This window comes from Psychrobacillus sp. FSL K6-1464 (assembly GCF_038003145.1).
In the GTDB taxonomy this organism is placed as follows: domain Bacteria; phylum Bacillota; class Bacilli; order Bacillales_A; family Planococcaceae; genus Psychrobacillus; species Psychrobacillus psychrotolerans.
Map to the genome: position 1 here is coordinate 1671066 of NZ_JBBOOP010000001.1, position 57671 is coordinate 1728736.

At 35.3% G+C, this 57671-nt stretch carries 65 protein-coding genes and 1 riboswitch (1 of these 66 only partly in view); of the genes, 50 read left to right on the plus strand and 15 right to left on the minus strand.

The window, feature by feature from the left end:
- Positions 1–70 precede the first annotated feature (70 nt).
- The 5 genes from MKX39_RS08165 (at position 71) to MKX39_RS08185 (ending at position 5021) form a co-directional block, all read left to right on the plus strand.
- Positions 71–946 carry a branched-chain amino acid ABC transporter permease gene (locus tag MKX39_RS08165; RefSeq protein WP_093534478.1) on the plus strand — a complete coding sequence of 292 codons (876 nt, stop codon included), beginning with the start codon at positions 71–73 and terminating at the stop codon, positions 944–946.
- Positions 947–959: 13 nt separating this feature from the next.
- Complete coding sequence (locus MKX39_RS08170) at positions 960–1910, plus strand: branched-chain amino acid ABC transporter permease (RefSeq protein WP_093534476.1); 951 nt, start codon at positions 960–962, stop codon at positions 1908–1910.
- The gene (locus tag MKX39_RS08175) at positions 1900–2688 is read left to right on the plus strand and encodes an ABC transporter ATP-binding protein (protein ID WP_340762194.1); all 789 of its coding nucleotides are present in this window, start codon (positions 1900–1902) and stop codon (positions 2686–2688) included. Before MKX39_RS08170 ends, MKX39_RS08175 begins: the two co-directional genes overlap by 11 nt.
- Entirely contained in the window at positions 2681–3388 is a 708-nt protein-coding gene (locus tag MKX39_RS08180; protein ID WP_340764441.1) for an ABC transporter ATP-binding protein, read from the plus strand. The genes MKX39_RS08175 and MKX39_RS08180 overlap by 8 nt, the downstream gene beginning before the upstream one ends.
- Before the next feature lie 100 nt (positions 3389–3488).
- Entirely contained in the window at positions 3489–5021 is a 1533-nt protein-coding gene (locus MKX39_RS08185) for a sensor domain-containing diguanylate cyclase (protein ID WP_340769073.1), read from the plus strand.
- A gap of 26 nt (positions 5022–5047) precedes the next feature.
- Here the strand turns inward: MKX39_RS08185 and MKX39_RS08190 are convergent, their stop codons facing one another.
- Positions 5048–5425, minus strand: coding sequence for a hypothetical protein (locus tag MKX39_RS08190; RefSeq protein WP_340762195.1), 378 nt, complete (start codon positions 5423–5425; stop codon positions 5048–5050).
- Positions 5426–5512: 87 nt separating this feature from the next.
- On the opposite strand from MKX39_RS08190, the gene MKX39_RS08195 reads away from it, so the two are divergent.
- Complete coding sequence (locus MKX39_RS08195) at positions 5513–5959, plus strand: OsmC family protein (protein ID WP_093534468.1); 447 nt, start codon at positions 5513–5515, stop codon at positions 5957–5959.
- 136 nt (positions 5960–6095) lie between these two features.
- On the opposite strand, the gene trhA is transcribed toward MKX39_RS08195, so the two are convergent.
- Complete coding sequence (gene trhA, locus MKX39_RS08200) at positions 6096–6743, minus strand: PAQR family membrane homeostasis protein TrhA (protein WP_340769074.1); 648 nt, start codon at positions 6741–6743, stop codon at positions 6096–6098.
- 135 nt (positions 6744–6878) lie between these two features.
- Between trhA and MKX39_RS08205 the strand changes: the two genes are divergently transcribed.
- From MKX39_RS08205 to MKX39_RS08230, 6 genes are all read left to right on the plus strand, one after another.
- On the plus strand, positions 6879–7442 hold the full coding sequence (locus MKX39_RS08205) for a DUF1836 domain-containing protein (RefSeq protein WP_093534464.1): 564 nt from the start codon (positions 6879–6881) through the stop codon (positions 7440–7442).
- Between the two features lie 2 nt (positions 7443–7444).
- Entirely contained in the window at positions 7445–8962 is a 1518-nt protein-coding gene (locus MKX39_RS08210; RefSeq protein ID WP_340769075.1) for an amidohydrolase, read from the plus strand.
- A 51-nt stretch (positions 8963–9013) separates the two neighbouring features.
- Positions 9014–9322, plus strand: a complete 309-nt coding sequence (locus tag MKX39_RS08215; protein ID WP_093534460.1) for a DUF4870 domain-containing protein — start codon at positions 9014–9016, stop codon at positions 9320–9322.
- A 26-nt stretch (positions 9323–9348) separates the two neighbouring features.
- Positions 9349–10173, plus strand: a complete 825-nt coding sequence (coaW, locus tag MKX39_RS08220) for a type II pantothenate kinase (protein WP_340769076.1) — start codon at positions 9349–9351, stop codon at positions 10171–10173.
- 160 nt (positions 10174–10333) lie between these two features.
- Positions 10334–10534: a cold-shock protein gene (locus MKX39_RS08225; RefSeq protein ID WP_093534456.1), complete on the plus strand. Its 201-nt coding sequence runs from the start codon at positions 10334–10336 to the stop codon at positions 10532–10534.
- 172 nt (positions 10535–10706) lie between these two features.
- Positions 10707–11180: an SRPBCC family protein gene (locus MKX39_RS08230; protein ID WP_340762199.1), complete on the plus strand. Its 474-nt coding sequence runs from the start codon at positions 10707–10709 to the stop codon at positions 11178–11180.
- A gap of 42 nt (positions 11181–11222) precedes the next feature.
- On the opposite strand, the gene MKX39_RS08235 is transcribed toward MKX39_RS08230, so the two are convergent.
- Positions 11223–11621 carry a reverse transcriptase-like protein gene (locus tag MKX39_RS08235; RefSeq protein ID WP_340762201.1) on the minus strand — a complete coding sequence of 133 codons (399 nt, stop codon included), beginning with the start codon at positions 11619–11621 and terminating at the stop codon, positions 11223–11225.
- A gap of 116 nt (positions 11622–11737) precedes the next feature.
- Between MKX39_RS08235 and MKX39_RS08240 the strand changes: the two genes are divergently transcribed.
- Complete coding sequence (locus MKX39_RS08240) at positions 11738–11923, plus strand: zinc-finger domain-containing protein (protein ID WP_093534450.1); 186 nt, start codon at positions 11738–11740, stop codon at positions 11921–11923.
- 40 nt (positions 11924–11963) lie between these two features.
- Here the strand turns inward: MKX39_RS08240 and MKX39_RS08245 are convergent, their stop codons facing one another.
- The 4 genes from MKX39_RS08245 to MKX39_RS08260 all read right to left on the minus strand — a co-directional run bounded on the left by MKX39_RS08245 (position 11964) and on the right by MKX39_RS08260 (position 13650).
- Positions 11964–12167: a cold-shock protein gene (locus MKX39_RS08245; RefSeq protein WP_093534448.1), complete on the minus strand. Its 204-nt coding sequence runs from the start codon at positions 12165–12167 to the stop codon at positions 11964–11966.
- 199 nt (positions 12168–12366) lie between these two features.
- Positions 12367–12678 carry a hypothetical protein gene (locus MKX39_RS08250; protein WP_340769077.1) on the minus strand — a complete coding sequence of 104 codons (312 nt, stop codon included), beginning with the start codon at positions 12676–12678 and terminating at the stop codon, positions 12367–12369.
- A complete protein-coding gene (locus MKX39_RS08255) occupies positions 12678–13106 on the minus strand; it encodes a spore coat protein (protein WP_093534446.1) in 429 nt (142 codons plus the stop codon). Before MKX39_RS08255 ends, MKX39_RS08250 begins: the two co-directional genes overlap by 1 nt.
- 37 nt (positions 13107–13143) lie before the next feature.
- Complete coding sequence (locus MKX39_RS08260; RefSeq protein WP_093534444.1) at positions 13144–13650, minus strand: spore coat protein; 507 nt, start codon at positions 13648–13650, stop codon at positions 13144–13146.
- Between the two features lie 215 nt (positions 13651–13865).
- On the opposite strand from MKX39_RS08260, the gene MKX39_RS08265 reads away from it, so the two are divergent.
- From MKX39_RS08265 to MKX39_RS08275, 3 genes are read left to right on the plus strand one after another with little or no spacing between them, the layout of a single operon-like run.
- Complete coding sequence (locus MKX39_RS08265) at positions 13866–14498, plus strand: HD domain-containing protein (RefSeq protein ID WP_093534442.1); 633 nt, start codon at positions 13866–13868, stop codon at positions 14496–14498.
- Positions 14495–16375, plus strand: a complete 1881-nt coding sequence (locus tag MKX39_RS08270) for an ABC-F family ATP-binding cassette domain-containing protein (protein ID WP_340769079.1) — start codon at positions 14495–14497, stop codon at positions 16373–16375. The genes MKX39_RS08265 and MKX39_RS08270 overlap by 4 nt, the downstream gene beginning before the upstream one ends.
- Before the next feature lie 25 nt (positions 16376–16400).
- Complete coding sequence (locus MKX39_RS08275; protein ID WP_340762206.1) at positions 16401–17516, plus strand: virulence factor; 1116 nt, start codon at positions 16401–16403, stop codon at positions 17514–17516.
- 204 nt (positions 17517–17720) lie between these two features.
- On the opposite strand, the gene MKX39_RS08280 is transcribed toward MKX39_RS08275, so the two are convergent.
- Positions 17721–18593 (minus strand): LysR family transcriptional regulator, encoded by an 873-nt coding sequence (locus tag MKX39_RS08280; protein WP_340769080.1) that lies wholly within the window; start codon positions 18591–18593, stop codon positions 17721–17723.
- A 137-nt stretch (positions 18594–18730) separates the two neighbouring features.
- Here MKX39_RS08280 and MKX39_RS08285 point away from each other — a divergent pair, with 137 nt between their 5' ends.
- From MKX39_RS08285 to MKX39_RS08295, 3 genes are all read left to right on the plus strand, one after another.
- On the plus strand, positions 18731–19480 hold the full coding sequence (locus MKX39_RS08285; RefSeq protein ID WP_093534434.1) for an alpha/beta hydrolase: 750 nt from the start codon (positions 18731–18733) through the stop codon (positions 19478–19480).
- Between the two features lie 120 nt (positions 19481–19600).
- Complete coding sequence (locus MKX39_RS08290; RefSeq protein ID WP_340762209.1) at positions 19601–20026, plus strand: hypothetical protein; 426 nt, start codon at positions 19601–19603, stop codon at positions 20024–20026.
- A gap of 21 nt (positions 20027–20047) precedes the next feature.
- Positions 20048–20539 (plus strand): GNAT family N-acetyltransferase, encoded by a 492-nt coding sequence (locus MKX39_RS08295; protein WP_340769082.1) that lies wholly within the window; start codon positions 20048–20050, stop codon positions 20537–20539.
- Between the two features lie 240 nt (positions 20540–20779).
- Here MKX39_RS08295 and MKX39_RS08300 read toward each other — a convergent pair whose 3' ends face one another.
- Complete coding sequence (locus tag MKX39_RS08300; protein WP_175496158.1) at positions 20780–20953, minus strand: hypothetical protein; 174 nt, start codon at positions 20951–20953, stop codon at positions 20780–20782.
- Positions 20954–21344: 391 nt separating this feature from the next.
- On the opposite strand from MKX39_RS08300, the gene MKX39_RS08305 reads away from it, so the two are divergent.
- From MKX39_RS08305 to MKX39_RS08320, 4 genes are all read left to right on the plus strand, one after another.
- The gene (locus MKX39_RS08305; RefSeq protein ID WP_340769084.1) at positions 21345–21740 is read left to right on the plus strand and encodes an MFS transporter permease; all 396 of its coding nucleotides are present in this window, start codon (positions 21345–21347) and stop codon (positions 21738–21740) included.
- 584 nt (positions 21741–22324) lie between these two features.
- The gene (locus MKX39_RS08310) at positions 22325–22762 is read left to right on the plus strand and encodes a BrxA/BrxB family bacilliredoxin (RefSeq protein WP_340762215.1); all 438 of its coding nucleotides are present in this window, start codon (positions 22325–22327) and stop codon (positions 22760–22762) included.
- Complete coding sequence (locus MKX39_RS08315; protein ID WP_340769087.1) at positions 22759–23538, plus strand: class I SAM-dependent methyltransferase; 780 nt, start codon at positions 22759–22761, stop codon at positions 23536–23538. Before MKX39_RS08310 ends, MKX39_RS08315 begins: the two co-directional genes overlap by 4 nt.
- Positions 23539–23833: 295 nt before the next feature.
- Complete coding sequence (locus MKX39_RS08320; RefSeq protein WP_340769089.1) at positions 23834–24403, plus strand: YpjP family protein; 570 nt, start codon at positions 23834–23836, stop codon at positions 24401–24403.
- A gap of 61 nt (positions 24404–24464) precedes the next feature.
- On the opposite strand, the gene MKX39_RS08325 is transcribed toward MKX39_RS08320, so the two are convergent.
- Positions 24465–24626, minus strand: coding sequence for a hypothetical protein (locus MKX39_RS08325; protein ID WP_340769090.1), 162 nt, complete (start codon positions 24624–24626; stop codon positions 24465–24467).
- A 378-nt stretch (positions 24627–25004) separates the two neighbouring features.
- Between MKX39_RS08325 and MKX39_RS08330 the strand changes: the two genes are divergently transcribed.
- From MKX39_RS08330 to msrB, 9 genes are all read left to right on the plus strand, one after another.
- Positions 25005–25739, plus strand: a complete 735-nt coding sequence (locus tag MKX39_RS08330) for a polysaccharide deacetylase family protein (RefSeq protein ID WP_340769091.1) — start codon at positions 25005–25007, stop codon at positions 25737–25739.
- Positions 25740–26075: 336 nt separating this feature from the next.
- Positions 26076–27020, plus strand: a complete 945-nt coding sequence (locus MKX39_RS08335; protein ID WP_340769092.1) for a thymidylate synthase — start codon at positions 26076–26078, stop codon at positions 27018–27020.
- Between the two features lie 18 nt (positions 27021–27038).
- Positions 27039–27527: a dihydrofolate reductase gene (locus MKX39_RS08340; RefSeq protein WP_340762221.1), complete on the plus strand. Its 489-nt coding sequence runs from the start codon at positions 27039–27041 to the stop codon at positions 27525–27527.
- Positions 27490–28263 (plus strand): lysophospholipid acyltransferase family protein, encoded by a 774-nt coding sequence (locus tag MKX39_RS08345; protein ID WP_340769093.1) that lies wholly within the window; start codon positions 27490–27492, stop codon positions 28261–28263. The genes MKX39_RS08340 and MKX39_RS08345 overlap by 38 nt, the downstream gene beginning before the upstream one ends.
- A gap of 60 nt (positions 28264–28323) precedes the next feature.
- Positions 28324–29163, plus strand: a complete 840-nt coding sequence (locus MKX39_RS08350) for a DegV family protein (protein WP_093534389.1) — start codon at positions 28324–28326, stop codon at positions 29161–29163.
- Between the two features lie 66 nt (positions 29164–29229).
- Positions 29230–30036: a GDSL-type esterase/lipase family protein gene (locus MKX39_RS08355; RefSeq protein WP_340769095.1), complete on the plus strand. Its 807-nt coding sequence runs from the start codon at positions 29230–29232 to the stop codon at positions 30034–30036.
- A gap of 12 nt (positions 30037–30048) precedes the next feature.
- Positions 30049–30621 carry a YpmS family protein gene (locus MKX39_RS08360; protein WP_093534387.1) on the plus strand — a complete coding sequence of 191 codons (573 nt, stop codon included), beginning with the start codon at positions 30049–30051 and terminating at the stop codon, positions 30619–30621.
- Positions 30622–30632: 11 nt separating this feature from the next.
- Positions 30633–31154: a peptide-methionine (S)-S-oxide reductase MsrA gene (gene msrA / locus MKX39_RS08365; RefSeq protein WP_340762225.1), complete on the plus strand. Its 522-nt coding sequence runs from the start codon at positions 30633–30635 to the stop codon at positions 31152–31154.
- Positions 31155–31565 (plus strand): peptide-methionine (R)-S-oxide reductase MsrB, encoded by a 411-nt coding sequence (gene msrB / locus MKX39_RS08370; RefSeq protein WP_245762610.1) that lies wholly within the window; start codon positions 31155–31157, stop codon positions 31563–31565.
- 475 nt (positions 31566–32040) lie between these two features.
- Here msrB and MKX39_RS08375 read toward each other — a convergent pair whose 3' ends face one another.
- Complete coding sequence (locus MKX39_RS08375) at positions 32041–33873, minus strand: methyl-accepting chemotaxis protein (RefSeq protein ID WP_340769097.1); 1833 nt, start codon at positions 33871–33873, stop codon at positions 32041–32043.
- Positions 33874–34026: 153 nt separating this feature from the next.
- Here MKX39_RS08375 and MKX39_RS08380 point away from each other — a divergent pair, with 153 nt between their 5' ends.
- From MKX39_RS08380 to MKX39_RS08405, 6 genes are all read left to right on the plus strand, one after another.
- Complete coding sequence (locus MKX39_RS08380) at positions 34027–34248, plus strand: YozE family protein (RefSeq protein ID WP_093534385.1); 222 nt, start codon at positions 34027–34029, stop codon at positions 34246–34248.
- A gap of 71 nt (positions 34249–34319) precedes the next feature.
- Entirely contained in the window at positions 34320–35024 is a 705-nt protein-coding gene (gene deoD / locus MKX39_RS08385; RefSeq protein WP_093534383.1) for a purine-nucleoside phosphorylase, read from the plus strand.
- A 143-nt stretch (positions 35025–35167) separates the two neighbouring features.
- Positions 35168–36649, plus strand: coding sequence for a lmo1851 family serine protease (locus MKX39_RS08390; RefSeq protein WP_340762226.1), 1482 nt, complete (start codon positions 35168–35170; stop codon positions 36647–36649).
- A gap of 64 nt (positions 36650–36713) precedes the next feature.
- Positions 36714–37619, plus strand: coding sequence for a CobW family GTP-binding protein (locus MKX39_RS08395; RefSeq protein WP_340762227.1), 906 nt, complete (start codon positions 36714–36716; stop codon positions 37617–37619).
- Complete coding sequence (locus MKX39_RS08400; RefSeq protein WP_340762228.1) at positions 37612–37872, plus strand: hypothetical protein; 261 nt, start codon at positions 37612–37614, stop codon at positions 37870–37872. Before MKX39_RS08395 ends, MKX39_RS08400 begins: the two co-directional genes overlap by 8 nt.
- 159 nt (positions 37873–38031) lie before the next feature.
- Complete coding sequence (locus MKX39_RS08405) at positions 38032–38961, plus strand: CAP domain-containing protein (protein ID WP_340769099.1); 930 nt, start codon at positions 38032–38034, stop codon at positions 38959–38961.
- Positions 38962–39488: 527 nt separating this feature from the next.
- Here MKX39_RS08405 and MKX39_RS08410 read toward each other — a convergent pair.
- Positions 39489–40832 carry an MATE family efflux transporter gene (locus MKX39_RS08410; protein ID WP_093534374.1) on the minus strand — a complete coding sequence of 448 codons (1344 nt, stop codon included), beginning with the start codon at positions 40830–40832 and terminating at the stop codon, positions 39489–39491.
- Between the two features lie 46 nt (positions 40833–40878).
- On the opposite strand from MKX39_RS08410, the gene MKX39_RS08415 reads away from it, so the two are divergent.
- Positions 40879–41955: an undecaprenyldiphospho-muramoylpentapeptide beta-N-acetylglucosaminyltransferase gene (locus MKX39_RS08415; protein ID WP_093534372.1), complete on the plus strand. Its 1077-nt coding sequence runs from the start codon at positions 40879–40881 to the stop codon at positions 41953–41955.
- Positions 41956–41992: 37 nt separating this feature from the next.
- Here MKX39_RS08415 and MKX39_RS08420 read toward each other — a convergent pair whose 3' ends face one another.
- Positions 41993–42538, minus strand: coding sequence for a GNAT family N-acetyltransferase (locus MKX39_RS08420; protein WP_093534370.1), 546 nt, complete (start codon positions 42536–42538; stop codon positions 41993–41995).
- Between the two features lie 358 nt (positions 42539–42896).
- On the opposite strand from MKX39_RS08420, the gene MKX39_RS08425 reads away from it, so the two are divergent.
- From MKX39_RS08425 to MKX39_RS08455, 7 genes are all read left to right on the plus strand, one after another.
- On the plus strand, positions 42897–43886 hold the full coding sequence (locus MKX39_RS08425) for a PAS domain-containing protein (protein WP_340769101.1): 990 nt from the start codon (positions 42897–42899) through the stop codon (positions 43884–43886).
- Between the two features lie 36 nt (positions 43887–43922).
- On the plus strand, positions 43923–44549 hold the full coding sequence (locus tag MKX39_RS08430) for a GGDEF domain-containing protein (RefSeq protein ID WP_340769102.1): 627 nt from the start codon (positions 43923–43925) through the stop codon (positions 44547–44549).
- A 68-nt stretch (positions 44550–44617) separates the two neighbouring features.
- The gene (locus MKX39_RS08435; protein WP_340769103.1) at positions 44618–45295 is read left to right on the plus strand and encodes a response regulator transcription factor; all 678 of its coding nucleotides are present in this window, start codon (positions 44618–44620) and stop codon (positions 45293–45295) included.
- Positions 45292–46668 carry a HAMP domain-containing sensor histidine kinase gene (locus MKX39_RS08440; protein WP_340769105.1) on the plus strand — a complete coding sequence of 459 codons (1377 nt, stop codon included), beginning with the start codon at positions 45292–45294 and terminating at the stop codon, positions 46666–46668. Before MKX39_RS08435 ends, MKX39_RS08440 begins: the two co-directional genes overlap by 4 nt.
- Before the next feature lie 263 nt (positions 46669–46931).
- A complete protein-coding gene (locus MKX39_RS08445) occupies positions 46932–49733 on the plus strand; it encodes a 2-oxoglutarate dehydrogenase E1 component (protein ID WP_340769106.1) in 2802 nt (933 codons plus the stop codon).
- 28 nt (positions 49734–49761) lie between these two features.
- Positions 49762–50991, plus strand: a complete 1230-nt coding sequence (odhB, locus tag MKX39_RS08450; protein ID WP_093534360.1) for a 2-oxoglutarate dehydrogenase complex dihydrolipoyllysine-residue succinyltransferase — start codon at positions 49762–49764, stop codon at positions 50989–50991.
- Between the two features lie 199 nt (positions 50992–51190).
- Positions 51191–52039, plus strand: a complete 849-nt coding sequence (locus MKX39_RS08455; protein ID WP_340769109.1) for a YitT family protein — start codon at positions 51191–51193, stop codon at positions 52037–52039.
- Positions 52040–52123: 84 nt separating this feature from the next.
- Here MKX39_RS08455 and ku read toward each other — a convergent pair whose 3' ends face one another.
- Positions 52124–52951 carry a non-homologous end joining protein Ku gene (gene ku, locus MKX39_RS08460; protein WP_340769111.1) on the minus strand — a complete coding sequence of 276 codons (828 nt, stop codon included), beginning with the start codon at positions 52949–52951 and terminating at the stop codon, positions 52124–52126.
- 228 nt (positions 52952–53179) lie between these two features.
- Positions 53180–54373, minus strand: a complete 1194-nt coding sequence (locus MKX39_RS08465) for a NupC/NupG family nucleoside CNT transporter (protein WP_340762240.1) — start codon at positions 54371–54373, stop codon at positions 53180–53182.
- A gap of 164 nt (positions 54374–54537) precedes the next feature.
- Positions 54538–54642, minus strand: a riboswitch (purine riboswitch).
- Positions 54643–54837: 195 nt separating this feature from the next.
- Between MKX39_RS08465 and MKX39_RS08470 the strand changes: the two genes are divergently transcribed.
- From MKX39_RS08470 to MKX39_RS08485, 4 genes are all read left to right on the plus strand, one after another.
- On the plus strand, positions 54838–56673 hold the full coding sequence (locus tag MKX39_RS08470) for a DNA ligase D (protein ID WP_340769113.1): 1836 nt from the start codon (positions 54838–54840) through the stop codon (positions 56671–56673).
- Between the two features lie 58 nt (positions 56674–56731).
- The gene (locus MKX39_RS08475; RefSeq protein ID WP_340769115.1) at positions 56732–56953 is read left to right on the plus strand and encodes a transcriptional regulator; all 222 of its coding nucleotides are present in this window, start codon (positions 56732–56734) and stop codon (positions 56951–56953) included.
- Positions 56954–57032: 79 nt separating this feature from the next.
- Positions 57033–57230: a DUF6501 family protein gene (locus MKX39_RS08480; protein WP_340769117.1), complete on the plus strand. Its 198-nt coding sequence runs from the start codon at positions 57033–57035 to the stop codon at positions 57228–57230.
- Positions 57231–57278: 48 nt separating this feature from the next.
- On the plus strand, positions 57279–57671 hold the beginning of the coding sequence (locus tag MKX39_RS08485) for an ATP-binding protein (protein ID WP_093534348.1). Its footprint extends 471 nt past the window's final position; 393 of the gene's 864 nt are visible here — the first part of the coding sequence; the start codon lies at positions 57279–57281; the stop codon falls past the right edge of the window.

Consider the following 57671-nt stretch of genomic DNA (forward strand, 5'->3'; position numbering starts at 1 on the left):
GGGGGGATTGATATCCCTCCTTTTCTATTTCTAAAATTATTGAAATCTTAAGTTATAGGAGTGAAAAATTATGGAATGGGTTCAACAATTGATAAACGGTATTTCACTCGGGAGTATATACGCTTTAATCGCCCTCGGTTACACGATGGTTTATGGAATTATTAAACTGATCAACTTTGCACATGGGGATGTGTTCATGGTCGGTTCGTTTATTGGATTCTATTCTATTACAGTGTTTAATTTAGGCTTCTTTCCAGCGCTTATTATTTCGATGGCAGCTTGTGCATTATTCGGAGTTATTATTGAACGAATTGCTTACAAACGCTTGCGAAATGCTACAAGAATAGCAGCGCTTATTACTGCAATCGGTGTATCGCTATTAATAGAATATGGCGTCATTTATATTAGAGGAGCTCAACCAGAAGCGTATCCAGATGTGTTTTCCAATCGTTCGTTTGCATTTTTAGGTGCACAAATTAGCATTCAGTCTATTCTTATTTTATCGGTATCTGTTGTATTAATGATTCTGTTACAGTTTATTGTGCATAAAACAAAAACTGGAAAAGCGATGAGGGCCGTTTCTCATGATACGGAAGCAGCTAAACTGATGGGAATAAATGTTGACAATACAATATCTGCAACTTTCGCAATTGGCTCAGCTTTAGCAGGAGCAGCTGGTGTTATATTCGGTGTGTATTATACAAAGATCGATCCGTTAATGGGGGTAATACCAGGGGTGAAGGCATTTGTTGCAGCCGTTCTTGGTGGAATTGGCATAATCCCTGGAGCAATGGTAGGTGGATTGGTACTTGGAGTGGTGGAAACGGTTGTTAGTGCTTTAGGGTTCTCTTTATGGAGAGATGCTGCCGCATTCGTCATTTTAATATTAATTCTAATCTTTAGACCATCTGGCATCTTTGGAAAAAATACACGAGAGAAAGTGTAGGTGATACATAATTATGAAAAAGTCAAAACAGTTTTGGCTATTTATTATAGCTGCAGTATTGGTTTATGCAGTGGTTCAATTTTTTATTGCAAATGGAACGATGAATCAATTTTATTCTAATACATTTATATTTATAGCTATCAACATAATTTTAGCGGTCAGCCTACATCTAGTAATTGGAATTACGGGACAATTTTCTATAGGTCATGCTGGTTTCTTAGCAGTAGGAGCATATATCTCAGCAATTGTAACGATGAAATTGGATTTGCCTTTTATCGTTGCTATTATTGTCGGAGGAATGGTTGCTGCTTTAGCGGGACTAATTGTCGGTATTCCGAGTTTGAGATTAAAAGGGGATTACTTGGCAATTGCAACACTTGGTTTTGCAGAAATTATTCGCATTGTATTTTTGAATATTGACTATGTTGGTGGGGCTGCAGGAATGCAGGTTTCACATTTGACGACTTGGACATATGCGTTTGTTTGCCTAGTCATCACCATTATAGTAATCGTCAACTTTACTAATTCAAGGCATGGGATAGCTGCAATTTCTGTTAGAGAAAATGAAATTGCTTCTGATGCGATGGGGATCAATACTACTTATTATAAGGTAGCTGCATTTGCGATTGGCTCCTTTTTTGCTGGAGTTGCAGGTGCTTTGTATTCTCATAACTTTTATATCATTCAACCAAGTCAATTTGGATTCTTAAAATCTTTTGATATTTTAATATTTGTTGTTCTTGGTGGGTTAGGAAGTCTTTCCGGTGCCGTACTTTCCGCAATTTTATTGACGGTTGTTTCCACGTATCTTCAAGGATATCCTGAAACACGAATGATTATTTATAGTCTTGTATTAATTCTTGTTATGCTTTATCGTCCGAAAGGCTTGATGGGTACGATGGAAATTACGGATTATTTCAAGCTTTGGAGAACGCCAAAAGGAGGCGATCAGCATGGAAAATAAACCTTTACTGGAAGTGAAAAATGCTGGCATTCAGTTTGGTGGTTTAAAGGCAGTACAAAACTTAAACCTAAAGTTGAACCAAGGAGAACTTGTCGGATTAATCGGCCCTAATGGAGCTGGAAAAACTACAAGCTTTAACTTATTGACTGGTGTCTACGTACCTACTGAAGGGGATATATTATTTAATGGGGAAAGAATAAATGGACTACAGCCTTTTAAAGTTACGAGAAAAGGGATAAGTAGAACATTTCAAAATATTCGTCTCTTTAACGAGTTAACTGTATTAGATAATGTAAAAGTTGCTTATCACTCTCTTGCTACCCATTCGATGTTAAGCTCTATTCTTCGACTACCTTCTCATTTCAAAGGGGAGAGAGAGATGGAAGAAAAAGCATTAGAATTCCTAAGGATTTTTAAATTGGAGAAATATAAAGATGAACTAGCCAAAAATCTTCCGTATGGTCAACAAAGAAGATTGGAAATTGCTCGGGCATTAGCAGCAGGACCTCAGTTACTATTATTAGATGAACCTGCAGCAGGTATGAATCCACAGGAAACACATGACTTAATGAATCTAATTGGATTTGTTCGTGAAAAATTCGATTTAACTATTTTGTTAATCGAGCATGATATGAATTTAGTAATGGGCGTTTGTGAAAGAATATATGTACTCGATCATGGTCAACTTCTTGCGGAAGGATCACCAGAAGAGATCCGTAACCATCCTAAGGTTATAGAGGCTTATTTAGGGGAGGAAGTTCACGATGACAATGCTTAAAGTAGAAAATATAGATGTGTTTTACGGTAATATTCAAGCACTCCGTGATGTTTCCATTACTGTTAACCAAGGAGAAATTGTTTCATTGATTGGCGCTAATGGGGCAGGGAAAAGCACGCTGCTAAAAACTCTTTCTGGTTTGCTGAAACCTAAAAAAGGCAAAATAGAATTTCTGGATAAATCGATTTCAGGCAAACAAGCACAATCGATTGTGAAGGCTGGAATTTCCCATGTTCCAGAAGGAAGACGTGTTTTTGCGAATCTAACTGTTGAAGAAAACTTAGAATTAGGCGCATTTCTTCGAAAAGATAAACAAGGTATTCATCAAGATATGCAAAAAGTGTATGAAATCTTCCCGAGGTTATTAGAACGTAAGAAACAACATTCTGGAACTCTTTCAGGAGGAGAGCAACAGATGTTAGCGATGGGAAGAGCGATTATGGCAAAGCCTAAACTAGTACTATTAGATGAGCCTTCTATGGGGCTTGCTCCTTTAATGGTAAAAACAATATTTCAAGTGATTAAAGATATTAATAATGAAGGTACCACCGTTTTGTTAGTCGAGCAAAATGCTAATATGGCTTTATCAATTGCAAACCGTGGTTATGTTATTGAAACCGGAAGAGTAGTACTTTCAGGGTCAGCGCAGGAATTACAAAACAGCGCAGAAGTTAAACTTGCCTATCTGGGTGGGCATTAATAGTAAACTACGACTAGATATAGTCGTAGTTTTTTGTGTGTTAATGTTATATGATAGTAAATAATTATGAATTGGATCGTTTTTTAATAGGAGGGTATTATTGAAAACTTTAAGATTTTGGATTATTTCACTTATATGTTTTACTATGTTTGGAATAATATTTAGTACGTTAACTTCCAGTTATTTTGTGACGAAAGAAAGCTTAATAGAAAACTCTTTAGAGCAAAATAGGGTGTATTCTATGAAATTGGCACAAATGTCAGATGAAGCTTTTTCTTATATGCAAAACAATCTGGAAGCTCGGAAGTCAGATGTTGTTAAGCATATGGACAACCCTATAATAATCACTAGCATATTAGAGCAATTAAATATAAGTGGTAAGAATTTCAACTCTTTATCTGTTATCAATAACCAAGGAATCGTTATTGCAACTACACCAAATCTCGGAATAGTAGGAAATAAAATTACCTCGTCAGGTGTAAACGAAGCTAGAGCGAGGAAAGAGGCTTTTATCTCTAAACCGTATTATGCTCAAACGGGTAGATTATTAATACTAATAACTACTCCATTGTTTGGAGACAGTGGAGAATATTTAGGTATGTTAAATGGGACGGTATATTTGGAAGAAGGAAATTTTCTCCACAATATTCTTGCTGAACATTACTCGGAGGATGGATCTTATGTATTTGTAGTTGACACAGATGGAACTTTAATCTATCACCCAGACAAAGTTAGAATTGGACAATCCGTAGAAACTAACCTAGTTGTTCAAAAGTTAATGCAAGAGAAAAGTGGCGCGCTGCAGTTAGATAATACACAAGGACAGAACTTTCTTGCTGGTTATACATATATAGAGAAAAGTGACTGGGGAGTCGTCTCTCAGACCCCGTTCAGTAGTGCCGTTAAACCTTTAACTGGAATTATGTTTACGATATTTACCATTTCATTGCCGTTAATTCTTATAATTATTGTTATTGCATTTTATGTCTCAACGAAGTTAGCTTCCCCATTACGGAAATTAGCCATTTATACTATGCGTGGAAAAGATGATCACGAATTATCCTTTGACATTCCTACATGGTATTTTGAGGCTAAACAACTGACAGAAACAATAGATAATTATAGAAAAAAACAAGAAGAAACGGTTGATATTATGAAGGCTTTATCTGTTACGGACTCATTGACAGGGTTGAAAAATAGAAGATATGCTGATTATTTGCTCGATGAATTAGTGAATAATAATATCGCTTTTTCATTAATCATGATAGATATAGATCATTTTAAAAAAGTTAATGATGAATTTGGGCATCTTGCTGGGGATCAAGTTCTCCATTTTGTTTCCAAAAGTTTGAAGAACATATGTAGTGATCAAGAAGAGTGTATTCGACTTGGAGGAGAAGAGTTTATCATTATTCTTCCGAAAAAGGTTATTCAGGAAGCATATATTTTGGGAGAACGTTTAAGAAAAACGGTTGAAGATTCGCTCCCACCTATTCATAAAAAAATTACTATTTCTCTAGGAGTTGGTGAGTATAAACCTGGTGAGAATATAAACGAAATCATGCATAGGGTTGACTTAGCTCTTTATGAAGCAAAATCCAATGGGCGTAATATTACCATAATGGCAACATAAAAAAACGAGCAAAAAGGATGTTGTATTTAATCCTTTTGCTCGTTCTTTCTTAGTAAATAATAGATAGCTTCCACAATTAGCCCGATTACAAATCCAAAAGCAGTGAAGATGAATAAGGAGAGAATTCCTGCTAAGTCACCAAATTCCTCGGGACCAGTAATAAAAGAGCGATACATTTCAAAAAAACCGATGAATAATCCAATAGCGAAAATATAAAATGTTTTGTGCAATTTATACAATAGCAAAGAACCTGCTAAAACGCCTATTACTACTGAAAATGCAGCGAACGCAAGCACATTCATAATAACTAAGTCTTGACCAAGTACATATCTAACTCCTAAAATGAGTAAAAACATGGAAATAAAAATAATGGAGATTGCAATTTTGCCATAATTCTTTAACAATAAATTCGCCTTCTTTCCCTAACTAATCATACTGGAACATGATGATATTTCCAATAGAATATGCAAAAAACGAGAGGATTGATAAATATGGTAGAACATTATTTTCATTTAAAAGCGGATTGGCCAGGTAATCGTAATGATATAGGAACGATTCAAGCGCAAAATCTCCAAACAAAAATTTCGATTCCATTAGAAATGGATGGCCCTGGGGAAGGTACCAATCCAGATGAAATGTTGCTAGGAGCGGCAACGACGTGTTATATTATCACACTTGCTGCCATGCTCGAGAGAAGCCGTATAGAAAAGACATCTCTTGTTGTAGAATCATCTGCTGTAGTAGATGTAACAAATGGCATTTTCACATACAAAAAAATAATTCATCGACCAACTTTAGTGATAGTGAATGAAAAAGATTCCAAAATGGCCACACGTTTACTATTGAAAGCAGAGGATACTTGCATGATTAGTAGAGCTCTTAGAGGGAATGTGGAAATAGAGCTTGAACCAACTTTGCTTGTAGAGAAAGTGAAATAGGTAAAGAAACCTAAACCAAGGGAATACTTATTTTTCGTAAAGCTTATCACTTTCACCAAGTGATAAGCTTCACGAAAATCAATTTTTGAAAATAAAAATTATGAATTTCTCAAGCTAAACTAATAGTAAAATTTCATTACAATACATAAGCATAAACACAAATGAAGTGGCACAATGTCCCTAACAATATAAAAATATGAAATATTTCATGAAATCCTAATTTCTTTATAAATGGAATGTTTGGTTTTACCCCGTAAATAATCCCTCCGATAGTATAAGAGATCCCTCCCAAAATCAGATAAAGTAAACCTGTAGACCCTAGTGATTCCGCTAAAGTAGGCGCTAAGAAGATAATCATCCACCCCATGCCAATATAAATCGCAGTAGAGACCCATCTCGGACAGTCAAACCAGATCATTTTAAAACAAATACCACTTACTGCTAATAATCCAATTATAATAAATAGGACATAGCCAGCAGTGTTATTTAATGTAATCAGACAAAGTGGAGCGTATGTACCTGCGATTAAAATATATATCATGGAATGGTCTAAGCGTCTTAAAAACTTTATATTGCGGGCATCTCCTATCCACCAGTGATATGTAGCGGAAGCTGTATATAGCAAAATCATGCTAACTCCAAAAACAATAAGTGCTGTTAAAGTTAAGGGGGAACTATTAATTTCTATTCCTTTTACTAACAATAGTAGTAATCCCGCTAGCCCAAATAGTGCTCCAAACAAGTGTGAAAGACTATTAAAAGGCTCTCTTATATATGCATTCATTTAAATTACTCCTATCTCTATATATAGTTTTAATAACTACATATAAATATATTGCTATTACATCACTTAGTCAAGGTTTACGTTGGATATTTAATAAGTTATGATAAACATAATGTATTGACAGGAGGTACGGTAATGAGTAAATCTGAAGACATTGCTCAAAAGTTAGATTTAGAGTCCACCATTCATGAAGATGATATTCCCATTATTGACTTGTATATGGACCAAGTGATTCAGTTATTTGATGCAAAGTATAATGACACTTTGCGCAATGAAGAGGAAAAAGTATTAACTAAAACAATGATCAATAATTACGCAAAGGGAAAGTTATTTATCCCTATAAAAAATAAAAGATATTCTAAGAAGCATATAATGTTGATCAATTTGATCTATCAGATGAAAGGTGCTCTTTCTATTAAAGATATTAAATCAGTGTTAGAGCCACTAAATGATAAAATGGAATCAGAGGATTTTCTTTTAGAGAAATTTTACAGGTCATGGATTATCATTCAACAAAACAATGCCCAAAACTTCCTAGAAGAGATGAAAACCCATGAAATTGTAGTAGAAAATCAGGAGGCAGATGAAAACGATCAACTTATATTACTAATTGCTTCACTTTCCAATATGAGTAATGCTTATCGAAAAGCAGCAGAACTATTAGTTGATGAATTGAACGAACGTAGAAAGGGGACATAACAGTGAAGACATTATGGACAAATGGGAAGATTTTCACGATGAAATCTGAAGGGGATTTCGTCGAAGCGGTATTAGTGGAGGATGGGACCATTATTAGTACAGGTTTCAAAAAAGATCTCCTCCCATTAGCAGATCAAATGGAATCCTTAGATGGAAGTGTCATGTATCCTGGGTTTGTAGATAGCCATATTCACTTAATCGGTCATGGTGAGAAATTATCTTATTTAGACTTATCTAGTTTTACCTCGATTAGTCAAATAAAAGATGCGATAGTTGGTCATATCCAGAACAAAGAATGGTATGTGACGGAGGGCTGGGACGACAATAAATTGAAAGAAGGGCGCTCATTAACTTGTATGGATATCGACTTCATTGATAAAACGGCTGTAGTGCTTAAACGAGTATGTCGACATGTTCTAGTAGCGAATTCAAAAGCTATGAGATTAGCAGGTATTTCGAAAGACACTCCAAACCCTACTGGTGGAATAATCGGAAAAGATGAGAAGGGGGAACTTAATGGACTGTTTTATGATGAGGCACAGCGATTAATAACAGATTATATACCATCACCCACTACTGATTATTTAAAGAAAATTATTACTTCTAGTATAGAGGATTTGCAATCCAAGGGGTTAACCGGTGTCCATTCGGAAGATATGGCTTATTACGGGCACTATAATATCCCTTTACAAGCATACCGTGAAGTTGTAAAAAGTGGATTTAGAGTTCATTTATTACGTCATCATGATGTTTTTAAACAGATGCAGGATGAAGAGGAATCGGCTTTTATCGAATTCGGAGCGATGAAAATATTTGTAGATGGTTCGCTAGGTGGTAGAACAGCATTATTGTCTGAGGATTATGCAGATAAACCGGGAGAAAGAGGAATAGAGGTTCATAGCCCAGAAAAGCTAGAAGACTTAGTGAAGCTAGCTCGTAGGTATAAGGAGAATATAGCAGTTCATGTTATAGGAGACGAAGCTGTTGAAAAAGTATTAGACTTAATCGAAAAGTATCCTGTGACAGTTGGGAAAAAGGATCGGTTAATACATGTTAATGTTTTACGTGTGGATCTAATTGAACGTATGAAAAAGCTTTCCGTTGTATTGGATTTACAACCAATATTCGTAGCTTCGGATTTTCCTTGGGCAACAGAACGACTTGGAGCTACTCGCTTACCCTGGGCATATGCTTGGAAATCATTACTCGATGAAGGATTAGATTGTTCAGGAGGATCTGATTCACCTATAGAACTAGCTGACCCTTTGCTCGGAATTGAAGCAGCAGTTAATAATCTTCACTTACCCCAACAGGCCTTAACGGTATACGAAGCAGTATCCTTATATACATCTGGTAGTGCAAAAGCAATTGGAAGAGAAAATAGCCGAGGATTCATATTGCCAGGGTATGATGCGGATTTTACTATTTTAGATAATGTCCTTGAAAAGGAAAATATCCTATCTACTAAAATAGTGCAAACAGTTATTGCAGGTGAAAGTGTTTATAAAATTCAAAAATGAAACTATTTAGCTAGTATAGTCGTATAATTATGAAGAAAGGAGTGAGTGAAAATGGAAAACACAGGTTTGAAAATCTTGCTACATGCAAGTACATGGTTTGCCCCTTTTCTAGTTCCATTTATATTATTTTTAGTAGTAAATGATGAAGAAATTAAAAAGCTTTCCATACAAGCGGTTCTGTTTCAACTAGTTATGGCTGCATTATTGACAGTTTCTTTCTTTTTAGTTTTTATCTTAATTGGTATTCCGATGCTAATCATTTTTGGTATAATGGCATTTGTAGTTCCGATCATTGGAATTGTTAAAGCGATTACAGGAGATAGCTTCAATTATCCTATTGTAGGATCATGGATAAAGTAAGTGTCTTAACATAAAGGGGAATTAGAATGACTACTAGAATCGGTATTGATGCAGGTGGAACATTAACAAAAATTGCTTATTGGGATGAATTTAATGAGATGGACTTCAAACGGTTTCGTTCATCTGATTTCCATAAAGTGAAGGACTGGATTGACTCAAATCATCCGAATGCTTCTATCTGCGTCACTGGTGGTCGGGCGGAGCAATTGAAACAATATTTAAATACTAACAAGGAAATACCGTATATCGTCGAATTTGATGCGACAATGAATGGTGTAATGTATCAAATGCAGCGCGGATCTAACCAACCAAAGGCTGCAATTATAGCAAATATTGGAACAGGTACATCTATACATATTATGCAAGAAAGCTCCCATAAAAGATTGGGTGGTACAGGCATTGGTGGGGGGACTCTCCTAGGTTTGGGTATGGCTTTGACCGGTATATCTGATTTTGATGAAATTATCAACCAATCACGGGATGGTAAGAGGACTGCCATAGATGTATTAGTAAGCGATATTTACAAAGATAATAAGCTACCGATAAAAGGCACTTTAACGGCAAGTAATTTTGGCGGTATTTCCCTTAATAACAGTAATAATACGAGCCCTTCCGATTTGCTAGCGGGTGTTCAAGGAATTATTGGAGAAGTAGTTGCATCTCTTTGTATCCAAGTCGCAGATGCCCATCACGTGGAGGATATTATATACATAGGCACTACACTCGAGGACAATGAATTACTCCAGCAAATCATTGAATCCTATACGGTTTTAAAGCTGAAAAAACCGATCTTTTTAGACCACCATGGCTATAGTGGGGCGATTGGGGCATTGTTAGAATACACTAAATAATTTCATGTCTAATTGTTGCATTATTTGATAATGCATGGTATATTTAAAGAGGATTATTTTTGTTCGGTTAGTAAGTAAGTGGCAACACTTTTACTTAACAGTGTTGAGCAAGGATAGTAACACAATGTGTGCAGATTTTGCATACGAGGAGGATATACACATGGAACAAGGTAAAGTAAAATGGTTTAACTCAGAAAAAGGATTCGGATTTATCGAACGCGATGGCGGAGACGACGTATTCGTACATTTCTCAGCTATTCAAAGCGAAGGTTTCAAATCTCTTGATGAAGGTCAAGAAGTTACTTTTGAAATCGAGCAAGGTCAACGTGGCCTTCAAGCTACTAACGTAGTTAAAGCTTAATTAAACCTAAAACTTAACTTTACAGACTCTCATTAGAGAGTCTGTTTTTTTGTGTTTGTCTAATTTCATCTAGGGAACAGTAAGCTATTGTTTTGGTTCATATGCTATGATTATAGTAATATTTTGAATAGGACTAAAAATGTTATCGAAAATAGAATAGGATGATAATCATATGAAAAAATGGAAAAAAGAGATTCTCTTAAATGTACCAATCGAATTCGCTTGGCCTTACTTTTACGGGAATATAGCCAAGAAGAAAAAAATATTTCCAAAAGTAATTGATGAGGCAATAGTTCAGCAAACAGAATCTATCGTGGGTACGATGATAAAACAAAGCTATCAAAATGGTTCTTTAACGGAAGAATACGAAGTGACGATTAAAAAATATACAAATGAATCCAATTATAAAGCATTTGAAGAAAGCTTTGTACTTAATAATCGCTTCAAAATAACAACGGAATATGAATTAGAAAGCCAAAGTGACAAAGTGACGAAATTCATTTATACTTCTATAAATAAACCGAAAAACCCACTGCTTTCTGTTTTTCAATTATTTGGTAGTGATGAGGTAATTGTCAATTTTATGAATAAAACTAAGGCGGCAATCGAATCAGATTTTGAGCAAACACTACAAGAGGAAGTATAATAAGGTGAGTATGAATCGAATATAGTTAAAAACAACTGCCTCTTACTTTTTAGGCAGTTGTTTTAATACAGCATCTCTCGCAAGTGCATGGGCTGCTTTGTTTTGGTCGTCTGGAATCCATTTTATAAAGAAAAAGTCAAATGTATCGATTATGGCTAAAATTTTCTCTAAAATCGCTGCAAATTCTGGATTCTTTGCGTATCTTTTTTCAACTGCAGCGCAAACGATTTGCGAATCTGACCTTGCAGAGACAATAGAGGGGGAAAGTTTTTTGGCTTCTTCTAACCCTCTTTGTAGCGCTATAAATTCAGTAGTATGATTGGAATACTCTCCAATGAATTCACTGAATCTCAGGTGATGTCCTTCGCCTTTAATGAACACACCTATACCACTTGGTCCTGGATTGCCAGTGGTCGAACCGTCAATATATACTTCTAACATGATGATCACCTTTTTTAATAAAGTCATGGATATATCTAGTTTGATGGAATGCGGGAATAGTTACACATAAAAGAAACATAATAGTACAATTGTGAAATAGTGAGGAGTAGTGATTTATGAAAAATACAGAACTAATAAATGAAATTGATAATTTATCCGATACTTATTGTAATGGTTGCTTTATCCGAACGCAATTACGAAAAGAAAGCGGTAAAACAATTGCTTATAGATTTTGTATAGAACAATGTACGGTTGGTGAAAGTATTAAACAAATCGGAAGTAAACTAAAAGGTTCAAAATAAAAAAAGCCCCACGACTATTTTGCCGCGGGAAGAAGCGTTTCTATTCGTTTTTTATCACGTTTGCAGCTTGAGGTCCACGGTTTCCTTCAATTATTTCGAACGTTACTTGTTGTCCTTCATCTAATGCTCGAAATCCATCACCTTGAATTCCTGTAAAATGGACAAATACATCTTCTCCATCGTTATATTCGATGAAACCATACCCTTTTTCATTATTAAACCATTTTACTTTCCCCTGTTGCATAAACGTTCCTCCCTTAATCCACTAAGAATTCTATAAATGGATACATAAACTATACTTGAATTGTCAGTCTTCGTCAATAATATGTCGAATTTTCACATAATTTATGAATTTGACTCAAATTGTCTTATAAATAATAGAAATACTTATGGGAGAAGATAATTTAACTGGAATTATAAGGTCACGGAAATATTGCAGATATTTATAATAAGTTCTTTTTTTCCGTAGGCTGTTCAGTAAAACTATTTACTTGCTTTGTTAAATCTTCTACTAAATCTTTTAGCTGCTGTTTTTGATGATCTGTTAATTTTTTTTTGATGTTTTCGGGATCAATACCATTTCTTCTAAGGGTATCATCTACTAGAAGGTCAATCACCTTGTTTGAAATATTTATTGGCTTTTCAGGTAAATTACTCAAGTTGTTCACTCCTTCATTTAAAATTAGCTGCATATTAGCATATGCAGCTTTAGGGGAATTGAATAGTTTAAATGATTGGTTATAACCAATTGACATTAAAGAATATCTAGTTTTGCTACGATTGCTACTAGAATTTGAAGCATTGCCTGGATATTTACTGCCAAATCGGTATCGGTAGTTGTTACAGATATATTTCTAGAGCCTTCAACTATCGTAGTTTGGACGTTTCTTTGTTTTGTTTTAATAAATTGATTTAGTTCTTGGGTTACTGCTCTTCCTTGGTCAGAATCACCGATAGTAACACTGATTACAGCTGCAATAGCTGCTTGTATTCCAAGTTGAAGAGAGATGGCTACTTGTGTATCTGTCGTACGTATTTCTACACCTTCCGAGTCCTTTACGATAATTCGTTCGAAGGATTGTTGTTTCGTAGATACTACTTGTTTACCGTCCTGTTCTACATCACTGCCATTATTACTCGGATCATCGCAATGATCTAAAGCTCTCCATTTTTTTTTCTCCATTGTGTTTATTCACCTCTTTTGTTTATAATTTTTTTGATTAAAGAATATCCAATCTTGCAACTAATGCCAATAAAACTTGTAACATAGCTTCGATATTAACTGACAGGTCCGTATCAGTAGTGACAATATTGACGTCTTTTGAATTGTCTACATAAATTTTCTGTTTGTTCGTTTGCTCATCGTTAAACTGTTGGAATAATTCTTGTGAAACAGTTTGACCTTGAATAGAATCGCCAATTGCTATACTAATAACTAGTGCTATAGCAAGCTGTAATCCAACTTGCAGTGAAACTGCTGCTTGTGTATCTGTGGTTTGAACGGTTACGTTACAAGAATCTTTTATCCATATTAATTCGTCAGACTCTTGTTCAACAGACGAAAACTGACCGCCGCCTTGGAAAACGGTTGTATCCTCGCTATTTTCAGTGGAATCCCAGCTGTTTTCTTCTTCCCCTTGCTCCCAACGATGATTATTGCATCGTTTACACTTTTTTGGTGGCTCTTCACATTCATACTTACAATGTGTGCATTTCCAATGACTCATTTTATAATCTCCTTTCTCTTTGTTAGCCAGATTGCAATATTAATTACAACCGGCTTTATATAACATATGAGCTTTTTAAAAAGAGACATAGTCTATTTGACTAGACTAATAAAACTATTTTAGCTAGGTGTTAGTAAAATAAATGCAAATAGTACAGTAGAGCAGCTTTATTGTATATAATAGAGAAGGCGAATCAGACCTGAGGAGATACAAAGATGAATTCTATTGAGCAATGTGAGAATTTAGTTAAAGAAGTGTACATGCACTTTGATGCAAGTCACGACTTTCAACATATAGAAAGAGTACGTAAAAATGCTTTTGATATTGCAGATAGTGAACCATCTGCAAATAGAGAGATAATTGAGTTGGCTGTATTACTCCATGACGTGAGTGATCCAAAATATTCAACAGAAGAAAAGCTTGAAGAAGAAAGAATTATAAAACAGCTGAACTTATCAGATGAAAAAATAGCTCATGTAAAAGAAGTGATCAAAGCGGTCTCCTTTAGTGGAGGTCATGAAGTAGAAGCGAAGACGATAGAAGCGAAAATAGTACGTGATGCGGATAGACTGGATGCTATAGGAGCAGTAGGTATCGCCCGCACATTTGCTTTTGGCGGGGCAAAAGGTAGACTACTATATGATGCATCTGAAACACCACGAGATAATATGTCCGTAGAGGAATATCGCACGAAGGAAACAGCCTCGGTAACACATTTTTATGAAAAACTATTAAAGCTATCTGAAGGAATGCAAACAAAAAAAGGAAAAGAGCTTGCAGTCGAGCGTCATGCCTTCATGGAACTATTTCTACAAAACTTACGTAAAGAAACAGGTGAACAACTATGAGTCATTTAATCATATCTAATTTAACAAAAACAGTTGGGGAAAAAACTCTATTCGAAAATATTGCCTTTACTATTAACAACCAAAATAGAGCGGGCTTAATAGGTATAAACGGTACAGGTAAATCTACTTTTCTTTCTATAATTGCTGGCGAATTAGAAGCGGATTCTATTGAACGAGATCATCCGAACAAATATCGTGTGGCATACTTAGAGCAACAGCCAACATTTGAAAAAGATGAAACAGTGATTCAAACTGTATTTGGTGGAGATTCTCCTATATTAAAGATTAACCGTGAATACGAGGAAGCTTTGTTGGCATTAATGGAGAACTCCGATTCGACGGAACTTCAAAATACGTTGATGGACTTACAACAAAAAATGGATGATTATCAAGCATGGGATGTCAATTCATTGGCTAAAACTGCTCTAACAAAGTTAGGTATAACGCAGTTTGAAGAATCTATCCTGCATTTATCTGGAGGTCAACAAAAAAGAGTAGCACTAGCAAAAGTGTTAATCGAACCAGCGGACCTTTTACTATTGGACGAACCTACAAACCATTTAGACAAAGAGTCAACGGATTGGTTACAGGATATGTTACAAAGAGTAGAAGGCTCAATCATATTTGTAACACATGATCGATACTTTTTAGATACAGTGGCAACTCATATTTACGAGCTTGCAGACAAGACTTTATATACCCATACAGGAAATTATGCAGATTATTTAGAGTCAAAAGCATTACGAGAAGAAATGAACGCTTCCTCTCAGCAGAAACTTCAAAATTTATATCGTAATGAATTAAAGTGGATTCGTAGAGGTGCAAAAGCAAGATCTACTAAACAAAAGGCAAGAAAAGATCGCTTTGAAGAGATAGATGCAAGTTTAGACCGTGACAATTCATCACTCAATTTAGAATTGGAAATGGTTACAACTCGACTTGGAAAACAAGTGTTAGAAGGTAAAGATATATCTAAAAGATTCGACACTAAAAATATCGTAGAGGATTTCTCGTTCTTGTTACAAGCGGGCGATCGTATTGGTATAGTAGGTCCAAATGGTGTAGGGAAAAGTACACTTCTTAAAATGCTTGCCGGTGATATCCCTATGGATTCTGGCGAAATTATAAAGGGTTCAACAGTTAAGTTGATGCATTTTACGCAGCAGTTACCCGAACTGAATCCGCAAACAAGAATGATCGAATATGTTCGGGAATCATCTGATTTAATAGAAACTGGTTCTGGGGAAAAATTCTCTGCAGCGCAAATGTTGGAACGCTTCTTGTTCCCATTAAACACACATGGTACACAGATAGGGAAACTTTCAGGTGGAGAAAAGAAACGATTAGTACTTTTAAAAATGTTAATGGAGCAGCCTAATGTTCTATTCTTGGATGAGCCTACTAATGACTTAGATATCCAAACATTGTCTGTATTAGAAGACTTTATGGAATCTTTTCCAGGAGTTATTATTACGATTTCCCATGATCGTTTCTTCCTAGACCGCATTGCTAAAAAACTATGGCTATTAAATGGGGATGGAACTGTAACAGAGTGGTTAGGGGTATATTCTGATATGCTTGATGCTCCGAAAACAACTCCAAAGGAATCTTCGAAACAAATAGTAGAAGAGATTAAAGTGGAAATCCCGAAGGAAAAGAGAAAATTTTCCTACAAAGAACAAAGAGAATGGGAAACTATTAGTCAAGATATTGAGAAAACAGAACAGTTAATCGAGCAATTAGAAGGCAAAATGCAAGCTGCCGGCGCTGATTTTACTTTACTGCAAGATATAACAAACCAATTAGCTGATGCTAACGCCAAATATGAGAAACTTATTGAAAGATGGTCCTATTTGGAAGAAATAGCATCTTCTTAACTTTACTTAATGGAGGTATGTAAGCATGAAAATAGTAACGATTGAACCAACACCAAGTCCAAATACCATGAAAGTTGTGATTGATCAGGAATTACCTTTTGGTAAAAGTTATAACTATAAAAAAGACAATATAGCGGATGCACCTAAGGAAATTCAAGCTCTATTTACGATCGACGGTGTTAAAGGTGTTTACCATGTGGCGGATTTCCTTGCTATCGAACGGATTGCAAAGTTTGCATGGGAAACAATCTTAGCAAGCGTGGAAAATGTTTTCGGTGCTGCTAATGATGAAGTCAACGAGACAGTTACACCTTTAGAACATTACGGGGAAGTATACGTTCATGTGCAGCAGTATAAAGGAATTCCACTTCAGGTGAAGGTATTTGATAGTGAAACTGAATCGAGATATGGACTATCAGAACGCTTTATTAAGGCATTAGACGAAGCGATGGAAGGCGATAAAGAAAACTATATTTTGCTTCGTAAATGGGTAGATTATGGCGTTCGTTATGGCGATCAGAAAGAAATAGGCGAACAGTTAGTAAAAGAACTGGAAGCTAGTTTCCCGCAGAGCAAGCTAGGGCAGCTTATAGCAGATAAAGATCTTAACGAAGAAGATAAAAAACCAATTAGAGTACCATTTACATTAGCGCAATTCGAGGTTAGTGAATGGGAGCAACGTTTCCAATTACTAAATAACTTGATCAATCCAGAAATTGAGGACTTACCTATACTAGAGCGAGCAGTGCAGGATGAGCAAGTCTCTATTCGACGTTTAGCTACTGTTTATCTAGGATTGATAGAAGATGAAGCCGTTGTTCCCTATTTAGAAATGGCGCTAAAAGATAAGAGTTCAGCAGTTAGACGAACAGCTGGAGATGCGATGAGTGACTTAGGGTTCGAACAATTTGCTGATGCCATGAAGATTGCTCTCTTTGATAAAAACAAACTAGTTCGCTGGAGAGCAGCGATGTATTTCTATGAAGTCGGCGACACAGATTCACTTCCAGCTCTTAAGGAAGCAATGGACGACAAAGAATATGAGGTTAAACTCCAAGTTCTCATGGCTATTGCACGTATTGAGGGTGGAGAAGAAGCAAAAGGTTCTGTTTGGAAACAAATGAGTGAAGCAAGAAAATAGTATGTATTTTAAACGCAAGAAAGCTGTTCACTAAGATGAACTGCTCTCTTGCGTTTTTCTATAGGATAAAAATAATGTTCCGCTAGTAAATCATTAGCTAGAGCGAGTATTTAAATAATGAGGTCAGTAACTGGAATAAAACGTGAGATCTTGATAGTGAGTGCAGGTAAATGCCAGGGCTAGACACAAGTAAAGCTACTATTCTTATACCAGAAAGTAATCCAGAACAAATTGGTGAAATAATTTAGCTGCGGGGGAAAGATAGCGATCTTTCACTACGGCCATACCTATTACTCGTTCGTAGGAAGCGTCTTCAATTTTCAATTTAGTCATTTTATCCATTTCTTCTCCGTAAGGTAAAATGGAGTATCCCAGTCCAGCAGCTATAAATCCTGCTACAGTAGCAACTTCATCACCTTCAAAGGAAATAATAGGTTTTAACCCTTCATTCTCGAAAATTTCGTCTGTTGTTTTGCGCAGTGCATAGCCTTTTTTTAGTGCTATAAAGGATTCATTTGCTATTTCTTCTAACCGGATACTCTTTCGTGCTGCGAGGGGATGGTTTGTTTGCACTATAACAAATAATTCATCCCGCCAAAGTTCTGTCCATTCAATCGGATTTTCGTGTTCCATGGAAGCTAGCAAACATAAATCCAAACTGCCATGTTTTAGTTCTTTCAACTGTGTATGTGTATGATTCTGATGAAACTTAAACGTGATATGTGGATACTCCTTATGAAATGCCCGGATAATATTGGGAACTGTACTTGTTCCTAAAGTATGTAAAAATCCTAGTGAAACTTCTCCGTGTTCAGGATTAATAATATGTTGTATTTCCTCTAAACCTTGCTCCATTTCTTTCATAATATTATTGACCGTCATTAAAAACAGCTGACCGTATTTGTTTAATATAATAGAGCGACCTTGTCTATCAAATAAAGGGACACCAATCTCTTTCTCTAAGCTTGCAATAGATCTGCTTAATGCGGGTTGAGAAATAGAAAGGATTTCTGCTGCTTTCGTCATATGTTGAATCCTAGCTAGTGTCTGAAAATATTCCAATCGCTGCCATTCCATTTATATCATTCCTTTTCGTTCATTCATGCGCAAAAGGTATCGTACTGATAAGAATAATAAATTATACATTATAAATAGTCAATGCTACTATTAGTTTAACGGACTAATAGTTTAATGAAATAAAGGGGATATTTAAGATGAAAGTTGTAGCACCTAAGGCCTTTACATTAGAAGGCGGTAAAAGAGCAGTATTATTGCTTCATGGATTTACAGGGAGTACGAAGGATGTAAAAAGATTAGGGCAATATTTACAAAAAAGAGGCTATACTTGTCATGCGCCCATGTACAGAGGACATGGACTAACCCCAGAAGAATTATTATTAACTAGTCCATCCGAGTGGTGGCAGGATGTAGTAGATGGCTATAATCATTTAAAAAACTTAGGCTATGAGGAAATTGCAGTAGCAGGGATCTCCCTTGGAGGAGTTTTTTCATTGAAAGTGGCTGAAGAGTTCCCCGTAAAAGCGGTAGTATCTATGTGTGCTCCAATAAAAAGAAACAATACAGACGGATTGTTTGATCGGTTATATAACTATGCCAAAATTTATAAATCATTTGAAGGCAAACCAACAGAAGTAATAATAGACGAATTAGAGACATTAAAAAACACCAACACCGAATCGCTTCATGGAGTTCATGAAATAACTGAAACGACCTGTGATGGCTTACAACGTATAAATTCTCCTATTTTAGTAATGCAAGGATCATTAGATGATGAGATATACCAAAAAAGTGCTTCTTATATTCATGAAACAGTTGAAACAGATGATAAAGAAATTATTTGGTATAAAGAATCTGGTCATATTATTACTCTTGGAAAAGAGAAAGAAAAAGTTTGCGAGGATGTTTACGAGTTTCTCAATCATATCGATTGGATTGCTTCTTAATAAGTTTAAGATGAAACCTTTTACTTTAGTGCATGCAATTTTGTGCTTACTATGTAAAAGGTTTTTTCTTGTTGTGATTGTAGTATGATATGTAGTAATCATGATTCAGGAGGAATAACGTTGAGAATTATTAAAGTACTTTTTGGTATTATAATTTTTTTGGGCATTATTGTAGTAGGCGCATATTACTTTGGACCAAAGCTAGTTGCCGATCAAGTCATGGAGAAGATATCGCTAGAGTTACAGGATAGTGGAGAATTAGAAATGATAAAAAATGAAATTGAAAATGATCCAGAGCTTCAAGAATTTATAGCAGAAGGTAAGGATGTAGATAGTAGCAAACTACCATTTCAAACGAAAGAAGAGGCTACGAGAGCTTTGATAACAAAGTTTGGTATAAGTGAAATTCAAGAAATCCAATTAAAAGCTCAAAATGGGATGACAGTAGAAGAAAAACAGGAAATATTTAATAAGTTAGAAAGTAATCTGACGGAGGAAGAAATGCTTGCCTTAAAAGTATTGGCCTATAAGGAACTGTTCAAATGATTATATGGGGGGGAACATAATATGAATCTTAAACTGAAGGAAGTATTAGAAGCAGAGAAGACTATTTTGCAAAATCTTTACTCATTATATCTTCATGACCTTTCAAAATTTACTACACTTTTAGATATTGGAGAACAAGGGAACTTTGAGTATGAGGAAATTGATGATTTTTGGGAATTAGATGGACTTACCCCATATTTCATCCTTTTAGATAAAGATATTATTGGATTTATGCTACTACTGGAAAGACCATTCCTGAAAAAAGATTATGACTTCGGCATAAATGATCTATTTATATTAAATAAACACAAAGGCCAAGGTTTAGGCAGAAAAGCAATACAAGAACTATTCAAAGTTAAGAAAGGGAAGTACTTTGTCATTGAATTAATAGAAAATAGTCCCGCAGTTTCGTTTTGGAAAAACGTTTATAGCGACTTAAATATTCAGTATACAGAAAAACAAGATGTAGTGGATGATGAACAGTGCCTAATTCAGACATTTACTATTAAGTAGCAGGAATGAGCCGAAATAAGTTCATTTCAGGAGAAACTTGACATGCAATGAGAGGATAAACATATTTAGCTATAATTACCAGGTTACTATCTATGTGTGTCGGGTAATATAACAAGGAGATGCTGAAGATCTCCCTTCGTATTCTCAAACAATAGTTGAGCCCCACTGTTGAAGCGGTGGGGCTTTTTGTATTTCAGCAAGGAATTTTAATGAATCTCAGTAAAATAGACCTGTTAAGATCTATTTTCTAAATTCATTGTTCACATGCTCTCGAACGAGAAGTAGCTCGATTACATCTTGTGCGGAATAAGAATAAGAAGCGTGCTCAGGAACTAGTTCATTGTATTGTTTTACAATTTCATTGAGAGTTTGAACATAAAAATTATTTAAAGTTAGTTCATATTTTATCAACATATTCACCTACTTCTTTTTAGGAAGTATGTACCTATCAAATCAAATATATACAGGTGATTGGCTATTCGATGAGCCGAATCAAGCCTAAGTTAAAGGAGTCGATTAATCAGATCAGCTTCCACTAGTTTAATAAGTCAAGTTTACCTTCATAATGAAAATGAGCATAATATGCAATCTGACGAATGGTAATTTTAGAAAAAATCTTTTTCCTTCCATCAGTAAGTCAATAAAATTATTTGGTTTTTTGTTGCTCTCGTTGTATGCAGACATTCTTTTCTTCTTTCAAACTACACAACAATGTGTTCAATATTGTTTATTGCTTAAGAATAGCCGTAGATGTAAGCTTTTAATAGACATTACACACCATACTAGAGAGGAAACGTGATCTATTTTGAAGAAAAAAATGATTATTTTATATATTGCTTTAGCAACACTTCTTATAATGATTGGTAAAAGTTTTATATTAAATGAAAGTGTCAAATATTATTTAGTTATTTTTATGTTCGTAGGCTTAGGACTTGCTCTATTACGTATTGGTGTAAACACTGCCATTAAAAAAATAAAAGGCAAGCATATCAGTATTAAAATCCTGTTTTTTGCGGTACTTCTAGGTCTAGGTTTACCTTTTCAAAACTGGTTTCGAAAAAGTGTAATATTTGCGATGGATTCAGATTATATTTTGCCTTGTATTATTACAACTGCCGCAAGTGTTTTTTTCTTTACTATAATATTTGGCTTGCTTTTTCCAAAAGATCACAAAAATCAAACCAAAAAATTAGAACAGTAAAAGTCTCTTCCGCCACTACATTTTGATACCTATTTTACATTGCGTAACATAAAGCTAATTTGTAGTGGTGAATGAATATACTTCAGAGAAAGACTCAAAAATAACCTGACTCCATAAAAGGAATTATCACAGCCGATATCGTAATACTTTGAGTAAATCTTTTAGTTTTCATGAGGCAAAAACCTTACAAAATAATGTATATCTTCTTTTGAAACACCAATTTCTATTAAACTTGAATTGGTGTTTTTTTCTTTGATAACAAGAGCAAATAGTATAGTGGGTCGATTAAATATGGATGGGTAAGGAAAGAGAATTACTTTTTCGTTAAATCTTTTATTCAAATCTCATATGAAAGGTGGTTTTCTATTTAAGTTATATAAAAGAATGGGTAACTTGAAGATTTGGGGTTTGTTTAACATGTTGCACAAAAATATTTTGGGTTGCACAAGAAAGTCACAAAAATCACAAGAAAGTCACAAAAATCCTGAAAGAGTATGCAAAACTACGAAAACAGGTTATTAGCTTATGCTGTAAAATTGTTGTTATAATAGGTTATGTGAAACTAATTGAAAGAAGGCGAAATCATGAATGCATACGATGAGTATATGAAAGGTATTGTAGGACCAATGAGAAGTGAATTAACGGGGGCAGGATTTAAAGAGCTTACTACACCTGAGGATGTACAAGAGCATATGTCTACAGCAAGTGGAGTTTCTTTAATCGTGATCAATTCTGTGTGTGGTTGTGCTGCTGGACTCGCTAGACCTGCAGTTGTTCATGCATTAAATGAGTTAGAAGTTAAGCCTGAAAACTTAGTTACTGTATTTGCCGGACAAGATCAAGAGGCTACTGCAACAATGCGAGGTTATTTTGAGGAGGTACCACCAAGTTCACCTTCTATTGCTATTTGGAAAGATGATAAGTTAGCTTACTTCATTCCACGTGAACAAATTGAAAGTAACTCGATGGAGACTATTAAAGATCATTTATCTGGTGTCCTTTCACAAGTTGTTTCTTCATGAACACCGTAATTACGACAGCTGGAAGAACGAATGAAGCGTATATTTTAAAAGCAAAAGGGATCGCCAAAGAGTTAAATTTACCTTTTATTCAACGGCACAAGAAATCAGTTTCTACTATACAACAAGAGCAGAATGCTAATGTGCTTGTGGTGAATAAAGAGAGATTGGAACTGTATTCTTACGGTTTCACTTCTCCTTTTTTCTTTCACCCCAATTCTGCAGCTTTTCGATTGAAGAGACTCATGAATGGTGAGCAAGATTCATTTTTGGAAGCAACGCGTTTAGAGCGAGGTGACCATATTTTAGATATGACAGCTGGTCTGTGCTCCGATAGCATTATTGCTGCTTATGCGGTAGGTGAAGAAGGGGTTGTGCGTGCATGCGAGAAGGAACCCCTTATAGCATATGTGGTCGATGTAGGGCTAAAAAATTATGAATCGAATAATGACACATTAGAAACTAGTATGCGGAGAATACATATAATTCATCAAGATGCAGTGGACTACACAAAAACGCGGCCATCTAATTCTTTTGATGTTGTTTATCTAGACCCAATGTTTGAAGAAGTAATTGAAGAGTCTTCCAATTTTCAAGCTTTAAGAGCATCTGGTATTCACGATGCTTTAAACGTTGAGTGGATAGAAGAGGCTAAGAGAGTTGCAAGAAAGAGAGTTGTATTAAAAGCGCATTTCCGTTCTACGGTGTTTGAACAATTCGGGTTTAAAAGAGAAATAAGATTATCCTCCAAATTTCATTATGGAGTGATAAATTTATAATCTGGTCATATAAATAGAAAAGAGAGTCATGACGTTAGTCACGACTCTCGATATAACTTCCAATTAATCAGTAAAGCAAAGTGATGTTAAATATGCTAATAAAAATAAAAATCCGATACCAATAACTAATCCTAAATCCATCGTGATTTTCCTCCTTTGATAAAAAAAAGCTGTATGGAATGTTTACACATTTTATTGTACAATGAATAGTAAGAAGATGAAACCTTTAGTTCTTTAAAACGTTTAATAGAATGTAGAGTTTTACTAAAATTGCCCAATATAGAAGGTGAATAGGATGAAAAAGTGGTTCCAAAAGTCAATAATCATAACTGTTGCATTGCTAACATTTGGTCTAATATCTCCTAGTCATTTTATATGGGAGCAAATATTAGATACTAAGAGTCCTCCAAGGGCAATTTCTTCTGATTTAAGTGATTATGAACAAGTTACAATAACGGAAGAAGCTCCGACCTATGAACATATGGCAGTTGCTGCCAGAGAACAAGCATACATAAAGTTTGGTAATCGAATAGGACCAGTCATTCAAAATGAATTTGACGACGTTATTTTCCCTAAAATGCAAGAGGTTATTGATATGACAATTGCAAAAGCTTCCAGTCAGGAAGTAACACGTTTGTCTATTTCTGAGAAGCCATCTGGAGATTATCACGAAAAGATTTTCAATATTTATAATGAAACTACCAGAAAAGACTTGATCCGTTTTCATGTAAGAACGGACAAAAAACCATTAGAAGGATATTATTTCAATTTCCATTACCACTTGGCCGAAGATAAATATTCTAAACATTATGTGCTAGGTGACATATATTGGTCAAAAAACACACCACCAAAATGGTTATCCTAGAAAAGACAAAACACTCATGTGAAAAATGAGTGTTTTTTTGTTTGGATAGTGTATATAGCCCTCATTCTTCGTATTCATCAAATGGATTAAGTAAATAATTCTGCCCATAATAGTTAGAAGCAGCTATTCCATCTTTCTGAAAAGCCCTCAATTCCTCAATCCTCATTCCGGTTAATATTAAAATACAAATACGGGTAAAATGAGAAATTTTATACTTAGCCACAAGCGTACCTTCAGTTAAGCTTTCTTTCAGCAGCTGATTAAATAATTCCTTTTGATTGTAGTGACGGCCTTGACTTTATGATTACCAATAGAAATTAGAATATACTTTTATGACGCTCTGGAGGTACTTTCGGACAATCTCAAATGCAAAGAAGATAAGGTTCCCGTTTTTAAATTCTAGTCTACAAATGTGTAAGGTATGTAGAGAATCTAGTCCAAAGTTGAAGATAAAATAATACAATAAAGGAAGTTTTATGCTGGTTATTTAAAAATCTAATTTTATTTGTCTAATTTTTGGGGGGCGAAGGTATAAAAACTACCATGGAGTAAAAAGTAATCAAATCTCCGTAAAATATTTAGATTGGAATGATGAGGTGTCATGACAAAGAGATATAGTATTATAATCATTTTATTTTTAGTTGGAATAACTTTCTATCTTGGTTCTAATTTAAGGGCCTCAGCAGTTAAAGACCGATATCATTACGAAAATACTGGAGAGATAGTGTGGGAGATTAACACGAAAGAAAAGGTCGTGGCTCTTACATTTGACGACGGACCACATCCAAAATACACAGCAAAGATACTGGAAATTTTAGAGAAACATAATGCAAAGGCTACATTTTTTGTTGTTGGTGAACTTGCTGAAAAAAATCCAGATTTAATTTTACGCCAATACAACGAAGGTCATGAGATTGCAAATCATACGTATACTCATCATCCAAAAACAACGCTCTCTAAATTAGAATTAGAGTTAAAACAAACGGATGACTTAATTTTTAGTATAACGGGTTATCGTCCAGAGCTGTTCCGTCCAGTAGAAGGGCAATACACCGATCAAATGATTCAAAGTGTTGTAAAAAAAGGGTACCAAGTGGTGATGTGGTCTTGGCATCAAGATACCGAGGATTGGAAAAGTCCTGGAGTGCATCGTATAGAAAAAAAAGTATTAAATAATGTAGAGCCAGGGAATATCATTTTATTTCATGATGGTGGGGGAAATCGAAGTCAAACAGTTAAAGCTTTAGAAAAAATTATTGAGGAGCTCAAAAAACAAGATTATGTCTTTGTTACGGTGTCAGAACTCATAAAGATAAAAAATAAACCAGAAAAATAGGTTTTTAAGAAGCTGTACCTTTAATGTACTAAAGGTAATACTAGAGTCTAGAATGTTTAACGTGCGACCTGCCCATCCGTCTATCTTTTCAACGAGCAATTATTTAATAGAACAAAAAAGGTGAATATTACTCCAAATGCACCCCAAAACAATGCTATAATATACTAAAGTTATAAGTAATACAAATTCGAAACCTAATAAACGTTGATTTATCTAGGGCTAGTATTAAAATATTATACATTGCTAAATGGATTGGGTTTTGGTCAAAAAACACACCACCAAAATGGCTCTCATAGTGAGAGCTTTTTTGTATGAAAACGGAAAGAGGGATATGACATGGAGCAATACCTTACTTTGTGTAAACATATTATGAATAGTGGAGTTACAAAAGGAGATCGCACCGGAACTGGTACAAAAAGCGTTTTCGGTTATCAAATGCGCTTTGATCTGTCAGAAGGATTTCCTCTTCTTACCACAAAAAAGACGGCATTTCGTTTAGTAGTCAGCGAGCTACTATGGTTTTTAAAAGGTGATACAAATGTCAAAACACTTATACAAGCTAATAATCATATTTGGGATGAATGGGCGTTTGAAAAATGGGTAAACAGTGAAGAATATACGGGACCTGACATGACAAATTTTGGTGTTCGGGCAGCAAAGGATCCGGAATTTAAAAATGTTGTGCAACAGCAAATGGATCTATTCTGCGAAAAGATATTATCGGAAGATGCATTTGCAGAAGAATTTGGTGACTTAGGCCCAGTCTATGGCCGTCAATGGAGATCTTGGCCGACGAAGGATGGTCAAACGATTGACCAATTGCGTAACGTTATAGAGCAGATTAAAGTAAATCCAGACTCTAGAAGACATATCATTACTGCATGGAACCCGGCAGAGGTAGATGAAATGGCTTTACCACCATGTCACGCCTTTATGCAATTTTATGTTGCAAATGGCAAGTTATCTTGTCAGCTCTATCAGCGTAGTGCTGATGTATTTTTAGGAGTTCCCTTTAATATTGCCTCATATGCTTTATTAACACATTTAATAGCTAAAGAATGCCATTTAGAAGTTGGAGAATTTGTACATACTTTAGGAGACGCTCATTTGTATGTAAATCATATGGAACAGGTGACAACTCAATTGGAAAGAGAGCCGCGTGCATTGCCACAACTTCTATTAAACGACCAAAAAGAGTCTATTTTTGATTTTGAAATAGAAGATATTGCCTTAGAGGGTTATGATCCGCATCCACGAATTAAGGCACCAATTGCCGTATAAAATTAGAGGAGGAAACAAATGATTTCACTAATTGTTGCACATGATCCTAATCGAGTAATTGGATTTGAAAACAAAATGCCTTGGTATATTCCAGGTGATCTTGCTTACTTTAAAAAAACAACGATGGACAAAGCCATTGTAATGGGAAGAAATACATTTGAATCCATCGGGCGAGTGCTACCAGGACGGAAAAATATTATCGTCTCGAGAAATCCCGATTATAAAATTGAGGGTGCTGAGGTAGTGACAGACCTAGTTGAGGCAATTGAAATAGCCTCTGCTCATCATGAAGAAGTAATGGTAATTGGGGGTGAACAAATTTTTCGAGCTGTTTTACCTAAAGCAGATAGACTTTATATAACTTTTATCCAACAAAGTTTTGAAGGAGATACTTATTTCCCGCCATATGGTGATGACTGGGTGTTAGTTGAAACAACGGAAGATATGAAAACGCCAGATGGTATTACTTATGCTTATTTGGTTTATGAACGAAAGGTTAGTGAATAATTTGTTTTCGAGTCTAAGAACTTTTGGATTTTTGTTTGGATATTTACCAGTTTCTTTATCTAAATTAATAACTATTAAAAAGCAAAAGAATATCATTACTACTGAGCAATATGATCGACTTGTTCATCGTGTGCCTCAATTATGGTCAAGTGGAATTCTACAAAGAACGAAAAGTACTTTCCGATTTCAAGGGGAAGAAAATCTTCCAAGTGGACCTGTGTTGTTTATTTCCAACCATGAAGGGAATTTCGATATTCCAAGTTTACTAGCGTATATTCCCAAACCTTTCGGATTCATATCGAAAATAGAAGTAAAAAAACTTCCCATTATCTCGCAGTGGATGGAAGAAATGAATTGTGTATTTTTAGATAGGTCCAATCGAAAAAGTTCCTATCAGTCAATTGAGGATACTGTGAACATTTTAAAAAAGGGGCACTCTATTTTAATCTTCCCAGAAGGTACAAGAAGCAAGGGAGGAGAAGTAGGTGATTTTAAATCAGGATTTGTACGAATTGCAAAAATGGCCAATGTTCCAATTGTTCCAATAGCCATATATGGCACTTCAAACATTATGGAAAAAAATAATAATAAAATTTGTCCTGCTAACGTTCAAATAAGCGTGTTACCCACATACACTGTAGAGAATATTGCCCACAATGAACCGAGCAAAATTATAGAGGATTTACATACAATCATTGCTAAAGAAATCGATTTTATGAGTTCAGCTATCAAATAGTTTACAGAACACCAGTATTCTTCTTATAATAGTAATAAGTAGGAAGGGAAGGGATAGCATATGCCGAAAGTTCATATAGTAACTGATTCTACAGCGGATTTAACATCAGCCCTGATAGAACAATATAATATACATGTAGTACCTTTGACTATTCATATTGATGGTGAATCATATATCGACGGAGTAGATATAAACCCAGAGGAATTTTTAGAAAAAATGGCGACATCTAAAGAACTACCAAAATCATCGCAGCCATCATCAGGAGTATTTAAAGAATTATACGACGAGCTAGGTAAAAATGGTGATCAAATTATCTCTATACATATGACTGGTGGCATGAGTGGAACTGTCAAATCAGCACAAGCAGCTGCTGAAATGTCAACTGCAGATGTTACTGTAATCGATTCGAAATTTATATCGTTTGCATTACTATTTCAAGTGGAAGAAGCAGCTAGAATGGCTTCCAATGGCGAGACAAAAGAAGCAATCATTCAAAAAGTGGAAGATATTCGTAGCAAGTCTGATTTATTTGTAGTCGTAGATACTTTGGATAACCTTGTGAAAGGTGGACGAATTGGAAAAGGAAAGGCAATGCTCGGTTCATTACTTTCTATTAAACCAATTGCAAGCTTAGCGGGTGGTGAGTATACACCGATTGCAAAAGTAAGAAGTCATAAACAAGTTGTTAATTACTTATTTGACCGGTATATAGCTGATACAAAAGGGAAAGTGGTCAAAGCAGTAGGTATTTCGCATGCAAATGGGTTTTCTATGGCGACTCCTTTGATGAATTTAATAAAGGAGTCAGGTTTTTTAGACATCCAAGTTTCGTTTACCTCTCCCGTTATTAGTACGCATACAGGACCAGGAGCAATTGGATTTATGTATATGACTGAATAGGTAAAAGGCAGAGGGCAGGGAAGCGTATTTTCCCTGCTTTTGTTTTACCAAAAGGGGTTTCTGCAAATGAAATATTTAATAATTATTATAAGTGTTATTTTTCTAGTAGGATGTAATTCCAATGATATGGTGGAGGTTAGCTTTTCGGAAAAACAGGATGTGCTTTTTGAAGATTATGTTATTCCTTTTCAGTTCTTCCCGAGAACGATAGAAGTCGTTGGGCTTGGGGATTCTTTAACACAAGGAGTTGGAGATGAGTTAAAGAGGGAAGGATACTTTGGAAGGCTCCAGCAACATTTTTCACAATATAATGGAATAGAAGCTGTAGATTTAACCAATACTGCAAAAAGAGGGCGCAGAAGTGATCAACTATTAAAAATGTTAAAAGCTGGAGATATTGATCATCATATCCGGAAAGCTCATTTAATTACTTTAACTATTGGTGGAAATGACATCATGAAAGTAATAAAAAAAGATTTATTTAATTTGAAAGTTGAGGCTTTTGAGAAGGAATTAAATAAATTCGAAAAGAATTATGAACAGATTCTTGATGAGATTAGGGAGATTAATAGTACTGCCCCAATTATCATCATGGGTTTATATAATCCTATTACGATTGTTACAGATGAAAAATCTGAATTTGATTTAATTTTAAATAATTGGAACGAAGCTATAGAAGAGATGGCTGAAGATGATATGAATGCTTGTTTTATACCAATCGATCATCTTTTCGTAACAAATACAAATTTGGTTTATCATACAGACTTTTTCCATCCCAATAGCAAGGGATATCAGCTTGTTATAGATGAAATAGTTAGCTCAATGCAAGATTGTGGTTTAATAGATGAGGATAACAGGGAATTGTTGTTTTAGGGAGTTGATGGATTGAATAAGTGGAAAATCGCGTTTTTTTTATTAGTACTACTTTTGATCGGCAGTATTGGAACTGTTGTTTATTGGATAACAGCTCCTGTTGAGTCTGTATGGATAGAGGAAACAAACACACCAGCAGAAGGGAATGTGTTAACTGTAAACGCTACGAAAGAGGATTTTCAAGCTATTGCCAATACTTATCTTAAAAAGGCGATGGGAGATAAGCCTCTTCCCCTTCAAATATCAGTGGATGATCAAATTGTTTTGTCATCAGAGTTCACTGCTTTTTCTATTAACTTGCCGGTAAGAATGTTTTTTGAACCATATGTAGAAGAGAATGGAAATATTCGTTTAGAGCAATCTTCCGTAGAAATTGGACGATTAAGTTTGGATCCTGAAACCATTTTAAAGCTTCTGAGAGATTCGATTGAGCTTCCAAAATGGATGGTGGTAGATCCAGAAAAAGAAGAAGTCCTCATTCAATTATCTGATATTCCCATGGACTCTGGAGTTGGAGTTCGAGCAAAAGAGTTGAATTTAGCAGAGGATATCATTACGCTTGAGATTGTAATACCGAAAGAATAGGAGGCAAAACAATGGAAAAAGCAACTTTTGCGGGCGGCTGTTTTTGGTGTATGGTGAAGCCTTTTGATTCGTACGATGGAATTGAAAAAGTAGTCTCAGGATACACGGGTGGACATGTACCTAATCCGACATACGAACAAGTTTGTTCTAATGCAACTGGACATTATGAAGCAGTACAAATCACTTTTGACCCAGCTGTTTTTTCATATGATCGTTTATTAGAAATTTTTTGGCTGAATATAGATCCAACTGATGACAATGGTCAATTTTTTGACAGAGGATCATCTTATCAAACTGCTATTTTTTATCATACAGAAGAGCAAAAAGAAAAAGCGATTGCTTCTAAGGATGCTTTGGATGCTTCAGGCAAATTTAAAGCTAAAATTGCAGTGAAAATACTACCTGCCGCGGAGTTTTACCCTGCAGAGGAGTATCATCAAGATTATTATAAGAAAAACCCTGCACACTATAATGGCTATTTTACGGGATCAGGGAGAGCGGCATTTGTGGAAAGTATAAAGGAGGGGCTATAAATGAAAGAGAATTTAACAGAAATGCAATTTTATGTAACCCAACAAAATGGTACGGAGCCTCCATTTCAAGGTGAGTATGATCAGCATTTTGATGAAGGTATATATGTAGACATAGTATCTGGCAAGCCTCTTTTCCATTCAAAAGATAAATATGATGCAGGTTGTGGTTGGCCAAGCTTTACTCGACCAATTGAAGAACATGAGGTTTTAGAGAAGTTTGATGATACCCATGGCATGAGAAGAGTAGAAGTGCGAAGTAAAACTGCGGACTCTCATCTTGGACATGTGTTCCCGGATGGTCCTAAGGAAGAAACTGGGCTACGCTACTGTATCAATTCTGCAGCACTACGATTTGTACCAAAGGAAAAATTAGCTGAAGAAGGCTATGAAGAGTATAGTAGATTATTTTAATAAATGAATAACTAAAAGGAAGTGGGGAATCCACTTCCTTTTTTTAGTTAAAGTAACAAGTTTTCGCGTGTATATTGAGTTCCCGTTAATCAACCAATAATACCGCTATGATCTCCGTTTCAGTTAGTTAACGGAACGGAAGACTAAGAGCATTATCTTTCGGTTTGTACTACCTAAAGTAGTGAAATTGCATTTTCGAAAGCTTCCTCAATGAATAAGAAAGTATTTTTTCTCTTGTTATCCGAAATGGACTTACCTGTTTCGAGGAGTTGTAGAAGGGTGACCGGACAGGCAAACGCCATAAAATTACCCAAAAAAAGAGATGCTGGTTCGTTGTGACGTCCGTCACAATCAAACTAGCATCTCTAAAAATTTTCTTTCAGTAATCATTAGCAACCGTCTGTCTAAAGCCTTCGAGAACGATTGAATTAGTCTTTACATTAAAGGATCTTCTGGTCTTTTGGGGGTAACGAAATTATAGTTTGAATTCATTTACTACTTTACTTAATTCATCTGCTTGGTGCGATAATTCCACAGCAGATGCATTAATCTCTTGCATTGCAGCAGATCCTTGTTCAGCAGCAGCAGCGGACGTTTCCGTGTTGGATGCTGTATTTTCGGCAATTTGCGTTACTTCTATAAAAGATGCAGCAACTTCTTGACTAAAGTTTAGTGTTTCTTCGATTTGTTTTACCATCTTATCGATGATGGAAATAGTTTCATTTGTTTGATTCATAATTTGGTCTAGTGATGTATTCGTTTCGTTTGCAACTTCAACGCCGCGAATTACACTTTCGACACCTTCTTTATTTTGTTTAACAATAGAAGTAACTTCAGTTTGTATAGAAGTTACAATGCCAGTAACTTCCTTTGCAGCCTTCTGGGATTGCTCCGCTAACTTTCTAACCTCATCTGCAACAACGGCAAATCCTCTGCCATGTTCTCCTGCACGAGCAGCTTCAATTGCAGCATTTAATGCTAGAAGATTTGTTTGTTCTGCAATAGCTGTTATCGTTTTTATAATGGATGTAATTTCGTGAGATTTGATACCAAGTGATTCTACAGTTTGAGTCGTATTAGCCATTGTTTCTTCGATACTCATCATTACGTTGGATGAATGCTGTACAGATTCTCCACCTTTTTGAGCAGCTTCAATCATATGATCGGTAGCTTGTTTAACTGATTGCGCATCATTGTTTAAGTACCTTGTTGCTTCTTCTAATGAATTCATCTTTTGAATTGCTTCCGTCATACTTCTTAATGTTTGATCACTACCGACAGCAATTTCGTTGGTAGAATCAGCAATAGATTGTATCGTTAAGGCGGTTTCGTCTGAGGAAGCCATTAATTCTTGACCACTAGCCGAGACGTTTACGGTAAGCTCTCTCACTCTTCTTACAAGGTCTGCTATGGATGATATTAATACATTCGTACTCATAGCTATCTCGGAAAATTCATCTTTTGATCTAACTTTTACTCGTCTAGTTAAATCTCCACCAGCTTGAGCAATATCTAATATAGAGCGGTTTATAGCATTAGTACTCCGCTTAATAGAATAGAAAAGGAAAATACCAAATGACAAAGTAAGTATGACAGAAAAAACAGTAAGTGCTATGAATAATATAAGTGATGTATTATTTTCTTTTTTTAACAAAGCAATTTGCTCAATGTTTTTCTTCTCCAGAATTTCATTCATTGCAGCGATATGTACATCCACATAATTCATCGCAGTTTTACCATTTCCTGTATTGACTAACTTTTGCGCTGCCTCTATACCTTGTTCATCACGAATTTTGATTACTCGTTCTGAGTATCCTAAGTATGTTGTGAAAAATTGATCAATTGATTGTAATTTTTGTGATTCTTCTGGACGATTTTTATATGTTTCTGTTAATTGTTTAATATGTGTAATAGTTGAGTCTTTATATTTTTTATAGCTTGCCATATAATTTTGCTTACCGGTAATAATATAACTTTGTTCTGCATTGGCAAGTTGAGCTATTTCGGTAGCAATCTGATTGACCATCATCTGCTCTTTTATATCCACATTTGTAAATTTCTCTAGAGCTTGTTGAGCAGAGAACATTTTGGTAGAGGTCAGTACAAGCATTAATATTAAAATAATGATAAGAACGGTGAATATTATTAATACTCGCCCTCGTATGGATTGTAAGAAACTCCCTTTGGATGTATCATTATTATCTAATTTATTATCCTTTTTCTTTAATCTTTTAAAAAGAGATAAAGGATTTTCCCGTTTAGCTTTTTCTTTACTCGTTCGATTTCTTTTTATAGAGGGGAATTTCAAGGATTTCAAATTCCTGGTAGTATTACTTCTCAATCAGACCAATCCTTTCAATATGTCAAACTATTATCATTTTTAAGTTTACTTGTTTTAGTTTGAATTATCTACATTTTTTTATTTTTTTATAAGTCTTCAGGACTAAAGGAGGGAAATTTTATGAGACAATCGTTTTATTTATTTGCATTAAAGTATCGTGGGGGTCAAAAGGATGATGAAAAGGCAGTATTTGCTAATAGTATGTTTAACCACCACGATTTTCCAAAAGCAGAAACTTCTTTCGATAAAGTTTCGTTGTATATTGAAGAGCTAGCAGATCCGAATATGCCTGCAACTGTATTTGATGAAATATGGGAGTATTATATAGAGGATTCTAAGTAGCAAGTTCATTGCAATTATAGGAAAAAAACGGTATCATTAAGCCGAAACGTATTAGAAATGAGGTTATTTAAATGAGTATTCATATTAATGCTAAAAAAGGTGAAATTGCAGACACAATCCTATTACCGGGAGATCCACTACGTGCGAAGTATATTGCGGAAACATTCTTAGAAGATGTTGTCCAGTATAATGAGGTTCGTAACATGTTTGGATATACGGGAACTTATAAAGGAAAACGTATTTCTGTACAAGGTACAGGAATGGGAGTGCCATCTATATCTATTTATGTTACAGAATTGATGAATGAGTATGATGTACAAAAGTTAATCCGTGTTGGAACTTGTGGTGCAATCCAAAAAGATGTGAAAGTGCGTGACGTAATTCTTGCTCAAAGTGCATCTTCAGATTCATCTATGAACAAAGTTCTTTTGGATGATATAAGTTTTGCTCCAACAGCTGACTTTGACTTACTATATAAAGCATATAATGCAGGCAAAGAAGCTGGATTGAATTTAAAAGTTGGGAATGTATTTACAGCTGATTTATTCTACAATGAGAACGCACAAAATGAGAAGTGGGCGGACTACGGAGTTCTTGCTGTAGAAATGGAGACAGCAGCTCTTTATACACTTGCGGCTAAATTTGGACGTCAAGCATTATCTGTTTTAACAGTTAGTGATCATATTATCACAGGAGAAGCAACTTCTTCTGAAGAGCGTCAAACAACGTTCAATGATATGATTGTAGTTGCATTAGAAGCTGCAATTCAAGACTAACAACTACTATTAGCTTTGAATAAGATAACAATCATAAATAGACTGTCATCTATATGACAGTCTTTTTTAAAATAATACGATGACTTAAATTATTAAATATTACATACATTATTTAAAGAAGTTTTTTGAAAAGGGTGAAGGATTTGGACGAACAAAAACAAAATAACGAAGAAGAAATTACAGAAATAAAACCAGCATCCAAATATATTAAAATGAAACCATTTGTTTTCCTATTAACTATTTTTGCCCTTGTTGTAGCAACAGCAGCTGTTACACTGATTGCGTTAACATGGGGGGATGAAAAAGTTGTAAATGTAAATGCAGGTGATAAGAGCGAGCGATCTGAGTTCTCTAAATTGTATTTAGCTTACGATAAATTAGAAGAAGAATATTATAAAGAAGTTGATGAAGAAGCTGTGATTAATGGTGCTATTAACGGGATGATTGATGCTTTAGAAGATCCATATTCCGATTATATGAACCAGGATGAGGCTTCTCAATTCAATGAAAATATATCTTCTAGTTTTCAAGGGATAGGTGCAGAGATTCAAGAAGTAGACGGTGTTATTAATATCGTGTCACCTATTAAAAACTCGCCTGCTGAAAAAGCAGGGCTGATGCCAAATGATAAAGTTATGGCAGTAGATGGAAAAGATATTAAAGGATTTAGTGCTTCCGAAGCAGTATTACTTATTCGTGGTAGTAAAGGAACAGAAGTAACACTATCTATACAACGTGGTACTAATGCTGTAATGGATGTAACAATTGTCCGTGATGATATTCCAATTGAAACCGTATATGCAGAAATGTTGGATGATCAAGTGGCACATATTATTATATCGAGTTTTTCAACAAACACATATGATGAGTTGTTAAAAGCGATTGATGCCATGGAAAAAGAGGGCATGAAAGCGTTAGTACTTGATGTTCGTCAAAATCCAGGAGGTTTACTATCTTCTGCAATAGATATTTCTAATCTCTTTGTAGAAGAAGGAAAGAACTTACTGCAAATTGAAATTCAGGATAACAAAGAGGTTACAGTAGCTACCGATGGAACTCGTATCAAAGTACCTGTTACATTAATCATTGATGAAGGTAGTGCTTCAGCTTCAGAAATATTGGCTGGTGCCTTAAGTGAATCTGCAAATGTACCATTAGTAGGCTTAAATTCTTTTGGTAAAGGGACTGTACAAACAGTAAATGATTTACCGGATGGTTCTAATATTAAAATTACAACTGCTAAGTGGTTAACGCCAGAAGGTAACTGGATTCATGAAAAAGGGATTCTTCCAGATCACGTTGTGGAATATCCATCCTATGCTATGTTACCACCTCTAGATACTACTGTAACATTGAAAACTAACCAATCCTCCGAAGCAGTTCAAACTGCTGAAGAAATGTTAAAGGCAGTTGGATATGATGTAGGTGAAGTAGATGGTAACTATGACGCAGAGATGAATGCTGCTGTGAAGAAGTTCCAGACCGACAACAAACTTAAAGTTTCTGGTGATATAGATGGCGATACTTCTTATCAATTGATGAATTTACTTAGAGAGAAAATTTTAGAAGAAGATCCTCAGTTGTTAAAAGCGCAAGAAGTTGTGAAAGATTTGTTAAACAAATAAAGAGTTGGATGAAAGCTGGCCTATACGGTCAGCTTTTTCAACGAGATTAAGGGAGTTTAAAATTATGAAGGATGTCTATTTACTTAGTGGGTTTTTAGGAAGTGGGAAAACTTCTTTATTGTCACATTTAATCGAACAAATGAAAGAAAAGGGTTTAAAGCCAGCAGTAATCATGAATGAATTAGGAAAATTACCATTTGATAGTCGATCTGTGGATGAAGATGTTCCTATTAAAGAGATGTTAGAAGGATGTATATGCTGTACAGGTTCTGAAAAAATGGAGGCACAGTTGCAAATGTTATTAGAGGGAGAAGTGTTTGATGTCCTCTTAATCGAAACTACTGGTGCAGCTCATCCAGTCGAAGCAATGGATGCCGTGTTATCTCCTTATTTTGCAAATAGATTAAATATGAAGGGTATTATTACAGTAGCAGATAGTAAAAGATGGCTTGAGCGTGACAAAATGACCCCTCAAACACGTATGTTATTTATGGAGCAGATAAAACATGCGCATTTAATACTAGCAAATAAAATAGATCTTCTTTCTGAAGATGAAGTAGCTACGGTAACGATGCAAATTCAAGGTTTTAATAGTCACGCACCTATTATTCAGACTTCTAACGCAAAATTGCCATTGAATATGATTACAGGTCTAGAAGCAACTTATCATGGTCAAGAAGTTAAACAAGCGGCAATAGGTAAGCAACTGACCTTATCTTCCCGCTTACATACTTTTTCGGAGCCAGTGGAAAAAGAAGTGTTCGAACAATGGGTAAAAGAACTCCCAGATACCGTCTATCGTATGAAGGGTTATGTACCATTAGTAGGCTATAAAAACCCTTTTCTGTTTCAGTATGCATATGGTATGGTGCAATGGTTACCAGAATATATAAAAATGGAGCCACAGATTGTAATCATTGGAGATCAGGTAGAAGCAATCACTGTAATTGGAAATACGCCAAATGATTAGTGCGTTTCAGTTACTCTACCAAAATCGTCACTCCGTTAATAATATACAAACTGTTGAAGAGGTTAGAACTATTATTCGGTCTGAGTTATTGGACGAATTTACTCATCCTAGAGCTAGGGTATCTATTCAACAGAAGTATAAATTGGCACTCGATCGTATTAGTAATAGTACGCTATCGGTCAGCGAACAACAGATGATGATTGAACTGTATAACGAAGAATATAAAAAACTGTCAACCGATTGTAAAAGCTAATATTTTAGCATAGTGGATAAGTTATCCATAAATCTTTGCTAGACTTGTAGATTTTAAAGAAAAAAATATTCTATTGGATTCATTGGTATATTTTATGTGAAAATTTCATTCCATTTTGTGTTTACAATAGGGGAGCACAAAAGAAGGAGGAAATGAAACATGAATAAAAAACATACGATTATGGCTGGAGTATTAGCTAGTGGATTATTAATCTCTGCCAGTACAGCTAGCGCATCTATGAATACTGGGTTTTCACCAACTACTTCCGAGGCAAAAACATCCATTGTATTTAATGGGGAAGTTCCAAAAAATCTTTCTTATAAAATAAAATGGAATTACAATATGCAGTTATCATTTGCAAAGCTTCTAAATCTTAAGGATGTTTCTAAGATTAATATAGGCCAAGTAGTGAACAAACCAGTAGCTAAAGAAGATGAAAAACAAACAGAAGAAAAAGCACCGGTTCCTGTAGTGGAAAAACCAGCAGAACCAGCTAAAAAACCAGAAGTGGTAACTCCAGCTAAACCAGCTGAAGAAAAACCTGTAGTAAAAGAACCAGTTCAAGAAAAGCCAGTTGTTAAAGAACCGGTAAAAGAAACTCCTGCAGTACAAGAACCTACAGTTCAAAAACCTGCAGTACAACAACCAGCACCTACAGTAAAAGAACCTGTAGTGCAAAAACCAACGACTGAAGTGAAAGAAGAGGTTAAAGTTACTTCTGAAATTCAGCAAGTGGTGAATTTAACTAACCAAGAACGTGCTAAAGCAGGGTTGAAAGCACTTCAAATCGATACAAAACTTACTCAGTCTGCACAAGCAAAATCTCAAGATATGAAAAATAAAAATTATTTCTCACATACAAGCCCAACTTACGGTTCACCATTTGATCAAATGAAATCAATGGGAATTACGTATAAATCGGCTGCAGAAAATATCGCAATGGGTCAACGTAACGCAGCTGAAGTTGTAGACGCGTGGATGAAATCTCCTGGTCATAAAGCTAATATTATGAACGGCTCATTTACACATATTGGCGTAGGTTTATCAGATAGTGGTTATTATTGGACACAGCAATTTATCGGTAAATAATTAACACACAAAAAAGCGACGCCTATGCGTCGCTTCAGTTTGACGACAAAGGTATTTTTATAAATGGTTATGAATAGTAATAAATATTCATAAGAGTTTTATTCATCCTATTAAAAGTAAGATATTGAATACTCAATTGGAACTGTTTATAAGGCAAGGTCCACCACGAAGACTCCTGTGGGATAGCTTGAGCTGAAGACCCCGCAGGAACGTAGTGACGAGGAGGCTGAAGCCAAGCCCACGGAAAGCGAAGTGGTGGGCATTGCCGAGTTTAATATTCAACTCTATACATCTAAAATTAAGTTTGTCTACAGTCTAAAGCGACGCCTATGCGTCGCTTTTTGTGTATAAATTATTTGGTGCGTAGTTTGCTGAGATTTGATTTGTCTGAGTATCGCTTTATTATACGAACAGTTACTTGCAGTTCACTGAAGGTTCACAAACGTGCTCCACACGTTACTTACTATTCGTGGATATTGACTTGGGAAAAGTGGAACCTTAGGGATATACATCGGAGCTGCGCACTTTTACTTCATTTTCTTCTGTAAATAAACAAGTCTTATCGTAAGTGTGATAGCCCCTATAGATAATCCTACAATCAATCCAATCCAATATCCAAAGCGCTCAAACGACGTATAATTGGCTAGAATATAACCGGTTGGTAAGCCAATAATCCAATAGGAAATAATCGCCATGATAAAGGTGATCGTCACATCTTTATATCCACGTAATGCTCCTTGAACGGGTGCTTGAATCGCATCAGACAATTGGAACAATGCGGCGAAGAAGAAAAACTGAACGGTCAATTCGATTACATACTTATCATTCGTATATACAGAGGCTATTTGTTCTCTAAATAACAACAATATCGAAATAGAAACTAAGCTAAAGCAAATTGCTGTTGCAACGCTCAACCAACTATAGGTCCTAGCATCAGCGAATCGATTTGCCCCTATTTCATGACCGACTAGAATAGTTGCCCCCATGGCAATGCTAAGAGGAACCATATAAAGCAGTGAAGTAAAATTCATCGCTATTTGATGAGCGGAAATAACCTCGGTTGAATATACACTCATTAGAATGGTAACTGCAGAAAATATAGTGGTTTCTGCAAATAGAGATAAACCTATCGGCACTCCAATCTTCATGAGCATCCGTATTTTCACTAAAGAGGGTTTAGTCCATCTGTGAAAGATTTGTAATTCTGCAAATGGGTTACTCCGAAGTACGATAATAATGGCGATCAGCAGTATGAGCCAGTATGTAATCGCAGAGGCAAGTCCTGCTCCGACTCCCCCTAACTCTGGTAAGCCCAATTTACCGTAAATAAGTAGGTAATTTAAAACAATATTAATGGGAGCAGATACTAAGATGATAAACATAGACACTCTTGTTTTCCCTAATGCATCGATAAACGACCGCAAAACGCTATACAAAAATAACGGAATTAGTCCAATGCACAACATCAATAAATATTTCTTTGCTACGATGCGTACACTAGCTTCAAGAGGTATTAAATTTAATACAGGGTCAATGACTAGGAAAATACCTACAAAAACAACGATAGCAAGCAATATTCCAATATAAAAACCCTGATGAACAAAGGTACGTACATCTTTCTTCTTTTTTGCTCCGATTAATTGTGCTACAATTGGCGTAATGCCTATTAATATACCGGTTAAGGCGGTATATACAGGCACCCATAAAGAGGAACCTATAGAAACACCAGCTAAATGGGTAATGCTATATTTACTTGTCATCAGGATATCAAAGAAGGTCATCAAATAGAGTGCAATTTGCGTGATTAATATGGGTAAAACGATCTTAATCATATACTTACTTTTTTCTGGTAGAGTTCTCATTTCGTGCATGTTGGCATACATCCTTTAAAGTTATAAATTAGTTAGGAGATTATTAATGAATAATAACACAATAGTATTAACGGGTGGAGGGACGGCTGGTCATGTTTCGTTAAATGAAGCCATAATACCCGAGTTAATAAAGAAAAAATACGATATCCATTATATTGGTTCTTATAATGGAATAGAGAAAACAATTATCGGGGATAAATTCCCTAATATTCCGTATCACCCAATTTCTAATGGGAAGTTAAGACGTTACTTTTCCATAAAAAACTTTTCTGATCCATTTAAAGTGTTGTATGGAACAATGCAGGCCATTACTGTGCTAAAAAAAGTAAAGCCTTCTGTTGTATTTTCTAAAGGAGGTTTTGTATCTGTACCGGTTGTACTGGCAGCGAAGCTTTCCAATATACCAGTTGTCATTCATGAATCAGATCTAACTCCAGGGCTTGCCAATAAAATTGCATCGTCATTTGCAGAACATATTTTTACTGTATTCGAAGAGACAATTAAGCATTTACCGGCAAACAAGGCTTCATCTATTGGAGCGATACTGCGTCCTGATTTATTTCATGGTGATGAAAAAATTGCAGAACAGTTAACCGGTTTCGATGCATCAAAAGAAACAATTATTGTTATGGGTGGTAGTCAAGGCTCTGCAAAGATCAATGAAGTAATCAAACAGAATATTGAGCAATTGACAAAAAGATTTCAAGTTATTCATCTATGTGGAAAAGGCAATAAAGATGAGCTATTAGTCGGGAAACCGAACTATATCGCTTTTGAATATGTAACCAATGAATTACCACATTTAATGAAAATATCTAATTATGTAATTAGCCGAGCTGGTTCGAACTCTATATTTGAGTTTTTGGAACTGAAAAAACCGATGTTACTTATTCCTTTATCCGTTCATGCGAGTAGAGGGGATCAGGTTTTAAACGCTAAATATTTTGAGAAAAAAGGATTTGCTTCTATATTAGAAGAGGAAGATCTTACAGCTACAACTTTTATGGACTCTTTTAATCGACTTGTAGATGAAAAAGAAGAAATGATTGATCGAATGTTCGAGGTTAATGCTTCTAAAACACCTGAACAATTTGTTGACCTATTATTAACTTACCAAAAATAACAAACTCCCGTCACTTAATGAAGTGACGGGAGTTTTTTTACATTGCTTGTTCTTCTTCGTTTTCTTGTTGCATTAGTACTAAGTGGAACAAATCTTTTGGTATATAGTAAAGATCAAATACTTCTTCTGTCTTGTTAACCTCTGCATAGATAGAAGGATGAGATTCATTGGCTTTTAATGCATATCTAAGTTTTTCTGTTGCACGAATACTTTTACTATTACTTTTTCGAATACGTAAAAAAACAGTTTGTATATCTAATTCAAAGAAAATTTCCTGCAAAAATTGTTCTTTAGCTTTTTTATTGTAACCAAGACCTTGAAACGAACTGCCAATCCAAGTGCCTAAAAATCCTGCTCCATCTTCTACATCAAACAGATTTATAGTGCCAATTGGTTGGCCAAAATCACTAATAATAGTACGAGAAATAACAGTTCCTTTTTCTTCTTCTTCCATTAACTGTTTGGTCATAAACCAATACTCGTCAGCAGAATTTGCTTTTTGACGTACGAAAGGCAAAATGGTTGGATCTGACATTAGTTCATAAAGAGATGTACATTCAAATAAATCTCGTTTTTTTATCAAAAAAAGCGCCCCCTAAAAGAACCCATAAATGAGCATAGTCATCCTAGTTCCCCTGAAATTTTTCACTTCAACGTGCATAAAAAATTTCGGGGTAGGAATCGAACCTACTAGGACCAGCTCAAAACTGGTGGCGCACCATTTGCCTTCCCTCGGCAAAGCGAACTTTGCCTTATAAAATTATTTGCATTAATAATATACTAATTTTTTTTGGTTTTGCATAGTAGAAAGTATTTTAAAAATAATTAAATTTTTGTAAAAATTTTTTCAATTAATAGATGAAAGATACTTGTAAGTTTCTACATAAATACATATGATTAATATAGCAAAGTATAGAACTCGATTGGAGCTTTTAAAATAGATGTCTAAGTCCTTTTTAAACCATACTCAATTCCATTTATTATATGATTTATCTGATGAATATGTGTTCTTTATGAGAAAAGAAGATTCTACTTATGTCTATGAGTTTATCAATAAAAAAGCAGCTGAACTTTTTTCAGAGAATCCGATAGGGAGAACTTTAGATGAATGCTTTAGTGAATTTCATAACAGAACGATTATTCAACAATATAATCGTGCGTGTGCTCAAAAAGGATCTGTTTGCTACCAGGATCATCATTGTGTACAAAGTGGAACACATATAAACGAAACAACTGTAATTCCTATTTTTGATAATGGAAACACTTATATTCTCGCAATGACTAGAGAAGTTTCACGAACACAAGATTTAAGAGAATCTACCTATCTTTTAGAGACGTATCGAGAAGCTATCAATGAAGTTGCACTTGTTGCCATGACCAATCAAAAAGGAATAATTGAAGTAGTAAACGATTTGTTTGAAAAGACTACTGGGTTTAAAAAGGAAGAAGTAATCGGGAAATCCTTTCACATGTTAAATTCTAACTATCATGATGAATCTTTTTTTAAGGACATGTGGGACACCATCAGTAATGGACATATTTGGAATGGTCAAATACGTAATCGAACGAGAAACGGCTCTTTTTTCTGGGTAAATGCTATTGTTGTACCTATAAAAGATGATTTAGGGGAAATTGAAAAGTTCTTAACGGTACAATTTGATAATACAGAAAAGAATCGTATGTTAAAGGATTTACGCCATATTGAACGGTCCTTTAAGTTAATCACGGAGTATTCAAATGATTTAATTGCTATTACGGATGCAGATGGATACTTGCTTTATTCCTCACCTAGTCATGAAACTATCTTAAATTACGATAAAGAAGAGTTACTTGGTAGTTATTACTTTAATCTTATCGCTGATCAAACGGAAGCTGTGAGTTTCGCCAAGATAAAAATGTTAGATAATTTTCGATTAGAACTTCTCCTTTAAAAAAAGGATGGAAAGTCGATTTGGACTGATACTTCTGTGACGTCCGTGGAGAGTACAGTAGACGATTGTAAAGAAAAGTCGTTTGTTATAGTATCTCGTGAAATAACAGAAAAGAGAGCTTTAGAAAACCAACTAAAGTTTATGGCTTATCATGATAGTTTAACTAGTCTACCAAATAGACGTTCCTTTTATGAAGATCTTCCTGAATATATTTCTACCGCTTGTTCAGCGTTTCCGAATGTAGGCTTACTTTATATAGATGGTGATAATTTCAAAGCCATAAACGATCAATATGGGCATGATGTAGGGGATCAGTTTCTAACTTATTTCGCTGAAAAGCTTCAAATAAGCTTGGACTATAAGTTTAATGTATATCGTATCGGCGGAGACGAATTTGTTATAATTGTTGATCAGATCAACGACTATGTAAATGGCAGAAGCAATGGTTTGGATAAAATTATTCAATCTATACAAGAAAACTTGCGTAAAGGATGGACAATAGATGACTTTTACTTTTCACCTACCTCTTCTATAGGAGTTGCTATGTTCCCGGATGATGGCTCATCAGTAGACGAGCTTTTAGATAATGCAGATCAAGCACTTTATATAGCCAAGAAGAATGGAAAAAACAATTATATATATTCCAATACCGTTCATTCATAATGGAACGGTTTTTTCTTGATTTAGGTTATGCTATATAATATAAAACCAAGATGGAAGGAGCGGAGGATATGACGCAACAACATATTCTTTTAATAGAAGATGAAGTAAATATTGCTAAATTTGTGGAACTTGAGTTAAAGCATGAAAATTTTCAAGTTACTGTTTCTCATGATGGACGGGAAGGGGCAGATTTGGCACTTAATCATGCTTATGACTTTATGTTAATCGATGTTATGTTACCAAATTTAAACGGTTTAGAAATATGCCGAAGAGTACGTAGGAAGAAAAGTACTCCTATTATTTTAATCACGGCTAGAGATGCAATTATAGATAGAGTTTCTGGGTTAGAGTCAGGTGCGGACGATTATATTGTAAAACCTTTTGCAATTGAGGAATTGCTAGCTAGAATACGAGCTGTACTAAGAAGAATAGAACCATCTGAAGAAAAAGTGAAAAACGGGTTGTCGATTAAGGGACTAACTGTTGAGCAAAAAGCGCATCAGGTCTTCTATGAGGGAAAAGAAATTGAGTTAACAAAAACCGAGTACGATATGCTGGTGTATTTAATGGAGAATTTTAATATGGTACTGACTAGAGATAACATTTTGGAAAAAGTATGGGGCTATGATGTAGAGGTAGAAACAAATGTGGTGGATGTATACATAAGGCATCTGAGAAAAAAACTTCCTGCCGATATTGCAGCACTAATTGAAACGGTTAGAGGCGTAGGATATGTGATGAGATGATGAAAAAATGGACTTTACAGCGTAAGTGGACTTATGCTTCAGCGATTTCCATATTTTTAAGTTTCCTTATGATGTGTATTATTTTATATTTTTCGCTCTTTAACTGGCTGCAAATTTCGGAGGAAAAAACTGCTCAAAATACATTGGATGAGGTTACTCACTTTTTTCAATCGAATGGTCCAATCATCTCCATACAAGATATTCAAAAAAACAGAACATTACTCAATCAGCTGGTCAATCAACAACAATCCGTTCGTGTACTGAATAACGATGGTATAGAAATTCTAAGAATCAATGATGCCAGTGATTTTCCAAAGTCATTTACACTCCAAACAGAGGAATTTATTAGAGAAGAAATTGATGGTCATATAATTTTTCATAAAGTGGAGGAATTAGACTTTGGTTTGTTTAAAGGATACGTACAAATCTCTCATAGTTTAGATAGCTTTTCTCAGCTCATGAATTATATATTAATAGCCATGGGAATATTCGCTCTAATTGCGCTTGTCCTCTCGGCTTTAGTAGGGTATATGTTGTCTTCGGTTTTGTTGAAACCTATTAAGGAATTACGAGATGAAATGCAGCTTGCAAAACAGACCAAGTTTTCTAAATCAGGCAGTTTCGTCTACAACAATGAAGATGAAATCGGAGAGCTTTTGAAAATTTATAAGGAACTAATGGATGAAGTATCGACAACCATTTCGAGACAAGATGAATTTATCCATAATGTATCTCACGAATTGCGTACCCCAGTACAAGTAGTGGAAGGACATTTATCATTGTTGAATCGATGGGGAAAAGAAGAGCGTGCCATTTTAGATGAGTCTTTAGAAATATCGCTTACAGAAATTCAAAAAATGAAGTTATTAATCGAGGAAATGTTAAAACTAGCAAAAAATGAGCATCATACGATGAGGGAAGCTACTTCCGTAATATCTGTGCTTCACGAGTTGCAACAAAACTACTTCCATCTATCACCGGAGACGATAATTGAAATTAAAGGAGAAATGCAAGTAAAAGTTCCTGTTCCGCCTACAGCTCTTGAGCAAATTCTGCGTAATCTAATAGAAAATGCGATAAAATATAATGACAAGAAACCATTTATTAAAGCAACAGTTATTTGTAATATGGACCATGTCCAGATTACAGTTGAAGATAACGGAGTAGGTATTGAAAGAACATTGTTACCTAAAATTTTCGAGCGTTTCTTTATCGTTGATGAAGCTAGAACCAAACGTAGAGGTGGATCTGGTTTGGGATTAAGTATAGTAAAAAGTCTAGTAAATGAATACGGGGGAACCATTTCTGTGGATAGTGAAAAAGGGAAATGGACAAAATTTTACATTTTATTCCCTAAATTAACAAGTGAATAATCATTCAGTAGCATTGTAAAAAAAATATGACGAAATACTGAATTTTTTTGAAAAAAACCATTGTATTTTTTCCCGATAGTAGTAAGATTGAGATGGAAAAATTGTTCTTATATAAGGATAGTTTGAGACTATATAAAAGAGTGGTAAACTATAGAGAGGTATAAGCGTGTATTTTTTACATGCATTACTCTAGAACTTTTTATCCACTTAAATGTATTTATGATAAATGCCTAAAAGGCACAAAATGTTGGAGGTTTTTCTAAATGTCGAACAATCAAACACCTTGGTCAGCTTTTTCTGGTCCGAACCTTGGGTATGTGATGGAGCAGTATGATGTATTTTTACAGTCTCCGGACGATGTGGATCCTGAATTAGTAGAGTTGTTTAAGCAATATGGAGCACCTAAGATGCCCGCTTCATCATCATCAAACAGCCCTGATACACCTATTGTAGAGCCTAATAACTTTGAAAAAGTGGTTAATGCTATTCAACTAGCAGATGCCATTCGGAATCATGGTCACTTAACGGCTAATATTTATCCATTAAATGATGGACCAAAAGAAGATTCAAAGCTTAATTTAACTACTTATGGTTTAACTGAGCAAGATTTACGAGAAGTACCCGTTTCTTTCCTTATTAAAAATGCTCCAGCCAATATAATGAATGGTTTACAAGCAATAGAATATTTGCGTTCTATGTACACAGATAAAATTGCGTTTGAAATTGCTCATATTGTCAATACGGAAGAACGTACTTGGTTACAAGAAAAGATTGAAAAAGGTGCTATAAGAGAAAAGCTTTCAGCTGAAGACAAAAAACAATTACTTAAACGTTTAACACAAGTCGAAGGATTTGAGAAGTTCATCCATCGTACGTTTGTTGGAGCTAAACGCTTCTCCATTGAAGGTTTAGACTCATTAGTTGTATTAATGGATGAATTAGTTCGTCAATCCAATAAAACAAATACAAAGCAAGTAAATATAGGTATGGCTCATCGTGGTCGACTAAATGTATTAACTCATGTCCTAAATAAACCATATGAAATGATGTTTGCAGAGTTTGCACATGTTCCTACTGAATCATTTTTACCGAAGGATGGTTCACTTGAACTTTCGGAAGGTTGGTTTGGTGACGTTAAGTACCATAAAGGGGCAAGCTATCGCTCTCAATCAGGTTTAACAGTAAAACTTGCGTATAACCCTTCCCATTTAGAGGTAGTAAGTCCTATTGTTACTGGTCAAACACGTGCTGCACAAGAAACAACAGATGCGGCCGGTTATCCTGTTCAAGATAAAAATGCGGCTTTTGCTATTTTAGTACATGGAGACGCAGCTTTCCCAGGTCAAGGGGTAGTAACAGAAGTATTGAACTATAGTCGAGTTCGTGGATATCAAACAGGCGGTTCTATCCATATTATTGCTAATAATATGATTGGTTTTACTACTGAACATTATGATTCTCGATCAACTAACTATTCTTCTGATCCTGCAAAAGGTTATGAAGTACCTGTCATTCATGTGAATGCGGATGATCCTGAGGCAGTAATTGGGGTTGCAAAATTTGCGCATGAATACCGTCAAAAATTCGGGAAAGATATTGTGATTGACTTACTAGGTTATCGTCGCTATGGTCACAACGAAATGGATGAGCCGCTAGTAACAAATCCGACCATGTATCATTCTATTCATAAGCATCCAACTGTTCGTGAGTTATACGGCAAGCAGTTAGTAGCGGAAAACTTAATGGAGAATTCTGATGTGAAATCATTAGACCAGTCTGTTTTCGCTGAAATGCAACTAGCTTATGATCGTGTGAAAGAACTTCCACCATCGACTGTACATGATATCGTTATACCACAAGTTGTATTAGATGGTATGCCAGAAATTCAAACAGGGGTAGAAGAGAGTAAGCTAGCTAAAATCAATGAAGATTTACTTTCATGGCCAGCTGACTTTAATGCTTTCAAAAAGCTAGAAAAAATATTGAAGCGCCGTGAAGAACCGTTCAAAGGTAAAGGGAAAGTCGATTGGGGCCATGCAGAAACATTAGCATTTGCAACAATTTTACAAGAAGGAAACTCTATCCGTTTATCTGGTCAAGATGCACAACGTGGGACTTTCTCTCATAGACATTTAGTACTTCATGATGAAAAAACTGGTGCTGAATTAACACCAATTCATGCGATTAGTGATGGAAACGCTTCATTTGTAGTGCATAATAGTCCACTTACAGAAGCAGCAATATTAGGGTATGAATTTGGCTATAACTTAGAGGATAATAACTCACTAACAATCTGGGAAGCACAATATGGTGACTTTGCAAATATGGCACAAGTTATGTTCGATAACTTTATCAGTTCGGCGAGAGCAAAATGGGGTCTTAAATCAGGCTTGGTTATGCTATTGCCACATGCTGCTGAAGGCCAAGGTTCTGAGCATTCTAGTGCTCGTTTAGAACGTTACTTACAATTAGCGGCTGAAAATAACTGGACAGTTGCAAATCTATCTAGTGCTGCTAACTATTTCCACATTTTACGCAGACAAGCAAAAATGCTTAAGGAAGATGCTATTCGTCCGTTAATCATTGTTTCACCTAAATCCTTATTACGTCATCCATTAGTTGGAGCTGATGTAGCAGATTTAACAACTGGTCAATTTGAAACAGTTGTGGAGCAACCTGGTTTAGGCCAACAAGCAGACAAAGTAGAGAAAATTATCTTTGTTAGTGGTAAACTTGCAATAGACTTAGCAGACAAAGTAAAAGATGGTGCAGGTTTCGATCATATTCATATTGTTCGTGTGGAACAACTGTATCCATTCCCACAAGAAAAGATTCAACAAATTGTTTCTCGTTTCCCAAATGCGAAACAACTTGTTTGGGCTCAAGAAGAACCAGAAAACATGGGTTCATGGAACTTTGCTCTACCATATCTATTAGAAATAGCAAAAGATCAAGAAATTACTTATGTAGGTCGTGTGCATAGAGCAAGTCCTGCAGAAGGTGATGGAGATACGTATAAAGTAGAACAAGCACGTATTATTGAAGAAGCTTTAAAAAGCTTATAAGATAGGATTACTAGAGGAGGAAATTTAAGTGGCAGACATCATAGTTCCAGAATTAGCAGAATCAATTACAGAAGGTACCATTGCACAATGGTTAAAACAACCAGGTGATACAGTTGAAAAAGGTGAGTTCATCGTTGAACTTGAAACAGATAAAGTAAACGTTGAAGTTATTTCCGAAGAGGCTGGAGTAGTTAGTGAACTTCTAGCAGCTGAAGGAGATACAGTTCAAGTAGGGCAAGTAATTGCAGTAGTTGGAGCTGGATCAGGTTCAAATACATCAGCACCAACAGCAGCACCTGAAGCTAAAGAAGAAACTAAAGCTCCGGAAGCTCCTAAAGCAGCGCCTGTAGCAGAAGAAACTTCATCTGAGCAAGACCGTACTATTGCTAGTCCTGCAGCTCGTAAACTAGCTCGTGAAAAAGGCATTAACCTAAGTGAGATTTCACCAGTAGATCCTATGGGTCGCGTACGTGTACAAGACGTTTCAGCTCATGGTTCGGCTCCTACACCTGCAAAAGCAGCACCAGCACCAACAGCTAGTGCTCCTAAAGAAGATGATGGTCGTACGACTCGCGAAAAAATGTCTCGTCGTCGTCAAACAATCGCAACACGTCTATTAGAAGTAAGACAAAATACAGCTATGCTTACAACTTTCAATGAAATTGATATGACAAATGTAATGGCACTTCGTTCACGTAAAAAAGATCAATTCTTTGAACAAAATGATGTGCGTCTTGGATTTATGTCATTCTTTACAAAAGCAGTAGTTGCAGCACTTAAAAAATATCCGTATGTAAATTCTCAAATTGATGGTACAGATATTGTGAAAAATAACTTCTATGATATTGGTATCGCTGTTTCTACCGAAGGTGGTCTTGTAGTTCCGATCGTTCGTGATGCAGACCGTAAAAACTTTGCAGAAATCGAAGCTAATATTGGAGAACTTGCTAAAAAAGCTCGTGATAACAAATTAACTCTTTCTGATATGTCAGGTGGTTCTTTCACTATTACTAACGGTGGAGTATTCGGATCATTAATGTCAACACCTATTCTAAACGGTACACAAGTTGGTATTTTAGGAATGCACACAATTCAAAAGCGTCCAATCGCTGTTGGAAATGAAGTTGAAATCCGTCCAATGATGTACATTGCATTATCTTATGACCACCGTGTAATCGATGGCAAGGATTCAGTAGGTTTCTTAAAAACTGTTAAAGAATTACTTGAAAGTCCTGAAGACCTATTACTAAATAGCTAATATTAAAAGACTCCCTTCATTGGGAGTCTTTTTTTGTAGAATAATAAGGTATACAGCAAAAAATACATATTAAGATTAGTTTATTTTATAGCTAGATAGAAGCAGCATAACAAGACAATGAACTAACATATATTTATAGAGTAATAAAAATTGGAGTGCTTTGATGTTCTTTATTCAGCTATAAAAGGAGTCCAGCCGATTGGAAATAAGAAATGGACAGACTATTACTACATTTGAAAGAATAAGTCGTGTATTGTTTATTATATTGGGAGCACTAATCACAGCTATCGGACTAGAAGCCGTACTGATCCCAAACGATATAATTGATGGTGGGATTACGGGAATTTCTATCTTATTTTCTCATATGACGGGATATTCATTGAGTTTATTCCTATTTGTTTTAAATATTCCCTTTATATTTATAGGTTATAAAGAACTTGGGAAGTCATTTGCTTTTAGTTCAGTTATTGGTATCACGGCATTATCAATTTCTACAAGCCTGTTGCATCACATTCCATCTATTATTTCAGGTGATACCATGTTAGTAGCAGTATTAGGTGGTATTATGATCGGTTTAGGGATTGGTATTGTTTTACGTAAAGGTGGTGCCTTAGATGGTACAGAAATTTTAGCAATACTAATTGCGAAGAAATTCCCATTATCGGTGGGAGAAGTTATTATGAGTATTAATGTGTTAATATTTTCATTTGCCATGTTAATTTATGGGCTAAAGGGTGCTTTATGTTCGGCTATAGCATACTTTATAGCTATGAAGGTAATTGACATGGTACAAGCTGGTTTTGATGAATCTAAAAACATTATGATTATTAGCGATCACTCCCGGAAAATTGGTGATGCAATTCAAGCTCATTTAGGTCGAGGGGTTACATATATAGCTGGTGAAGTAGGCCACACGAATGAAAAAGTCGAAATAGTCATTTGTTTTATTAATAGGTTGGAAGAACCTGAACTTAGATCACTTATAAAGACAATTGACATAAATGCTTTCGTAGCGATTAATGGGATTGTAGAAATGCATCAATATTAATATCCCAACAATCTAAAATTTTGGCTGCTGTACTTATGTAATGGGCAGACCCTTTAGGAGCTGCCCGACTAGAGAACTTGCTGTTTAGGACGTTTTTGCTTTTGGCGTTCTTTTTCTTGGTGCAGGTTTTTTCTTTTTCGTTTTGTCAAGTGACGCTTGTAAAGCAGACATTAAATCCGTTACATTGGATGGTAATTCTGTTTGTTTTTCAGTTGTCGATACTACATTATTTCCTGCCTTTTTCTCTTCTATTAGCTCCATTAAAGCAGTTCGATATTCGTCTGTGTATTTGTCAGGTTCAAACGTTGTTGTCAACTGGTCAACAAGCATTAGTGCTGTATCGAGCTCTTTTTTTACTACAGACTGTTCCGTTGGAATATTGGGTACATCTGCAGTACTACGAACTTCATCGGGAAAGTGAATTGTTTCCATGATTAATGTTTCATTGTATACTCGTACGATTGCTAGTTGCTTTTTCGAACGAATCATAATTTTAGCTACTCCTATTTTCCCTGACTCATGTAATGCTTCTCTTAACAAAGAATAAGCTTTGCCGCCACCGCTATCAGGAGCCATAAAATAACTACGCTCAAAATATATTGGGTCTATTTCTTCTAATTTGACAAAGTCTATTATCTCTACCGCTTTGTCTTCATTTTCTTTTTTCAGTTTTTCTAACTCTTCTTCATCTAAAATAACAAATTTGTTTTTGGAGTATTCGTATGCTTTCACGATGTCTTCATTTTTGACTTCTTGTTTACAGCCTTCGCAAACTTTAGCGTAACTAATGGGTGTATGACATTCTTTGTGGAGCTGACGTAATTTAATATCCTTATTTTCAGTAGCTGTATGAAGCTTTATCGGAATATTAACTAGACCAAAGCTGATGCTGCCTTTCCAAACTGTATGCATTGCGCTCACCACTTTTTCATTTTCTTCTTACTATGCATTCTTTGCCTTCTTTTTATGTATTAAATAATGATATTTTTACGTAACAAAGATTTGAAAGGAAGATAAAGAAGCTAACAACCTATTTCTTCTAGGTCGTTAGCTTCTTTTACTATTTGAGCATTTTCTGTGCTCTGAAGGCTTTCTTTAAGTAGCACAATGAACCTTTGTTTGATAAGCCGTTTGTCTTGTTTACCAAACGAATAATCCAACAAGCATTGCACTTAACAGCGATACAGCCATTCCGCTTACTAAAAGTTTCCAAACATTTTTGCCGATGATTTTTGAACGCTCTTCACCTAAAGTAGAGCTGTATGTACCATAAATCATGCCGACTGTACTAAAATTGGCGAATGAAGTTAAGAAAGTTACAGCAACCGCGACCGTATGTGGATTTAAGTCTTGGATGTTGTTTTTTAGATCCATCATCGCCACAAATTCATTTGTCGATAGTTTAATCCCCATTAACGATGCAACATACATCGCATCTTGGATGCCTAATCCAAGCAAAACCGCAAATGGGAAGAAGATGACACCGAAAATCTTTTCGATTGTCAAACCATCTATAAAGAAGCCCAGGATTCCATTAAGAGCAGTGGTTAATGCCACATACCCTATTACCATCGCTAAAATTACAATAACCATTTTCATGCCGATAAGCATACTGTTTGAAATAGTAGAAAAGAAATCTTGACGTTCTTCTTTAGGAGGAACATAAACAATATCGTCTTCTTTGCTAACCTCTACAGGATTTAAAATACTCGCTAATAACAGGGCATTTAGACAATTAAGTGGAATAGCTGCAAATACATACTCGGCAGGAACCATCGATAAATACGCCCCTATTATGGAACCACTGACACTACTCATACTCATAATTCCAAATGTCAATAATCGTTGGTCCTTTAAAACGACCAACTGTTGACGGATAACTGCTAGAGCCTCTGTATTGCCGAGGAACATCATCTGGATCGAGAAAAAGCTCTCTAGCTTAGGTAGCCCAGATATTTTAGAAATAACCCATCCTACTTTATCGATGATCCACGTCATAATTCCAAAATAAGACAAAATATCGAAGAAAGTTACAATGAAAACTATAGGCAGTAAAGCACTAAAGAAAAAATCAACAGTGTCGTTCGCCATTACAGATGGAAAGGCGAATGAAATTCCTGCATTTGCGGATGATACTAACCATGTAAAGAAAGATGCAATTTTGTTAATTGTCCATGTCCCAATCGTGGTAGATAACATAAACCATGTAATGAGCAATTCAGCGACGAGCAGGGTAAGTATAGAACGCCATTTAATTTTCTTTTTATCCGGCGAACAAAGGTAGACGATGCCAAGGACAACAAATATACCTAGTATATTTAATAGAAAAAACATTTAATCAACTCCAACTTTATTTTTCCCAAAACAAAAACTCTTATTCATTCATCCCTTCAGTCACCAGACAGAAAGTATGAAAAAATAAGAGTCATAAACAAATACGCAGTAATACTAAACATTATAGAAGCAAATGATTAATTGAATTACCTTACTATTTATCTCTCTTTTTCATGCTTCCTTGTAGTCCGGCATTTATTGTGGCTGCCAGGTAGAGACTATCAGGCCAATTTAACTGATATTATACAAGGGTAAAAATTTATAGATTATATTTTAGGAGAAGGTTCATTATATACTAGCGTTTGATCCGAAACAATGAAATGAATAATGTTGTAATGTTAAAAATTATTGTAAAAGTGAGTAAAGTAAATAATGAGAAGATAGCAATAATTTTCGCTTCATATGTATTAAAAAAGGAATTATTATGAAGACTAAAGAAAAACCTCTAGGAAGTAGGAAATAATTTGTTGCCTATGCTTTTAACCGCTTCAACAGAAGTGCCCATAGGAAATGAGTGGCTATACGAAACTAAATATGATGGATTTCGATGTATTCTAGAATGGGATAAAGAGCCATTACTTAAAAGCAGGAATGGAAAATTACTAAATAATATGTTTCCTGAGATTATTAGCTTCTGTCATGAAATTTATGACAAAATCAAACCTTTTTTACCACTGACAATGGATGGGGAATTAGTATATTTAGTAAATAATTTTCAAAGTGATTTTTCAAAAGTTCAGTTACGAGGAAGAATGAAAAATATAGATACTATTAAAAATAATGCAGAAATATTTACGTGTCATTATGTTGTATTTGACCTGCTCATATATAAAGGTAAAGACCTAACCAAACTTCCATTAACGAAGCGAAAGCAGCAATTGAGTCGATTATTTAACAAAGTAAAGCTTCCTGTTTCTATAAATTATCAGGATACAAATAGGTTGCAGGCAATAAATGTTTATGAAGACAGTCCATTATTGTGGGAGCGGATTGTCACGAATAATGGGGAAGGCTTGATAGCCAAACAAACTAAAAGTACATGGAATAGCGCTGAGCGGACCAATAAGTGGCTAAAAATAAAAAACTGGAGATATATTAGTATTATTTTAACAAAATATGATAAAAGTAATGGCTTTTTTCACGGCGTAGTTTACCAAAATGGCCTTTTAGTAGAAGTAGTTACGTTTCGTCACGGTCTATCCGAAGTCGAGTTAGCTACACTAATCACATTATTTCAAACGAAAGGAACACAACTTTCCAATAATATTTGGGAGTTAGAACCTTCTATTTGCGTAGAAATTGCATGTATAGATTTTGATGGGAAAAAGTTAAGGGAACCAAGATTCCATTTGTTTAAATTGAATACAGACATACAGGATTGTAGTTGGGAACAAATGCAAAAACAATTATACCCTTTACCACCAACAACAAAGATTACTCATCCAGATAAACCTATTTGGCCAAAATCTGGGATACAAAAAGATGATTACCTTATGTATTTACAACGTATAGCACCCTATATGTTGCCTTTATTAAAAGATAGGCTACTAACAGTTATTCGTTTTCCACATGGTGTTCCTGGGGAAAGTTTCTATCAGAAAAATAGTCCAGATTATGTTCCTGATTTTGTTGCGACAAAGAAAATGGACGATATTAACTATATTATGTGCAATGATTTAGAAACATTGCTCTGGTTAGGTAACCAGCTTGCTTTAGAATTTCATATTCCCTTTCAGACGGTACATACAAATAATCCTACTGAGATTGTATTTGACTTGGATCCACCCTCTGTTAAAGAGTTTTCGTTAGCAGTGGAGGCCGCACAACAGATGAAAGTAATATTTGATCAATTTCGCCTTCATTCGTTTGTGAAGACATCAGGTGGAAAAGGCATTCAGCTTTATATTCCTTTAGAAGAGGATAGCTTTACGTATGAGGAGACGGGTATATTCACCAAATTTATATGTGACTTTTTAGTGGAACAACAACCAAAATGGTTCACTACGGAAAGGTTGAAAAAGAATCGTGGCAATAAATTATATTTAGATTATGTTCAACATAAGGAAGGCAAAACAATAGTCGCTCCATTCTCCCCTAGAGGGAATGAGTTAGGGCTTATTGCAACTCCCCTTAAATGGGAGGAGGTAAAAGAGTCCTTAAAGCCTGATACATTTACGATTCCGTCCGTATTAGATCGCATAACTAAGCAAGGAGATTCTTTTAAATACTTTAGAGTAAACAGCGAAAAAGACAACTTTGCGATGGTGTTAAAACAATTAAAAGATCTTATAAAAAAATGATGATTAATTGTGTTGTTAAAACGTATGTTCGCATATAGTGTTAAAAAGGGGGACGAATATGCGTAATGATTTGGTGAAATACTTACATCGTGGATGGGTTTGTGAGTTAATATATTTGTCCAAAGCAGGTGAAATAAGTAAGCGTAAAGTAAAGCTACTTAGAGTTGAAGCCGATATATTCTACGCATATTGTTTTAAGCAGAAAGCGAAAAGAACATTTCGAATCGACCATTTATTAGCACTTTCTCCTTTACTTCAGCAGGAAAGAGGAGCTGTATAATTTTTCTCCTCTTTTAGTAGAATCATTAATTGAAAAAAGTTGGGTTGAAACGTATACTAGTTATAAAGGAAGTGGTTAGATGATACATACAAAATGGGCTACAAAGCCAACTATTAAAACAGTCACATGCACGCAAACAGATGCTAAAAAATTCCTTGTGAGCAATGTACTTACCGTTGGGAAAACTTATGAAGTTAAAAATGAAACAGAAGAATTTATCTTTGTAATTGATAACACTGGAAAAATTGGCGGCTACTACAAAGAATATTTCCAATAAAAAAACCGATGTGAACTCATCGGTTTTTTTTCATAAGGAGACAAGAAAATGAAAAATTTAGTAATGGAAGAAAAACTGAAGAGATTAACCAGAGTGCATTCAGCACAAGATACAGCTCTTATTGGAGCAGGAGGCTATCTATCTCCAGAAGAATATTTGTTAGAAGATGTGCTTATTGCCGTATCTCTAAAAAAACCGGTATTACTGAAAGGGCCTACAGGAGCAGGTAAAACTAAGTTAGCTGAAACAATTTCTGAGTTTTTTTCACAGCCAATTCAAAGTATAAATTGTTCGGTAGATCTAGATGCAGAGGCATTATTAGGTTTTAAAACAATTATAACAAAGGGTGGATTAAGCGAAATTGATTTTGTAGATGGTCCTGTGGTGGAAGCGATGAAGAAAGGGCATATTCTATACATAGATGAGATTAATATGGCCAAA

Bases quoted from the DNA above. Each gene is read 5' to 3' on its own strand.
- MKX39_RS08165 (WP_093534478.1), top strand. From the start codon at position 71: ATGGAATGGGTTCAACAATTGATAAACGGTATTTCACTCGGGAGTATA.
- MKX39_RS08170 (WP_093534476.1), top strand. From the start codon at position 960: ATGAAAAAGTCAAAACAGTTTTGGCTATTTATTATAGCTGCAGTATTG.
- MKX39_RS08175 (WP_340762194.1), top strand. From the start codon at position 1,900: ATGGAAAATAAACCTTTACTGGAAGTGAAAAATGCTGGCATTCAGTTT.
- MKX39_RS08180 (WP_340764441.1), top strand. From the start codon at position 2,681: ATGCTTAAAGTAGAAAATATAGATGTGTTTTACGGTAATATTCAAGCA.
- MKX39_RS08195 (WP_093534468.1), top strand. From the start codon at position 5,513: ATGGTAGAACATTATTTTCATTTAAAAGCGGATTGGCCAGGTAATCGT.
- trhA (WP_340769074.1), bottom strand. From the start codon at position 6,743: ATGAATGCATATATAAGAGAGCCTTTTAATAGTCTTTCACACTTGTTT.
- MKX39_RS08205 (WP_093534464.1), top strand. From the start codon at position 6,879: ATGAGTAAATCTGAAGACATTGCTCAAAAGTTAGATTTAGAGTCCACC.
- MKX39_RS08215 (WP_093534460.1), top strand. From the start codon at position 9,014: ATGGAAAACACAGGTTTGAAAATCTTGCTACATGCAAGTACATGGTTT.
- coaW (WP_340769076.1), top strand. From the start codon at position 9,349: ATGACTACTAGAATCGGTATTGATGCAGGTGGAACATTAACAAAAATT.
- MKX39_RS08225 (WP_093534456.1), top strand. From the start codon at position 10,334: ATGGAACAAGGTAAAGTAAAATGGTTTAACTCAGAAAAAGGATTCGGA.
- MKX39_RS08230 (WP_340762199.1), top strand. From the start codon at position 10,707: ATGAAAAAATGGAAAAAAGAGATTCTCTTAAATGTACCAATCGAATTC.
- MKX39_RS08235 (WP_340762201.1), bottom strand. From the start codon at position 11,621: ATGTTAGAAGTATATATTGACGGTTCGACCACTGGCAATCCAGGACCA.
- MKX39_RS08240 (WP_093534450.1), top strand. From the start codon at position 11,738: ATGAAAAATACAGAACTAATAAATGAAATTGATAATTTATCCGATACT.
- MKX39_RS08245 (WP_093534448.1), bottom strand. From the start codon at position 12,167: ATGCAACAGGGGAAAGTAAAATGGTTTAATAATGAAAAAGGGTATGGT.
- MKX39_RS08250 (WP_340769077.1), bottom strand. From the start codon at position 12,678: ATGTCAATTGGTTATAACCAATCATTTAAACTATTCAATTCCCCTAAA.
- MKX39_RS08255 (WP_093534446.1), bottom strand. From the start codon at position 13,106: ATGGAGAAAAAAAAATGGAGAGCTTTAGATCATTGCGATGATCCGAGT.
- MKX39_RS08260 (WP_093534444.1), bottom strand. From the start codon at position 13,650: ATGAGTCATTGGAAATGCACACATTGTAAGTATGAATGTGAAGAGCCA.
- MKX39_RS08265 (WP_093534442.1), top strand. From the start codon at position 13,866: ATGAATTCTATTGAGCAATGTGAGAATTTAGTTAAAGAAGTGTACATG.
- MKX39_RS08270 (WP_340769079.1), top strand. From the start codon at position 14,495: ATGAGTCATTTAATCATATCTAATTTAACAAAAACAGTTGGGGAAAAA.
- MKX39_RS08275 (WP_340762206.1), top strand. From the start codon at position 16,401: ATGAAAATAGTAACGATTGAACCAACACCAAGTCCAAATACCATGAAA.
- MKX39_RS08280 (WP_340769080.1), bottom strand. From the start codon at position 18,593: ATGGAATGGCAGCGATTGGAATATTTTCAGACACTAGCTAGGATTCAA.
- MKX39_RS08285 (WP_093534434.1), top strand. From the start codon at position 18,731: ATGAAAGTTGTAGCACCTAAGGCCTTTACATTAGAAGGCGGTAAAAGA.
- MKX39_RS08295 (WP_340769082.1), top strand. From the start codon at position 20,048: ATGAATCTTAAACTGAAGGAAGTATTAGAAGCAGAGAAGACTATTTTG.
- MKX39_RS08300 (WP_175496158.1), bottom strand. From the start codon at position 20,953: ATGTTGATAAAATATGAACTAACTTTAAATAATTTTTATGTTCAAACT.
- MKX39_RS08310 (WP_340762215.1), top strand. From the start codon at position 22,325: ATGAATGCATACGATGAGTATATGAAAGGTATTGTAGGACCAATGAGA.
- MKX39_RS08315 (WP_340769087.1), top strand. From the start codon at position 22,759: ATGAACACCGTAATTACGACAGCTGGAAGAACGAATGAAGCGTATATT.
- MKX39_RS08320 (WP_340769089.1), top strand. From the start codon at position 23,834: ATGAAAAAGTGGTTCCAAAAGTCAATAATCATAACTGTTGCATTGCTA.
- MKX39_RS08330 (WP_340769091.1), top strand. From the start codon at position 25,005: ATGACAAAGAGATATAGTATTATAATCATTTTATTTTTAGTTGGAATA.
- MKX39_RS08335 (WP_340769092.1), top strand. From the start codon at position 26,076: ATGGAGCAATACCTTACTTTGTGTAAACATATTATGAATAGTGGAGTT.
- MKX39_RS08340 (WP_340762221.1), top strand. From the start codon at position 27,039: ATGATTTCACTAATTGTTGCACATGATCCTAATCGAGTAATTGGATTT.
- MKX39_RS08345 (WP_340769093.1), top strand. From the start codon at position 27,490: ATGCTTATTTGGTTTATGAACGAAAGGTTAGTGAATAATTTGTTTTCG.
- MKX39_RS08350 (WP_093534389.1), top strand. From the start codon at position 28,324: ATGCCGAAAGTTCATATAGTAACTGATTCTACAGCGGATTTAACATCA.
- MKX39_RS08355 (WP_340769095.1), top strand. From the start codon at position 29,230: ATGAAATATTTAATAATTATTATAAGTGTTATTTTTCTAGTAGGATGT.
- msrA (WP_340762225.1), top strand. From the start codon at position 30,633: ATGGAAAAAGCAACTTTTGCGGGCGGCTGTTTTTGGTGTATGGTGAAG.
- msrB (WP_245762610.1), top strand. From the start codon at position 31,155: ATGAAAGAGAATTTAACAGAAATGCAATTTTATGTAACCCAACAAAAT.
- MKX39_RS08380 (WP_093534385.1), top strand. From the start codon at position 34,027: ATGAGACAATCGTTTTATTTATTTGCATTAAAGTATCGTGGGGGTCAA.
- deoD (WP_093534383.1), top strand. From the start codon at position 34,320: ATGAGTATTCATATTAATGCTAAAAAAGGTGAAATTGCAGACACAATC.
- MKX39_RS08395 (WP_340762227.1), top strand. From the start codon at position 36,714: ATGAAGGATGTCTATTTACTTAGTGGGTTTTTAGGAAGTGGGAAAACT.
- MKX39_RS08400 (WP_340762228.1), top strand. From the start codon at position 37,612: ATGATTAGTGCGTTTCAGTTACTCTACCAAAATCGTCACTCCGTTAAT.
- MKX39_RS08405 (WP_340769099.1), top strand. From the start codon at position 38,032: ATGAATAAAAAACATACGATTATGGCTGGAGTATTAGCTAGTGGATTA.
- MKX39_RS08410 (WP_093534374.1), bottom strand. From the start codon at position 40,832: ATGCACGAAATGAGAACTCTACCAGAAAAAAGTAAGTATATGATTAAG.
- MKX39_RS08415 (WP_093534372.1), top strand. From the start codon at position 40,879: ATGAATAATAACACAATAGTATTAACGGGTGGAGGGACGGCTGGTCAT.
- MKX39_RS08425 (WP_340769101.1), top strand. From the start codon at position 42,897: ATGTCTAAGTCCTTTTTAAACCATACTCAATTCCATTTATTATATGAT.
- MKX39_RS08435 (WP_340769103.1), top strand. From the start codon at position 44,618: ATGACGCAACAACATATTCTTTTAATAGAAGATGAAGTAAATATTGCT.
- MKX39_RS08440 (WP_340769105.1), top strand. From the start codon at position 45,292: ATGATGAAAAAATGGACTTTACAGCGTAAGTGGACTTATGCTTCAGCG.
- MKX39_RS08445 (WP_340769106.1), top strand. From the start codon at position 46,932: ATGTCGAACAATCAAACACCTTGGTCAGCTTTTTCTGGTCCGAACCTT.
- ku (WP_340769111.1), bottom strand. From the start codon at position 52,951: ATGCATACAGTTTGGAAAGGCAGCATCAGCTTTGGTCTAGTTAATATT.
- MKX39_RS08465 (WP_340762240.1), bottom strand. From the start codon at position 54,373: ATGTTTTTTCTATTAAATATACTAGGTATATTTGTTGTCCTTGGCATC.
- MKX39_RS08475 (WP_340769115.1), top strand. From the start codon at position 56,732: ATGCGTAATGATTTGGTGAAATACTTACATCGTGGATGGGTTTGTGAG.
- MKX39_RS08480 (WP_340769117.1), top strand. From the start codon at position 57,033: ATGATACATACAAAATGGGCTACAAAGCCAACTATTAAAACAGTCACA.